Consider the following 43,309-nt stretch of genomic DNA (forward strand, 5'->3'; position numbering starts at 1 on the left):
AGCGCTACATCGACACCGGCAGCATGAAGGCCTGAGGCCACACCTGTAGTGGCGCGCCCAGCGCGGCCCGGGGGGGTTCCGCGGCAAACCGCCCCCCCCCCCCCCCCCCCCCCCCCAACCCGGGTGCGGGGCTCGCAGTGCCGAGATTGGCGGGGCACTGCAGAAACAAACGCGCACAAAAAAGGCGGGAATCCCCGCCTTTTTTGTGTCTGGCGAAAACGCCGGTTTACTCAGCGCCCACCGCGCTGCCCTTCAGCGGCTCGGTACCCAGCGGCGAACTGGGATCCACCACCGTCACCGTTTCCACCGAACCATCCGGCCAGACGATCTGGAAGCTGCTGCCCGGCTGCAAGGTGTTGAACGGCATGCCACTCTGCGCGCGGTACACCGCTGCCGCCTGGGTGGCGCCGGCACGGCGCAGGTCTTCGTCGGATTTGACGGTGGTCAGCTTGATCTTGGACAGCGCCCGGTAGCGGTCTTCATAGGTATCGATCAGCACCACGCCGACCGCGCCCGCCGAATAGGCCACAAACAACACGACCCAGACCCAGAACTTTGCCCCATGCAGGAAGCGTTTGTAATTCATCGCACACCTCGGCGCGCATCGCGCAAGCTGTTGACCATCTCGTTCATTTTTTCCATACCCTGGCGCGGTACCGCTGCGTCGTAAACGAAAGACTGAAAATCCTGTTGGGGATCGCGCGAGCAGATCCCGCCATTGGCGCAATACGCCACCATCAATGCACTGCCAGGTCCGCATGCCAGGCCCAGCTGACACGCTGCAACCTGCCAGGCCAATTGGCTGAACTGGCTGCCGGCAACCATGCCCCGGTACGCGTCGTCACCGGCCGCAGCAGTACCCATCGCGCCCGAGATCGCCAGGAAGGCTTCCGGGTCCTGCGAGGACTGCACACGCTCCACCAGCCCGCGGCGGTATTCGGGCGTGTCACTCAGGGGTTCACCCATCGACAGCAGCGCTGCTTCGGCCGCCAGGTTGCCCCCCTTGGCCGATACCATGCGCTGCTGCAGCAGGCGCGTGCGGCCGAGTCCATCGGCGGCGGTGAAGCCTGCACAGCCCTGGCGCACCTTGCCGCGTGCGGTCAGCATCGCCGAGATCACGTCCAGGTCCATACGCTGCAATGCGGCGCTGTCCAGCGCGTAGCCAGATGGGTCCATCGCAAACACGCCGCAATAGTCGTAGATGCGACTGGCCATCCAACCGGCCTCGGCATTGCCCGCGTTGGCAGCTGCCTGCAGCTGGTGAGCGTAGGCGAACAGGTCACTGCCGTTCTCGAAGGCCGCGCGCAGGTCCAGCGGCAAACCTGCCGCAACCGCAGTGGATTGCTCCGGAACCACCGCGACGGCGGCAGCCAGCAGTGGCGCAGCCAACTCAGCTGGGCCGGCATTGCTTGCCGCAGCCACCTCCACTGTATCGCCATGCAGCAGATTGCCGCTGCGAACGCCCAGCGCCGCCATCAGCACTGCCGCAGGCAGCACCAACAGATACCAGGGTTTTCTGGCCAGCAGGGAGAGCATGGGAAGGCGTCAGCCGCTTACACGGTTATAGGTCGGGGATTCTATCAATACCCACGACCGGGCCGGCTGAACCGGCCAGCTGAACGCGCAATTGCTGCCCGCCTCGTCTAGGATGCGTGCCCTGTCCCGCCGTTGCCGTACGCCGCCATGCCCTTCCTTGAATTGACCCTGCGCTGCACCGAAGCCACCCAGCCCCGTTACGAGAACGCCCTCGACGACGTCGGCGCACTGGCGGTGACCATGCTCGACGCCGACGCTGACACCAGCAACGAGCGCGCGATCCTCGAGCCGGGCGTGGGCGAGACCCCGCTATGGAACGAGCTCACGCTGAGCGCGCTGTTCCCCGCCGATACCAATGCGCTGGCCCTGCTGGCTGCGCTGGAGTCCTTCGACCCGGGCCTGGAATGGAGCAACGCCAGCTTCCGCGCCGTGCAGGACGAAGACTGGGAACGCGCCTGGCTGGACCAGTTCCAGCCAATGCAGTTCGGCCAGCGCACCTGGATCGTCCCGTGGAACCATGAGCTGCCGGAAGCCGCGCAGGCCGCCGACGCTGCCATCGTGCGCCTGGACCCGGGCCTGGCCTTCGGCTCCGGCACCCACCCGACCACCGCGTTGTGCCTGCGCTGGCTGGACCAGCTCTCTGCCGAGGGCAAGCTGGCCGGCAACACCGTGCTCGATTTCGGCTGCGGCTCCGGCATCCTCGCCCTGGCTGCGCTGAAGCTGGGCGCCGCGGCGGCCGTGGGCGTGGACAACGACCCGCAGGCGCTGATCGCCACCCACGACAACGGTGAGCGCAACGGCGTGCATATCGCCGCCTACCTGCCGGAAGACGAGCCAGTTGCCACCTACCCGGTGGTGGTCGCCAACATCCTGGCCTCGGCGCTGGACGCCCTGGCCGAACTGCTGGCTGCGCGCGTCGCCGCAGGCGGGCAGATTGCCCTGTCCGGCATCCTGCACGGCCAGGAAGACGAGCTGCTGGAACGCTACGCCACCTGGTTCGACCAGCTTGAAGCCACCCAGGATGGCGACTGGATGCGCATCACCGGCGTGCGCCGTGCTTGAATGGGGCCAGTGCCTCAGCCAGCCCAGCCATGACTGACGAAACCGCGCCGACCCAGCCGTCCCTGGCCACCTTCCTGCAAGGTCCGGCCAAGCCGAGTACGCCCAAGCCAGGCACGCCGGAAAGCGCGCCTGCTGCGTCGACGAGCGATGACACACAGGCGACGCTTGCGCTTGATCTGCCTTTGCCGACGGATCGAGCCGAACTGGTGCAGGCTGACGTCGAGCAGACGGAAGTCACACCGGCCGAAGTCGAGCCTGTCGAGCTGGAGCGTGCTGATGTTGAAACAGCTGTAGCTGAGCGCGTGGTAGCCGAGCACGCTGAACTACCGCAGCCGGAAGCGGCGCAACCCGAGCTGGTCCTGCCGCAAACTGCCGTCATCAGTGGCAACACCGGCATCGAGGACACGGAGCCGGCAGAAGACAGCGCATCACCGGCAGTCATCGCGCCCAGCTTCGCGCGCGCGAACCGCGCGCATGCGGCAGCGCCGGCCGACACGCCACGCTGGCAGTGGGGGCTGGTGCTGGCACTGGCCGTGCTGCTTGGCCTGCAGATCATCCTGGCCGACCGCGCCAAGTTGGCCGCCGATGCCGGCACCCGGCCGCTGGTCAGCGGCCTGTGCAGCGTGCTGCGCTGCTCGTTGCCGCCGTGGCACGAACCCAGCGCCTACAGCATGCTCAGCCGCGACATCCGTCCGGTACCCGGGCAGGCCGGCGCGCTGCAGGTACAGACCAGCTTCCGCAACGATGCGCGCTGGGCGCAGGCTTGGCCAGCGCTGCGCCTGTCGCTGTCCGATGCCGATGGCCGGGTGATCGGCCGCCGTACCCTGCAGCCGGCCGAATACCTCGGCGCTGGCGCCGATCCGTTGGCACGACTGGAGCCCGGGCAGAGCGCGCAGGTGTCATTCCGGCTGCGCGAACCGGCCGCCGCCACGGTCGCCTTCAGCTTCGAATTTCAGTAACCGCCTGACGATGGCGTGGCAGGCCGACGGCCCACGCGCTAGACTCCCATCCCCATGCCGGGCCAACGCGCCCGACTTTGCTGAACCCGGGAACTCTCCTTGAACGCTGCCCCCACCCGTCCTGACACCAGTCGTGGCGCTCCCAAGCCGCCGCTTCGCGAACACGTTGCCCAGTCCGTGCGGCGCTACCTGCGCGATCTGGACGGCTGTGACGCCGACGACGTGTACGAGATCGTGCTGCGCGAGATGGAAATCCCGTTGTTCGTGGAAGTGCTGAACCACTGCGAAGGCAACCAGAGCCGCGCGGCGGCACTGCTGGGCATTCACCGCGCGACCCTGCGCAAGAAGCTGAAGGAATACGGGCTGGCGTAAGCCCCGGACTGCCTGTAGTGCCGAGCCATGCTCGGCAGAAGCGTTACCGGTAATCCCTGCCGTCGTGCATTGCTGGGAAAGCCCCTTGCCGAGCATGGCTCGGCACTACATGTGCATTGCTGGGAAAGCCCCTTGCCGAGCATGGCTCGGCACTACACCCTGCTTCTGTGTGACCGCGCGGCTACAATATGGGCCCGCTTCCGCTTCCCCCTGCCTCCCCATGTCTTCTGATCTGCTGCCCGTACGCCGGGCTCTGCTGTCCGTTTCCGACAAGACCGGCCTGATCGATCTGGCCCGTGCCCTGGCTGCCCGCAACGTCGAGCTGCTGTCCACCGGCGGCACCGCCAAGGCGATCCGCGAGGCCGGCCTGCCGGTCAAGGACGTGTCCGATGTCACCGGCTTCCCGGAGATGATGGACGGCCGGGTCAAGACCCTGCATCCGATGGTGCACGGCGGCCTGCTCGGCCGCGCCGGCACCGATGACGCGGTGATGGCAGAACACGGCATCGCCGCGATCGATCTGCTGGTACTGAACCTGTACCCATTCGAATCAGTCACTGCCAAGGCCGACTGCACGCTCGCCGACGCGGTTGAGAACATCGACATCGGCGGCCCGGCAATGCTGCGCAGCGCGGCCAAGAACTTCGCCCGCGTCGCGGTGGCGACCAGCCCGGACCAGTACGACGCGCTGTTGGCCGAACTGGCCAGCAACGACGGCAAGCTGTCCGCCGCCAAGCGCTTCGAACTGTCGGTGTCCGCGTTCAATCGCGTTGCCCAGTACGACGCGGCGATCAGCAACTACCTGTCGGCAGTGACCGACACCAGCGCTGCGGTGCCGGTGCGTAACGAATACCCGGCGCAGATGAACTCCTCTTTCATCAAGGTCATGGACCTGCGCTACGGCGAGAACCCGCACCAGAGCGGCGTGTTCTACCGCGACCTGTATCCGGTGCCGGGCACGCTGGCTACCTTCGTGCAGCTGCAGGGCAAGGAACTGAGCTACAACAACCTGGCCGACGCCGATGCCGCATGGGAATGCGTGCGTCAGTTCGATGTGCCGGCCTGTGTCATCGTCAAGCACGCCAATCCGTGTGGCGTGGCCGTGGCTGCCGATGTCGGCGCCGCCTACGAGATGGCCTACAACACCGACCCGACCAGCGCCTTCGGCGGCATCCTCGCCTTCAACCGCACGCTGGACGCGGCCACCGCCAAGGCCATCCTCGACCGCCAGTTCGTCGAAGTGCTGATCGCACCGGACTACGAACCGGCCGCGCTGGACTACGCCACCAAGAAGGCCAATGTGCGCGTGCTGCGCATCCCGGCTGGTGATGCACGCAACAACTACGACACCAAGCGCATCGGTTCGGGCCTGCTGATCCAGAGCGCCGACAACCGCGGCATGAGCGTCGACGAGCTGAAGACCGTCACCCAGCGCGCGCCGACTGCGGCTGAAACGCGTGATTTGTTGTTCGCATGGCGCGTGGCCAAGTACGTCAAGTCCAACGCGATTGTCTACGCCAAGGACGAGCGCACGATTGGTGTGGGCGCCGGCCAGATGAGCCGCGTCTACTCTGCACGCATCGCCGGTATCAAGGCCGCCGATGCTGGCCTGGTGGTGCCGGGTTCGGTGATGGCATCGGATGCGTTCTTCCCGTTCCGTGATGGCCTGGACGCGGCTGCCGAAGCCGGCATCACCGCGGTGATCCAGCCGGGCGGTTCGATGCGTGACAACGAAGTGATCGCCGCCGCCGACGAACATGGCATCGCCATGGTGTTCACCGGCGTGCGTCACTTCCGTCACTGATTCCGTTACCGAGAGCTGGCACATGGCGACCAGGGTTTTCCCGCGTTTGATTTCCCTGCTCGCCGTCGCCCTGCTGGCTTCGTGCCAGCAGGGCACGCCCGCACAGGGCGATGCTCCAGCAGCAAAGCCGAAACTCAGCTACGAGGCCGGGGTGTTGGCCGTACTGCAGGAACGCTATGGCAGCACCGTGCAGTTGCAGGGGCAATGGACGCAGCAACTGAGTGATGCCGATCTGGGTCAGGCGCGTCCGGTGCATCGCGATATCTGCGCCGACCAGAGCATCAAGTTGCAGAACGGCAACTACCGCATGCTGGCAATCTGCACCAGCTATGACGACGCCAGCCCGATCGAACTGGGCAGCACCGATTTCATCGTCCTGCATCGCGCAGCCGATGACGGCGTCAGCGTCGCCGCCGAATTGCTTGGCCAGGGCAGCGGCACCGGTGGCAAGCCTGGCAAGGTGACCACGTTGCAGATCGGCGCCAACGCCTGGGGCTTCCAGGTCGACGACGAACTGGTGGTGGTCGGCGCAGCAATGCGCAACCGCGCCTGGTACGTGTTCGACGGCAACGAGAAACTGTCCAGCGCAGGCTGGCTGCGCAGCCACCTGGATGATCGCAATGCCATTGACTGCAATGCCTCCGGCAACTGCTCGCACGGCCGCCTGGACCTGAATTTCGACGCAGCTCCTGACAACAGCCAGCCGCAGCTGGCCTATTGGCCGCTGCGCGTGCAGGAGAAAGGCCGGGGCTGTGCCGGCGCGGTGAACAAGCACCATGACATCGCCTATGACAGCGCCCAATCGCGCTATCTGATTCCTCCCACCATGCAGCTTGAGGCTTGCAACTGATGCGCAGCGCCCTTCTCGTCGTCACCGCCGGCCTTTGCCTCGCGCTGCTTGCCGGCTGCGGCAACAGCTCGCTCAACGATGCACAGCGCACTGCGCTTGCCACGCTCGGCAAGCAACTGCCCACGCAATACCGCGATGGCTTGATCATCGACTCGGCGCATCGCCATGCCGATGACATCGTCTTCATGGTGCGCTCTCCCGATGCCAGCGTCGCCATGGCCAAGGCCAAGCCCGAACTGTTCGAGGCACTGCGCCGTGATGAGGCCGAAGCCATCGTCCAGCTGTGCGCGGAACCGGCGATGAAGCCGGTCTATGCCGCTGGTGGCGGTGCGCGTCGACGTTTTGTGGATGCCAATGGCGCGGTCTTCTTCGAAGTCACGCTGAAAGCCTCCGACTGCACTCCCCATTGATGCCCCACAGGAACTGACCCCATGAAAATCCTCGTCATCGGCTCCGGCGGCCGCGAACACGCACTTGCCTGGAAGCTGGCGCAATCGCCGCGCGTAAGCGAAGTGATCGTCGCCCCCGGCAATGCTGGCAGCGCCACCGAAGGCAAGTGTCGCAATGTCGCGATCAAGGTCACCGACATCGATGGCCTGCTGAAGCTGGCACAGGACGAGGCCGTGGGCCTGACCGTGGTCGGCCCGGAAGTGCCGCTGGTGCTGGGCGTGGTCGATCGCTTCCGTGAAGCAGGCCTGCGCATCTTCGGGCCGACCGCCGCTGCCGCGCAGCTGGAAGGCAGCAAGGCCTTTGCCAAGGATTTCCTCGCACGTCACGGCATTCCCACCGCGTACTACGCCGTGCATACCGAAGTGGATGCGGCGCTGGCTTACCTGCACGAGAAAGGCGCCCCCATCGTGATCAAGGCCGACGGCCTGGCCGCCGGCAAGGGCGTGATCGTGGCGATGACCATGGAAGAAGCCGAAGCGGCCGTGCACGACATGCTCAGCGGCAATGCATTCGGCGACGCCGGCGCGCGCGTGGTTATCGAGGAATTCCTCGAAGGCGAGGAAGCAAGCTTCATCTCGATGGTCGATGGCCGCATCGCGTTGCCGATGGCCACCAGCCAGGACCACAAGCGTGTTGGCGACGGCGATACCGGCCCGAACACCGGCGGCATGGGCGCCTACTCACCGGCACCGGTAGTGACCCCGGACGTGCATGCACGGGTGATGCGCGAGGTGGTGGAACCGACCGTGGCCGGCATGATTGCCGACGGCGTGCCGTTCACTGGTTTCCTGTACGCCGGTCTGATGATTGATGGCGCCGGCGCGCCGAAGGTGATCGAGTTCAACGTGCGCTTCGGCGACCCGGAAACCCAGCCGGTGATGCTGCGCCTGCAGTCGGATCTGGTCGATCTGGTTGAAGCCGCCATTGATGGCGCATTGGCGGGGGTGGAAGCGCAGTGGGACCCGCGACCGTCGCTCGGTGTTGTGCTGGCGGCCAAGCCCTATCCGGAAAATCCGATCACCGGCGATGTGATCAGTGGCTTGGGTGATGTGCCGGCCAGCGCCAAGGTATTCCATGCAGGTACCGCATTGGACGCCGACGGCAATGTGGTCAGCGCCGGCGGCCGTGTGTTGTGTGTTGCAGCGCTGGGGGACAGCGTTGGCGATGCGCAGAAGCACGCCTACGCGGGTGTGGCCAAGATCCACTGGGCCAACGAGTTCCACCGCAACGATATCGGCTGGCGCGCGATCGCGCGCGAGCAGCAGTAAGCGGAACACAAACGGTGGGGCCGAGCCATGCTCGGCAAGGGGCTCTACCGGCAATGCCGCAGAAGCTACCCCTCCCCAACCCTCCCCTGCACTGCGTGCAAGGGAGGGAGCACAAACGGTAGTGCCGAGCCATGCTCGGCAGGGGCCTTATCGGGAAAGCTTCAGCCGAGCATGGCTCGGCTCTACATTTGACGCAGAGCTCGGCTCTACCGATGCACGCTGCCGATGCTCGCCGCCGGGTAACGCAGCCCCGCCGCCACATCCACCGGGAACACCGCGTCAATCCGCGCCAGGTCCTCGGCACTCAAAACCACATCCAGCGCACCCAGGTTCTCCTCCAGATACGGCAGACGCTTGGTGCCCGGAATCGGCACCAGGTCATCGCCCTGCGCCAACACCCAGGCCAAGGCCAATTGCCCCGGGCTCACGCCCTTGTCGGCGGCAATCGCATTGACCTGTTCCACCAGCGCCAGATTGCGGGCGAAATTCTCGCCCTGGAAACGCGGCGAGTTGCGTCGGTAATCACCGTCCTCGAAATCCGCCGGGCTGCGGATCGCGCCAGTCAGGAAGCCGCGACCCAATGGCGAGTACGGCACGAAGCCAATGCCAAGCTCACGCACCGTGGCCAGCACATCGTTCTGCTCCGGCTCGCGTGACCACAGCGAATACTCGGTCTGCAGCGCAGTGATCGGGTGCACCGCATGCGCGCGGCGGATCGTCTCCGGCGCCGCCTCGGACAGGCCCAGGTAACGCACCTTGCCCTGCTCCACCAAACGCGACATCGCACCCACGGTGTCCTCGATCGGGACCAAGGGATCAACGCGGTGCTGGTAGTACAGATCAATATGATCCACACCCAAACGCTGCAGGCTGGCCTCGCAGGCGGCCTGCACATACTCCGGGCGACCATCGACACCACGCGCCTGCGGGTCATTGGCATCCAGCCGCACACCGAACTTGGTGGCCAGGAACACCTGCGCGCGTCGATCGGCAATCGCCTTGCCGACCAGCACCTCGTTGGTATGCGGGCCGTACATGTCGGCGGTATCCAGCAAGGTCACGCCAAGCTCCAGCGCGCGGTGGATGACCGCAATCGAGGCCGCGTCATCACCACGGCCGCCATAGAACGCGCTCATGCCCATGCAGCCCAGGCCCAACGCGGAAACAACCGGGCCATTACGGCCAAGCACTCGGGTTTTCATTGGCAACTCCAGCTCGCTAAGGACGGGAGTAACTGTAGGCGCTCGCCACTATGCCGATAAAGATGGATACTCCGAACTGACCATGAAGCCAGACTTCACAGTAGAGCCCTCCCTCCTGCCCGCGCTGGCAGCCTTTGCCTGCGTGGCCCGGCACGCCAGCTTTCGCCACGCCGCGATCGAACTGGGGGTATCGCCGTCGGCGTTGTCGCAGACCATCCGCAACCTGGAGCGCCGGCTCGGCACCCGCCTGCTGCAGCGGACCACGCGCCGGGTTGGCCTCACCGAGGCCGGACAGCGCCTGCTGCAGGACACCGCACCGGCACTCGCCCGCATCGGCGAAGCCTTGCATGCGGTGGAAGCCAACCGCGACGTCGCCACCGGCCAGCTGCGCATCACCGCGCCGCGCTTTGCCATCGAATACCTGCTGCTGCCACACCTGCCCGCCTTCCATGCCGCCTACCCGCAGGTGGAAGTGGAACTGTCGATGCAGGCGGCGCTGGTCGATGTGGTCGGCGAAGGCTTCGATGCCGGCATCCGCCTGGGCGAGGCATTGGCTGACGGCATGATCGCAGTGCCGCTGGGGCCGCCGCTGCGTTGGACCGTGGTCGCTGCACCGGACTATCTGCTACGGCACGGCACGCCGCAGACGCCCGAAGCGCTGATCGGCCATGCCTGCATCCGCCACCGCAACAGCAATGGCCGGGTGATGCCCTGGGAGTTCAGCCGTGATGGCCGCGACTTCACCCTCGACGTCAGCGGGCCACTGCTGCTCAACGACAGCACCCTGGCCTTGCAGGCAGCGCGCGAAGGCCTCGGCCTGCTGCAGATCTTCGAAGCGATCGCCCGTGCCGATATCGAAGCCGGTCGCATGCATGGGCTGCTGGATGACTGGCAGCCACCCTATGCCGGCTTCCATCTTTATTACCCCTCGCGCGAGCAGTTGGCACCCAAGCTGCGCGTGTTCCTGGATTTCATGCGTGCGGCCAACGCTGCAGTTTGATTCCCGCACGCTTGCAGACGGATCGCGCTTGCCTGCATCGCGGCGGCACCGCAAGCTGACAGCCTGATCACAGCGAGTACCCGCTTCCGGCATGCGCCGCCTCGACCGCCACCTGGGCCAACTCTGGGCCCACGAAAAAGCCAGCTACGGGCTGCGCGTGTTCATCGCGCTCACCGCTGCCATTGCCTATGGCTGGTACGACGGCCACATCGAAGCGATTCCCGGCCTGTTCCTGGGCATCATCGCCAGCGCCATCGCCGAGACCGATGACAACTGGTGGGGCCGCACCAAATCGGTGTTGCTGTCGCTGCTGTGTTTCGTCGCTGCTGCGGCTGCGGTCATTGCGCTTTTCCCCTACCCGGTCCCCTTCATCAGCGCGTTGGCACTGACCGCCTTCGGCCTGACCCTGCTCGGGGCGCTGGGCGAGCGCTATGCCTCCATCGGCCAGGCCACGGTGACGCTGGCGATCTACGCGATGATCGCGATGGACCAGCACCACAACGTCAGCCAGCAACAGGCGCTACGCGAGGTGATCCCGCTGCTGGTAGGCGCCAGCTGGTATGGCCTGCTGTCGATCCTGTGGACGGCGATGTTCGCCAACCGCCCGGTGCGCGAACGCCTGGCGCGGCTGTTCTTCGAACTCGGCCAGTACCTGCAGCTCAAGGCCGACCTGTTCGAGCCGGTGCGGCAAGGTGATCTGGAAGCACGACGGCTGGCGCTTGCCGAACAGAACGTGCGCGTGGTGCAAGCGCTGAACATCGCCAAGACCGCCATCCTCAGCCGCTTCGGCCGCTCTGGCCGGCCCGGGGTGCAGTCGGGTCTGTACTTTCGCCTGTACTACATGGCGCAGGATTTCCACGAACGCGCCAGCTCCTCGCACTATCCATACGAAGCCCTGGCCGACGCCTTCTTCCACAGCGACGTGCTGTACCGCTGCCGGCGCCTGCTGTCGCTGCAGGGCAAGGCCTGCCAGACGCTGGGTGAGGCCATCCGCCTGCGCCAGTCGTTCGACTATGGCGAGCGCGCCCGCGTCGCCGGCCAGGACCTCCAATCTTCTTTGCAGTACCTGCGTGAGCAGCGCAATCCGCAGTGGACGCGCCTGCTCGGCTCGCTGCAACTCCTTGCCGCCAACCTGAGCAGCATCGAGCGGCAGCTGTCCGAGGCCGCGCTGGCCGATACGCCACTGGAAGGCATCGATACCCGCCTGCGCGATTCCTCGCCGCATACCCTGCGCGAAATGGGCACGCGTCTGCGCCAGGCGCTGACGCCCGGCTCGCTGCTGTTCCGCCATGGCGTGCGCATCGCACTGGCCTTGATCGCCGGTTACGCGCTGCTGAAGCTGGTGCACCCGGAAAACGGCTACTGGATCCTGCTGACCATCGTCTTCGTGTGCCGGCCCAACTTCGGCGCCACCCGCCTGCGGCTGGTGCAGCGCATCGCCGGCACCTTGCTGGGCCTGGGCGTGACCTGGGCACTGATGCAGTTGTTCCCCGGCACCGGCCTGCAGCTGCTGTTGGCCTTGGCCGCGGCCTTGCTGTTCTTCTTCACCCGCACCGATAGGTATCTGCTGGCGACCGCCGCGATCACGGTGATGGCCTTGCTGTGCTTCAACCTGATCGGCAACGGCTTCGTGCTGATCTGGCCGCGCTTCCTCGACACCTTGATCGGCTGCATCATCGCCGCGATCGCCTCGTTGTTGATCCTGCCCGACTGGGAAGGCCGGCGCCTGCACAAGGTGATGGCGCAGGTGATCGCCACCAGCACCGCCTATCTGGATGAAGTGCTGGGCCAGTACCGCAGCGGCATGCGCGACGACCTGCCCTACCGCATCGCCCGCCGCGACATGCACAACGCCGACGTCGCGCTGTCGGTGGCCCTGGCCAACATGCTGCGCGAGCCGGGCTACGCGCGAGGCAACCTGGATGCGGGTTTTCGTTTCCTTGGGCTGTCCAATACCCTGCTCGGCTATCTGTCGGCGCTGGGCGCACATCGCGCGCAGGCTGAGGCGGTCCATGGGGACGCACTGGTTGCTGATGGCCATCGGCAGTTGCAGCAATCCTTGGCTGCGCTGGCTGACGCCTTGAACCGGCGCCAGGCGGCCGAGCCGCAGGAAGATGAGATCGCGCTGGCTGATGCGCTGGAGCAGATGTCGGACGAGATCGATGAGAAGTCGCGACTGGTGCGTACCCAGCTGGCCTTGATGCTGCGACTGTTGCCCAAGCTGAGGGCGGCAGCGGAAGAGGCGATGTTGCCGGCCTAGCTGCTGTTGCCCCCTCCCTTGCGCGTAGCGCAGGGGAGGATTGGGGAGAGGCGCCGTTGATTTTGCCTTTTGTTTTTCCCATACGGCATAGAACCCAGCCGCTCAGATCGCAGGCAATGCGCGAACGGAACGATCACCAGCTTCGCGGCTTACGCCGCTCCTACAAGTGATTGGCTGCGGATCCAGCTGTGGATGTTGCTGTTGCTGTTGCTTGGGCTTGGGCTGTTGCTATGGCTGTGGCTGTGCCTTCTCCCGCCTGCGGGGGAAGGTGCCCGGAGGGCGGATGGGGGGACGCTTTGGCTTTGGCTTTGGCTTCAGGCCTCAACCACCAATCTACAACCCAGTGCGCAGACGATCCGTCAACGGAACGGTTGCCAGCTTCGCGGCTTGCGCCGCTCCTACAAAAGCCTGGCATGCACGCCCTTCGGCGAGGGTGACGTTATCGGCTTCGCGGCTTACGCCGCTCCCACATTCTTTGCCGCTTGCTTGCGGGCTGGCATGAAGTACACCAGCAAGCCAATCACCGCGAACACGCCGCCCAGTGCGCAAACGCCGTTCCAGCCGTGGCGCGTCCACGCCATCGTGCTCAGCACCGAGCCACTGGCACCGCCGATGAAGTAGCAGGTCATGTAAGCCGAGGTGATGCGGCTGCGGGCGCTCTCATCCAATTGGTAGATCACGCTCTGGTTGTTGATATGCACCGCCTGCACGGCGATATCCAGCAACAGCACGCCCACGATCAGCGCCGCCAGCGACACCGGCGCGAACGCCAGCAACAACCACGACAGCAACATCATCAGCAGACCACCCAGCGCCACCGCACGGCCGTAACCGCGGTCGCTGAGCTTGCCTGCGCTGCTGGCAGCCAACGCACCTGCCGCACCAATCAAACCAAACAGACCAATGGTGGCAATCGAGTAACCGTAAGCCGGGCCCGACAACAGGAAGGCCAGCGGCGTCCAGAACACGCTGAAGCCGGCAAACAGCAGGCCACCGAGCACGGAACGCTGACGCAGCAGCGGCTCATCGCGCAGCAAGGCCAGTACCGAACCGATCAGGCGCGGATAGGAGAGCGTGGCGCTGGGCTGATGCGCCGGCAGCAGGCGTGCCAGCACCACCGCAAGCACCAGCAAGGCAACGCAGGCCACCCAGTAGATCGTATGCCAGGAACCCAACCCGGCCAGCACGCCGGAGGCGGTACGCGCCAACAGGATGCCCAGCAGCAGGCCGGCCATGATGGTGCCAACCACCCGCCCGCGATGCTCCGGCTCGGCCAGGCCAGCCGCATGCGCCACGATCACCTGCGCCGCCACCGCGCTGAGACCGGATAGCGCCGTGCCCACCAGCAACTGCACGAAGTGCGTCGCGGTGGCGCTGATCGCCAGGCCCACCGCCGCCAGCACGAACAGGGCGACGATCAGGCGCCGGCGCTCCACGCGGTCACCCAGCGGCACGATCAGCAGCAGACCGGCGGCGTAGGCCAGCTGTGCCACCGTCACCACCCAACCCGCCTCGTCGGCACCAATCCCGAAGGCCTCGGCCAGGATCTGCAGCAGCGGCTGCGCGTAATAGTTGCCAGCCACGATCAGGCCAGTGGCTGCGGCCAGCAGCAGGACCTGCGGCTGGCTCAAGGGACGGTGGTGGGACGGGGATGCGGGGGTTGTCATGGGAGAGGCCACGGGGGAACAGGGGCAAGTCTGGGCCTGCCCCATCAATGACGCCAATGTATTGTTTTCATCCCATCCATCTGTTTCAGTGATGGCATGTTTACCCTGCGCCAGCTCGAATTCGCCGTCGCCGTGGCCGAGGAAGGCGGCTTCACCGCCGCGGCGGCCCGCTGCCACACCGTGCAATCGGCACTGAGCCACCAGATCGCCCGGCTCGAGGACGCCTTTGGCACCCGCCTGTTCGAACGCAGCCACCGCCGGGTACGGCCCACCGCTGCCGGCGAGGTGTTCCTGCACAACGCCCGGCTGACCCTGCAGTCGGCAGCACGCCTGCAGGAAGAGATGGCGCTGACCCTGGGCACGGTGCGCGGCCGCATCAACATCGGCCAGATCACCTCGCTCAATGTGGTCGATGTGCCGGCACTACTGGCCGCGTTCCGGGCCGCGCACCCTGCCGTCGAGGTCCACCTCAAAGCGGGCATGAGCGATGTGCTGCTGGCTGAATTGGAGCAGGGCAACCTGGACGTGGCGCTGGTCGGCGTTGGCCCGCAGATCACCCTGCCGCCGCAGCACCGCCTGTTGCACGAGGAAGGTCTGTCGCTGGTGATGCCCGTCGATCATCCACTGGCCAGCAGCAGTGCCATCCCGCTGCAGGCGCTGCAAGGCCTGCCATTGGCGGCGCTGGTACCCGGCGCCGGCGTGCGCCGGATGCTGGATGACGCCCTGCGCGAACGCGGCATCCAGGCGCAGCTGCAATACGAGGTCACCCACAGCGAGCTGCAGCAGCAGCTGGTCGCCGCTGGCCTGGCGGTCGCGGTGGTGCCGGACAGCATGGCTGCAAGGATGCAGCGCACCGTGGTGCGGCCGCTGGTCGAGCCATTCCGCTTCCGTACCTGTGCGGTGTGGCGGGCCGATCCAACCCCGGCCGCGCGCGCATTGCTGAGCCTTTTGCCCGCAGGCGACGGCTGAGAAACATCTGCACTGCAGGCCCGGCTTGACCAATCCGGCCATGCCGTTCTGCTAAGGTGCCGCGCAGCACCGAGGAGTCACGATGTCCGGCCACAACCAGTTTGCCCTGCTCAAGCAGCGCCGCTTCCTCCCGTTCTTCATCGTCCAGGCGCTGGGCGCATTCAACGACAACATCTATCGCCAGGCGATCATCGGCCTGCTGTTCTATCTCGGTGTCAGCAGCGAAGAACGCACGCTGTACACCAACCTTGCACCGGCACTGTTCATCCTGCCCTACTTCCTGTTCTCGGCACTTGCCGGGCAGATCGCCGAGAAACTCGAGAAGCAGAAACTCATCGTCATCACCACCACCATGGAAATCGTGGTGATGTCACTGGCCGCGGTCGGCTTTCTTACCCAGAACATGCCTGTGCTGCTGGTCGCGCTGTTCTGCACCGGTCTGCAATCGACCTTGTTCGGGCCGGTCAAATATTCGGTGCTGCCGTCCATCCTCAAGCCCGAGGAATTGACCGGCGGCAATGGCCTGGTGGAAATGGGCACCTCCATTTCCATCCTCACAGGCATGATTGCCGGCGGCATGATCTTCGCGCTGGCCGGTGCATACGGCCCCATCGTCGCTGCGGTCGCGATCATCGCGCTGGCGCTGATCGGCAACATAACCGCGCGCATGATTCCGCGCGTGGACGCCGGCGCACCCGAGCTGAAGATCAACTGGAACCCGATCAGCGAATCACTGGCGGTGCTGCGCCTTGCCAAGAAACAGAAGGCGGTACGCAACGCCATCCTCGGTGTGTCCTGGTTCTGGTTCTTCGGCACCGTGCTCACCTCGCAGTTGCCGACCTATGCGGTGGTGAACCTGGGCGGCGACGAGGTGCTGTACATCTTCGCGTTGGCGCTGTTCTCGCTGGGCACCGGTGTCGGCTCGCTGCTGTGCGAAAAGCTGTCCGGGCGCATCGTCGAGATCGGCCTGGTGCCGCTGGGCGCGTTCGGCATGAGCGCGTTCCTGCTGGACCTGTACTTCGCACGTACCGGCGTGGTCAGCGTCACCGGCTTGGATGTTGCCGGCTTCATCCAGCAGCCCGGCAGCTGGCGCATCATCATCGACCTGCTCGGCATCGGCTTGTTCACCGGCTTCTTTGTGGTGCCGCTGTTCGCACTGATCCAGAGCCGCACGCCGAAATCGGAGATGTCGCGCGTGTTCGCCGCGCTCAACATCCAGAACTCCGGCTTCATCGTGCTGGCCGCGGTGCTCGGCCTGATCACCCAGAGCGTGCTCAAGTGGAGCATCCCGCAGCTGTTCCTGGCCCTGGCCGTCGCAAATATCGTGGTCGCGGTCTACATCTTCAGCATCGTGCCCGAGTTCCTGATGCGCTTCCTCAGCTGGCTGATGGTGCGCACCCTGTACCGGCTGCGGGTCAAGGGCGTGGAAGCCAACGTGCCGGACGAAGGTGCCGCACTGATCGTCTGCAACCACGTCAGCTACATGGATGCGCTGATCCTGTCAGCGGTGATTCCGCGTCCGGCGCGTTTCGTCATGTACTACAAGATCTTCAACGTGCCGGTGATGCGCTGGATCTTCAAGACCGCAAAGGCCATTCCGATCGCCAGCCCCAAGGAAGATGCCGCGCTGATGCAGCGCGCCTTCGACGAGGTGGATGCGGCGCTGGCCGAGGGCGAACTGGTCTGCATCTTCCCCGAGGGGGCCTTGACCAAGGACGGCGAGATTGCCGCCTTCAAGTCCGGGGTGGAGAAGATCCTGGCCCGGCGCCCGGTGCCGGTGGTGCCGATGGCACTGAAGGGCATGTGGTCCAGCATGTGGAGCCGCCGCGATACCCGGTTGGGGCAGATGCGGGTGCCGCGCCGCTTCCGCGCGCATATCGAGGTGGTGGCCGGACCACCGGTGGATGGCGCCCACACCGATGCCGCCCAACTGGAACTTCTGGTCCGCAAGTTGCGTGGCAATGAGGCCTGAGTAGGAAAGAACCCTTTCCAGAAATAGGACAAGTGGCTAGGCTAGCCTCCTATGTGTCTGCCGGGGGACCGCAGCACAGCCAAGGAGCAAGGGGATAAATGGACAACGCCACGCCATCACTGCCAGCCGCACCGCCTGCGCCGCCAACCGCGCCGCAGCAGGTGCACCACTATTACCACCCGCAGAAATCGGGCGGGATAGCGGCGTTGCTGGAGGTGCTGCCGGGGTTTTTCCAGGTTTTCGGTATTGGTCATCTGTACGCGGGCAACGTCGCCACCGGACTGATCATCATGTTCGGTTACTGGGCGGTTGCCTTCGTCAACTTCCTGCTGTGCTTTGTCTTCATCGGTTTCATCACGTGGCCCCTATGCTGGATCGCCACAATGATCATCTCGCCGCTGACCGCGGCGAATGCCTGCAAGTCACGCTGATTTTTCAACAAGGAGTTTTACGTGAATACAAGCAGTCCCGCCGTATCCAACAACCTCGTCTGGGCAATCCTGTCCACCCTGTTCTGCTGCCTGCCGCTGGGCATCGTCTCCATCGTCCACGCTGCCAAGGTCAATGGCCTGCTGGCTGCTGGTGATATCGCAGGCGCCCGTGATGCCTCCGACAAGGCCAAGAAGTGGGCCATCTATGCGGCTGGTGCGGGCATTGTCGTCACCATCCTGTACATCGTGCTGGTCATGGTGCTCGGCGTCGGCGGCGCGATGAGCGGCGCTTCGAGCTACTGATGAATCCGACAGGCCGGCCGGATCCGGCCGGCCTGTTGCTGTCCTGACATGCAGTTCCCGCAACACCTGCTGCGTTACATACCCTTGGCCGCGATTGCCGGCATCGGCGTGGGCGCTGCAGCGGTATTGAGCCGGGTCGATCCGAATACGCCTGGCAATCCGCTGCCAACCTGCCCCTTCTATGCCCTGACCGGCCTGTGGTGCCCCGGTTGCGGCAGCACCCGTTGCCTGCACGCCCTTGTCCACCTGGACCTGCCCCAGGCCATGGCGATGAATCCCCTGTTGATCGTCTCGATCGTGCCGGTGCTGGTGATGGCACTGCATGGCGCAGGCCTATGGCCAGCACGACTGCAATGGGCGGTACGCCTGTTCGCGCGACCGATCCCGTGGCTGGTGGTGATTGTTTCCTATTGGCTGCTGCGCAACCTGCCCTGGTACCCGTTCAACCTGCTCGCGCCGGGCTGACAAGCCACCTCAGGCGCCACGCAACCACGTAGCCCGGGTAAGCGCAGCGCACCCGGGACACATAGCGGGCAACCTGAAACACCACTGGAATCCTGTTGCCCGGGCGCGCTGACGCATACCCGGACTAGAACTGCCGCCGGCTCAGCCTACCCAGCCGGCGATCACCAGCAGCGCCAGCAGCGCCATCCACAGCAGCAGCGTGCGCCAGACCAGGCTCATCGCATCGCGCAGTTCCGGGTAGCGCTCATCAACCGGCACCTGCCCCGCCAGCCGTACCTCTTCGGCCTCTTCAACCAGCTCGGCACCCACGCTGGCGCGCGCGGCCTCGGTCAGGAAGCCGAGCTGCAACGCCCAGCGATTGCCTGCGGCACGGCGCCAGGCCGAGAACACGGTATCGAAATTACCCACCAGGGCCATCGACAGTGTCATCAACTGCGCCACCGGCCACTCCAGCACCGCCAGCAGCCAATCGCTGGCCCGCCGCTCGTCGTCGGACAGCTGCGCGGCCTGCGGCCCCTGGCTGCACTGCGCCAACAGGCGGTACAGCACCACGCCAAGCGGCCCCAGCAACAGAAACCAGAACAACGGCGCAAACCAGCGCCGCAGGGCATTGAGTGCGGTCGCTTCGACCAGCCCCGGTGCGTCCTCACGCAGGCTGCCGCCGGCCGCCTGCAGCTTCGACACTGCAAGCTCGGCAGCAGCAGCGTCATCGGCATCGATCACCGCTTCGACATCACGGTCCAGATCGCGCGGACCCCAGCACAGCGCCAATACCACCACCCCGAACAACAGCGAGGGCAGGCCGAACAGACCTCCAGCCAGTGCCCATTGCAGCAAGGCCACCAACAGCACGCAGGGCACGATCGCCAGCAGCACTGCATAGCGTGCGGACGACTCACCCAGTTGCGCACGCAAGCCGCCCAGGCAGCGCCCGAACCAGCGCCAGTCGCGCACGGCAGCCATCAGCGCCGGCGCCAGATGGCCCAACACCAATGCTGCAATTACCGCTACCAAGGTTGTGAACATGCGGCTCCTCCGGCCTGCAATTGTAGGCCTTGCCGGCGCTGCCGGGCCGCACCCGCCAGCGCGCAGATCGCACTCACCGGCGCTGGCTCTGGTACCACTGTTCGATCAGCGTGCGTGCAATGGACAGCCGTTGCGGCAGCAGGATGCCCTGCCCGTCATCGTCGGTATCGCGTTGCAGGGCCGCACCGACCTCATCGACGCTGAACCAGCGCGCGTCCTCGAGCTCGCCATCCACGGTCGGCACGTCATCGTGCGCGCTGGCACGGAAACCCACCATCAAGGCGCCCGGGAACGGCCACGGCTGGGTGCCCTGATAGTGCGCCTGGATCACCCGCACCCGTGCCTCCTCGAATACCTCGCGGGCGACGGTCTGCTCGAAGGTTTCGCCGGGCTCGACGAAGCCGGCCAGCACCGAATAGCGGCGCGCGATCCAGTTGCTCTGGCGACCCAACAACAGCCGGCCATTGTTCTCGACGGCGACGATGACGGCCGGATCCACGCGCGGATAGTGCTCGGTCCGGCATTGGTCGCAATGGCCAATGAAACCAAAACGGCCAAAACGTACTGGCGAGCCGCAGACGCCACAGAAGCGGTTGCGCGAATGCCAGTACGACATGCCGCGCGCGTAACAGAACACGTCGGCCACCTCGGCCGGCCAGTTCACCGCCGCCTGTCGCAGGTCCATGCGCTGCGGTGCCTGCACGGTCAGCGTTGCCGCCTCGGCGACAAACCAGGCGCGGCCCTCGCGCAGTCCAAGGAAGATCGCCACGCCCGGGCCACCGCCCAGCTCAAGACCGTTGAACAGCGCGGGCTGCCCTTGATCATCGGCGAACGCGGTGCCATCGGCATCCAACACCAATACCTGAGCAGTCGGCCACAAGGCCGCCAGTGCATCGGCATCGCCGCGCAAGGCATCGGAACGGTCCAGCGGCGCACCAACAAAGGCGTGCCCGGCAAAACGGGATTCAGGATTCAGCATCCGCCAGAGCCTGACGACAAAGCGCCGCCATCGCAAGCGCAGCCAGCCGCAATGCGGCCGGACCTGTCTTAAACCGAGAAGCTGCTACCGCAGCCGCAGGTGGTGCGGGCGTTGGGGTTGCGGATCACGAACTGCGCGCCGGTCAGGCTTTCGCTGTAATCCACCTCGGCACCCATCAGGTACTGCAGGCTCAGCGGATCGACCAGCAGGGTGACGCCTTCGGTAACCACCGCCAGGTCGTCCTCGGCACGGTTCTCATCGAACTCGAAGCCGTACTGGAAGCCGGAACAGCCACCGCCCTGGATGTAGACACGCAGGGCGAGTGCAGCGTTGCCCTCGTCCTGGATCAGCTCACGCACCTTGGAAGCCGCCGCCGGGGTGAAATTCAGCGGACGGTCCAGGGACTGGTAATCAGGCGCCGGCTGAACGCCGGGCAGGGAAACTAAGGTGCTCATGGCGCTCAGGATGGGGGCGTGAAGCCCCTGTTTCAAGCCGCAGCGGCTTCAGCTTTCTTGGATTTCTCGTTGCCCTTGGCATCGGGCGCCGGCAACGCAGCCATCGCCGCGGTGTGCAGCAGGCGGCCATTGAGCTGGGCACCGGCGCTCATTTCGACCACGGTGTAATGCACATTGCCGGTGACTCGGGCGCTGGGACTCAGCTCGATGCGCTCGCTGGCATGCACGTCGCCTTCCATGGTGCCGCTGAGCACTACCACGGCGGCGCGCACTTCACCCTCGATGCGGCCGTGCTCGGCCAGGGTCAGCATCGCCTTGGCGCCCTCCTCGGCAATCACCTTGCCGATGATGCGGCCTTCCACGTACAGGCTGCCGCTGAATACCACGTCGCCGCGGATTTCCACCTGCGAACCGATGAGGGCGTCTACCGAAAGGTCGGCATCGTGCTTGGACTTGCTTTTGAACATGCTTATTCCCCTCTGCCGTTGCCGGCGAGTTTCCAATCGAATGTCTGGTTGGAGCCCCCCCCGGATCCGGACAGGGAGACTCGCACACGTTGCGGTGTGAAATCCCGGGGCAGCATCACGCTACCGTCCAGTTGTTGGAAATAACGGAAGGAATAATCCTGCCCCGGCGCCCCTTTGCGCTGATGTAGGTCATCCCAGCTGACGGTCGTCAGCTTTCCGTCCTTCACACCCTCGACCGAGAACCGCATCTGGCCCTGGCTGATCGCGCCGCGATTGAGGTTCTGGGTCAGCACCACACTGTAGTGCCAGGTACCGGCCGCTTCCGGGGCGAATTCGACCGAATGGGCGTTCAGGCCCTTGCGCTGACTGGTGGAACCCACCAGCCGTTCATAAAAGGCGACATCGGCGCGCAGGCCGGCAATCTCTTCATCGCGCTCGCCCAGCGAGGTCTGCACCTCGTTGTTGGCGGCGCGGCTGATCTTGTCCGAGGCCTCCAGCGTGGCCTGGCGCTGCCGCAGCTCTTCCAGCTGGCCGCGCTGCTGGCTGACCACTGCCTCGCTCTGCCGCAGCTTCTCGCGCAGGCCGCCGGCATCAGGCGAGGCGTAGCGCGAGGCCAGCCAGCCGACCAGCAGCAGTGACAGCAGCCAAACGCCTGCCAGCACGGCAATCGGCACCCAGCCTGGGCGCGTGCTGGCGCCGCCGCGCGGGGTGATCTGGAAACGTGAAGAAGGTCGGTGGGTCATGGCAGGCTCCAGTGCTCGCGGAAGGGCGACACCTGTGCTCCGTCTGAAACGACGGTCCAGTGTAAACGACAGCAATGCACACGCGCTTGCACGCTGGCAGCTGGCATTCACTGCAGGCATGCTCGATAGTTGCGATCCTGCTCACAGTACCCCGGCCGGACTCCCCCATGACCGAAGCCCATGTATTCGTCATCGGCATCTTGCTGGCCTGGTTGGCCGGCATCCGTGTCTACCTGACCGTGTTCGGCGTCGGCATGGCCGGGCTGATGGGCTGGGTGGACCTGCCACCCGCACTGCAGGCCACCGAGTCCTGGTGGGTGCTGGGCACCTCCGGCGCCCTGGCCATAGCCGAGTTCTTTGCCGACAAGATCCCGGGCGTGGATTCGATATGGGACCTGCTGCAGACCTTGGCACGGGTCCCGGCTGGCGCCTTCCTCGCCGCCGCCACGTTGTCCCCCAACGGTGAACTGAGTACTGGCGTATTGGCTGCCGGCGCTGGTATCGCGCTGACCAGCCACGGCCTGAAGGCTGGCACCCGTGCCCTGCTCAACACCTCGCCGGAACCCGCCAGCAACTGGGTTGCCTCATTTGCCGAGGACAGCGTGGTGATCGGCGCATTGGCACTGGCACTGGCGCATCCGTGGCTGGCGCTTATCTTCGTACTCAGCGCCAGCATCATCGGCGCACTTGCCGTATGGCTGGTGTGGCGCATGCTGTGGCGTGGGCTCAAACGCCTGCTCGGCACTACTGGTACCGACATCAACGCGCCAGCATCGGCAACGTCATCGCCCGGCGATCGCTCGCTGCCGCCCGCCCCCTGAACCATAATTCACCGATGGCCAGCACCGACACTCCAAACGCACCCGCCCGCCCATTACGCGCGGAAACCCCACCGGCCGATTACTGGCAGCGCTGGAGCGTGCGCAACGCGCCGCCCACCGAGGCAGTGCAGGCGCAGCTCAAGGCCGACGCCGACAGCGGCGCGACCGCCATGGCCAGTGATGTCGGCGATGACACGCCGTACCGGGTGCTGATCGTCGAGGACAACCGCTCGCAGGCCCTGTTCGCCCAGAGCGTGTTGCACGGCGCCGGCATGCAGGCCTTCGTGCAGATGGAAGTGGAAGGCGTGCAGCAGGCCATCAGCGAACACCGCCCCGACCTGATCCTGATGGACCTGCACATGCCGGGTCTCGACGGCATGCGACTGACCGCAATGATCCGCCAGCAGCCGCACCAGCAGCTGCTGCCGATCGTATTCCTGACCGGCGAAGCCGACCCGGACCGCCAGTTCGAAGTGCTCGACTGCGGCGCCGATGACGTGCTGGTCAAGCCGATCCGTCCGCGCCATCTGGTCGCCGCAGTCGCCAACCGCATCCGCCGCAATCGCATGCAGGGCTCGGGCAAGGCCGAGGCCGGCCCGCTGATGAACAACCCCGAGACCGGACTGCCGACCCGCCACAACGTGTTGCAGCAGCTGCGCACCGCCATCGTCGAGCGGCAGCCGGCTGGCCTGATGTTCATCGAGATCGCCAGCGCGCTGGGTCTGCGCGAACGCTACGGCTACGCCAGCTACGAACGCCTGATGGTGCAGGCCGGTCAACGCCTGGCCGAAAACCTGCGCCCGCACCAGCTGGCCCGCCTCAACGACAACAGCTTCCTGCTGCTGAGCCGCGGCATTGAAGAAGCCGCCGTGCCGGCCTTGGCGCAGCAGGTGCGCGATGGCCTGTCCGCGCAGCCGTTTGCACCGCGCGAAGACGAGTCGGTATTCCTGCGCTGCGTGGTGGGCTACGCCACCCTGTCGCAGGACCTCAACGATGCCGATACCGCGCTGGAGGCGGTGGAGCGCACCGCCCTGCAGGCGCGACTGAGCACCACCGGCGTCGCCGCGTATGAAAGCAACGACGTTGCCATCAACAACGAACACCTGGCCCTGCTCGATGGCCAGATCGAACTGGCTTACCAGCCCATCGTCGCCGTCGCCGGCGGCGATACCGCGCAATACCAGCTGTTGCTGCGCCTGCGCCAGAGCAATGGCGCACTGCTGTCAGCGGGCCAGGTGATTCCCGCCGCCGAAGCGGCCGGGCGCATCGCCGACCTTGACCAGCAGGTGGTCGAACACGCACTGGGGCTGCTGCACCTGTACCAGTTCGCGCAGCCGCCGATGCGTCTTTTCATCTCGCAGTCGATGCGCACGCTGTCGCGCAGCGCCTATGCGGAATGGCTGCTCAACGCACTGCGGGAGCGCGAGGTCGCAGGCAACGGCCTGGTCATCGACGTGCGCCTGTCCGATGCACTGGTGCATGCGGTCAGCCTGCAGCAGTTCTGCGCGCAGCTGATGCCGGCCGGCGTGCAGTTCTGCCTGAGCCAGTTCGAGCCCGGCGCCGAAGCCAATGCCTTGCTGACCCAGTTGCCGCTGAGCTTCGTGCGCATGGCCGCCCGCTACGCCGAAAGCCATACCAACCAGAAGCTGCGCGACGAACTGCGCGGCGCGATTGATCTTGCCCACCGCGCCAACCTGCAGATCATCGGCCAGCAGATCGAAGATCCGCAGGCTGCCGCAGCCATGTGGATGGGCGGCATCGACTTCATCCAGGGCAACGTGGTGCAGCGCGCGGGCAGCGAACTCAACTTCGACTTCCAGAACGCGGTGCTGTGAGCATGGCTGCATCGGCGGCTACGCGCGGTTGGGCGCTGCTTGCGGCAGGCTGCGCCGCAGCCAGCTGCGCAGGTGGCTTTGTACCGGCGCTACCCGCCATCGCCACCAGCGCCAGCGCTGGCGCCGCCGCGATCGCCGCGTTGCTGGCGGCAATCAGTGCCGGCCGGCAGGTGCGCCTGGCGCACGCCATGCAACTGCAGATCGAAGAAGGCGTACTGGAGAACAAGCGCCTGCTGGTTGCCGCGCAGGACCACAAGACGCTGGAACAGGCCTTGCTGCAGGCCAAGCAGGCCGCCGAGGCCGCCACCCTGGCCAAGGGCGAGTTTCTGGCCACGATGAGCCATGAGATCCGCACGCCACTCAACGGCATCCTGCCGATGCTGGAGCTGGTCGCACAGGGCCCGCTGAGCCTGGAACAACGCAACATGCTGGACACCGCGACCGACAGCTCGCGGCAGCTGTTCCGCATCGTCGACGACATCCTTGATTACTCCAAGCTGGAAGCGAACCGGCTGGAGCTGGAAATCACCACCTTCAACCTGCGCGAAACCCTGGACGGCATGATGCGGCTGATGCAGCGCGCAGCCGAGCACAAGGGCCTGCGCCTGTCCCTGCTGATCGACCCGGCCGTGCGCCTGTCGGTGCGCGGCGATCCGGTGCGGCTGCGCCAGGTGCTGGGCAACCTGCTGGTCAACGCGATCAAGTTCACCGAACGCGGTGAGATCAACATCCACGTCAAACGCCTGGGCGAAACCGCTGCACAGCACCTGCTGCGCTTCGAAGTCCGCGACACCGGCATCGGCCTGGATGCCGGCCAAGCGCAACGGCTGTTCAATGCCTTCACCCAGGCCGACGCATCCACCACCCGCCTGTATGGCGGCACCGGCCTGGGCCTGGCCATCTGCAAGCGCATCATCGACCTGATGCAGGGCAGCATCGGCGTGCAGTCCGAGCCTCTGCGTGGCTCGGTGTTCTGGTTCGAGATTCCGCTGCTGAAGGTCATTGGTGACCTGCGCCAATCCGAACATCTGCGCAACCGCCAGGTACTGCTGGTTACCCCGGAGCCACGTCTGCGCCAACGCCTGCAGCTGGTGCTGCCGAACTGGGGCTATCAGCCGGTGATCGCCAACAACCTGCAGGAAGCGCTGGAGCGCCTGCGCAAACCCAGCGTCTCCGGGGCCTTCCATGCGGTGATCGGTGACCTGGAACCGCTGCGCAACAGCGCACCGGCGCTGCAGCGCGCGCTTGACCGCATGGATGACAAGCGCCCACGCCTGCTGTGGCTGTACGGCGACGCGCCGATCGCCGACGTAGTGCGCGACGGCGCCACCCTGCTGCCACGGCAGCTACCCGACACCCAACTGCGCAATGCGCTGGCCGAGCCGGTGCAGGTAGCACCGAGCCCGGACCCGACGCTGGCGCTGTGGGGTGAGAATGCACCCGCTGCAGTGGCAACAGCCGCGCCTGCGCGCAGCACTGCACCGGCAAGTGAATTCGTCGGCGCAGCGGATACTGCCGTGGCTACCGCTGCTGTCGCTCCTGCATCAACACGCACAGCTGCCAGCCCGGCCAGCGGTGCAGAACTGGCAGGCATGCAGGTGCTGCTGGTCGAGGACAACTCGGTCAACCTGATGGTCGCGCAGAAGCTGCTCAAGATCCTGGGCTGCGACGTCGACACCGCGGTGAATGGCGCCATCGCCATCGACAAGATGCACGCCAAGCGCTACGACGCAGTGTTGATGGACTGCCAGATGCCGGTACTGGATGGCTTCGCCGCCACCGGCCGCTGGCGCGAGCACGAAGCCAGCACTGCCGCCGACACCCGACTGCCGATCATCGCCATCACCGCCAACGCCATGGCCGGCGACCGCCAGCGCTGCCTGGACAGCGGCATGGACGAATACCTGTCCAAACCCATCTCCCGCCCGCAACTCCTGACCTGCCTGCTGGCCTTCAAGCCGGCATCAGCCGCAACTACCGATCTGGTTAACAGCATGCCCACCACCGACCTCTCCGCCAATGCATTGGCTGCCGCCTCCACCGCACACACCGACGGCATCACCGCCTCGGTACTGGAGCGCAGCGTATTGGACGAACTGTTCGAGATCGCCGGTGAGGAGATCAGCGCCATCATCAGCGTGTTCCTGGAAGAAACCCCGCAGCTGGTGCGGGATCTGCAGGAAGCAGCGGTGATGCCCGATCTGCAGCGACTGGGCCAACTGGCGCATAGCCTGAAATCTTCGAGCGCCAATGTTGGCGTTCTGGCCCTGTCCGAGGCCGCGCGCCGGCTTGAGCATGGCGCGCGCAACGGCACGCTGGAGCGGCCAACGGTGATGGTGGCACTGATCGTGGCCGAGTTCGGCCGTGCGCGCGTGGCGCTGACCGACTACCTGGCCAATCAGCTCGGCCAGGCGCCGGCACCTCACTGATCCGGCAAGCGCCGGATCAGTCTTCGAGCTTGCTGAGCAGGTAGTTCGGCTCGCCGATGCGCTCGATCAGATCAAGCTGGGTCTCCAGCCAATCGATGTGCTCTTCCTCGGAATCCAGGATTTTCACGAACAGCTCGCGGCTGACGTAATCACTGATCGATTCGGCGTAGGCAACCGCGTCGCGCAGCACCGCCGCCGCTTCGCTCTCCAGCGCCAGATCGCACTTGAGGATCTCGGTGGGGTTTTCGCCGATGCGCAGCTTGCCCAGCGCCTGGAAGTTGGGCAGACCTTCAAGGAACAGGATGCGATCAGAAAGCACGTCGGCGTGCTTCATCTCGTCGATCGACTCCTTGTATTCGTGTTCGGCCAGCTCGTTCAAGCCCCAGTTCTTCAGCATCTTGGCGTGCAGGAAGTACTGGTTGATGGCGGTCAGCTCGTTGTAGAGGACCTTGTTGAGGAATTCGATGACCTTGGCGTCGCCTTTCATGGCGCTGACTCCGACTAGAGGAACGAGCGCACTTTACCGGTTGCCGGCAGACAATGAAGGAACGCGAATCGTGATCATTAGCCACCGCCGATGGCGGTGGCAGCAGGGCTGGCTCAGGCAGCCCGCAACAACGGCAGCGGCAGCTCGCGGGTAGCGCGGGCCTGCTCCAGCAGGCCGGCTGCCATGTCCAGGCAGGAACCGCAGTTGGAGCCGCAGCCGGTACGCATGGTCAGCTCGGACACCGTATCGCATCCGGCAAGCGCGGCTTCACGGATCTGGTGATCGGTAACTCCATTGCAGATGCAAACGTACACGGCTTGACGCCCCTGAACCCGGCACGTAGCGGCCGTGTCAGCATTCAATCGCAAATGCGAATGGTTGTCAATTTCGGACGTTAATCATTATTAATCTTCTTCCCGCGCCAGGTTCCCGGGCGTCGCGGACGCTTGCGCGGGCGGTCATGGCCAGCACTGCTGCCTGGCATCCACGCCTCCTGTGCGGACGCAGGCATCGCCTGCACGCCCTGGCCGGCGATACCCCGCGCCAACGGCGCCAAATGCCGCAAGGCGCGTGCGTAAACGCCGCGCTTGAAGATCACCACATGCTCCACCGGGTACCAGAAATCCACCCAGCGCCAGTGATCGAACTCCGGCGTGTCGGTCTCATCAAGACGCACATGCGCCTCGTCGCCAGTCAGCCGCAGCAGGAACCAGACCTGCTTCTGGCCAATGCAGACCTGCTTCTCGGTATGGCGGATGGCCCGCGTGGGCAGGCGGTAGCGAAGCCAACCGGGGGTCGCCCCCAGGACTTCGACGTGTTCAGGCAGCAGGCCGGTTTCTTCCTGCAGTTCGCGATACATGGCCTCGACCGGGGTTTCGTCGGTGTTCATGCCGCCTTGCGGGAACTGCCAGCCATCCCGGCGCACACGTCGTGCCCAGAACACCTGCCCGTCTTCCCGCATCAGCACGATGCCGACGTTCGGTCGATAGCCGTCCGGATCGATCACGATGCGGACTCCTAAAATTTCTACTGTCGGGGACTCTGCCATGGCTGCTGTCATGCCACAAGCAGAGAAAAACCTGTTGACAATATGGCGCAACACCACCAGAATTACCGGCTCCCAAGGCTATGTAGCTCAGCCGGTTAGAGCACAGCACTCATAATGCTGGGGTCGGTGGTTCGAGTCCACCTATAGCCACCATGGGACGCAGGTTTGACCTGCACTACAGCCCCGTCGCCAAGCGGTAAGGCATCTGACTCTGACTCAGACATTCGGAGGTTCGAATCCTTCCGGGGCTGCCAAACACAAAAGGCCTGATCGAAAGATCAGGCCTTTTTTCTATTCCACCCCGCCACAGCCAGGCCAACCAATGGGCCGGATGTGCGATAATCTTCACGCACCATAGCCCCGTCGCCAAGCGGTAAGGCATCTGACTCTGACTCAGACATTCGGAGGTTCGAATCCTTCCGGGGCTGCCATTTAAAAAAGACCAGATCGAAAGATCTGGTCTTTTTTTGTGCCTGGCATTCCAGTTTCTGGATTCCGGGCTTGGGATGAGCAGAGCAAAGACCCAAGAGCCAAAGCACCCCTCCCCAACCCTCCCCTGCGCTACGCGCAAGGGAGGGCGCAAGTGCGGCACTTCCGCGCGCCGGATGCGCATCGGGCACGGCCATCCGCCCCCTCCCTTGCGCACAGCGCAGGGGAGGGGAGGACTTTGGCTTTGGCCGCGCGCCGTCATTCCCGCGCAGGGGGGAATGACGGCATACACCTGAAGCAAATGCCAAGAACAACGAACCAAATGCCAATGCAAATGCCCAAAGGCAACAACCGGGCACCTGGCTCCAAACTCAAACCCCAAAAACGACAAAAGCCCGGCCGAAGCCGGGCTCTTGCTTTCCCAGTGGGATTCCGGAGAACCCCACCCCGAAGCGATTAACGCTTGGAGAACTGGGTGGCGCGACGTGCCTTGTGCAGGCCGACCTTCTTACGCTCGACTTCACGGGCGTCACGGGTCATGAAGCCAGCCTTGCGCAGCTCGGACTTCAGGGTTTCGTCGTATTCGACCAGCGCACGGGCGATGCCCAGACGGATCGCACCGGCCTGGCCGGTGGTGCCGCCACCAGCAGCAGTGACAAGAATGTCAAAGCTTTCGGTGTTCTGGGTCAGTTCCAGCGGCTGACGCACGATCATGCGTGCGGTCTCACGGCCAAAGAACTCGTCCAGCGGACGGCCATTGACGGTGATCTTGCCAGTGCCCTTGCGCAGGAATACGCGGGCGGTCGAGGACTTGCGGCGGCCAGTGCCGTAGTTTTGAGTGATAGCCATGATTAGATATCCAGAACCTGCGGCTGCTGTGCTGCGTGCGGATGCTCAGTGCCTGCATAGACCTTGAGCTTGCGGTACATCTGACGACCCAGCGGGCCCTTCGGCAGCATGCCCTTCACAGCGGTCTCAATGACGCGCTCCGGGTGACGCTCCAGCGCCTGCTCCAGGGTTTCGGTCTTCAGGTTACCGATGTAACCGGTGAAGCGATGGTACTTCTTGTCCTTCAGCTTCTTGCCGGTAACAGCAATCTTGTCGGCATTGATGACGACCAGGTAATCACCGGTGTCAACATGCGGGGTGTAAACCGGCTTGTGCTTGCCACGCAGGCGGCGAGCCAGCTCGGTGGAAAGACGACCCAGCGTCTTGCCGGCGGCGTCAACGAGGTACCAGTCGCGCTGGACGGTCTCGTTCTTTGCAGTGAAAGTGCTCATAAAGAACTCAGGTAGGTCGGGCTGATTGCGGCGAGATGAACCACCGGAACTTTGCCACGCGTTGTGAAGGTAAAACAGAAGAGGCGGAATTGTACTGGCCACAAGCCCCTGGCGCAAGCCAAGCCCTGAACGCCGCCCTGCCCTGGCCTTGGCAGCTTCGCAGCCAGCGGCGAGAATCGGGCATACCCCACTGCACTGCCCGCCATGATCACCGCCCGCGTACATACGCCGCTGGACCACCTGCTGACCGAAGCGCAACGCGCCCTGGATACGGTGTTCGGCAACCCGCCGGCCGCCCGCCCCAACCCGGCTGGCGACACTCCGGAGGTCGTCCTGGAGCCCGCCGAAGCCCGTCACGCGGCCGGGCTGATGCGCATCAACCACGTCGGCGAGGTCTGCGCGCAGGGCCTGTACTTCGGCCAGGCAGCGGTCGCCCGTGACCCGGCCACGCGTGCGCACCTGCTCGACGCCGCACAGGAAGAAACCGATCACCTGAGCTGGTGCGCCGACCGCCTGCGCGAGCTGGACAGCCGCCCCAGCCTGTTCAACCCGCTCTGGTACGCAGGCAGCTATACCATCGGCACCCTGGCTGGCCTGCGCGGCGACGGCTGGAACCTGGGCTTCGTGGTGGAAACCGAGCGCCAGGTGGAAGCGCATCTGGATGAGCACCTGCAGACCTTGCCACCCGCCGACCAGCGCAGCCGCGAGATCCTCAAGGTCATGAAGATCGATGAAGCCCGCCACGCCGAGCACGCCGAACATGCCGGCGCGCGCAAGCTGCCGTTCCCGATCCCGTCGGTGATGGCGCTCGCGTCCAAGGCAATGAAGGCCGTGGCCTACCGGATGTAACGCCCCACATGTAGAGCCGAGCCATGCTCGGCTGGGGCCTTACCGGTTGCGCTTCACCTGTAGTGCCGAGCCATGCTCGGCAGGGGCATTACCGGTAGAGCCCCTGCCGAGCATGGCTCGGCACCACATGACTGGTCTTCTGCATAAGGCCCCTGCCGAGCATGGCTCGGCACTACCCTGACTACCGTCAGCTGACCAGCTTCAGGCCGATCACGCCGGTCACGATCAGGCCGATGCACAGCAGACGTGGCCAGCTGGCGCTGTCGCCGAACATGATCACCCCGGCAATCGCCACGCCAACGGCGCCGATTCCGGTCCAGATCGCATAACCGGTACCGACCGGAATGGTGCGCAGCGCCTGGGTCAGCAGCCACAGGCTGATGCCGGCAAACACCACGGTGAACACACTCGGCCAGAGCCGGGTAAAGCCTTCACTGAACTTCAGGCCCAGCGCGAATCCAATCTCGAACAGGCCCGCAAGCAGCAGGTAAATCCAGGGCATCGCAATTTCCTCTACAAAAAAGACAGCGGCCCGGTGATTTCGCACCGAGCCGCCGTCGACAAACGTCTGCATTGCTGCAGGGCGGGCCGTCCCGCCTGTTTTTGCGCAGATCGGCGTGCCGACCTGCGCGGTTTTGCTTACTCGGCCAGGTTGCGGCCGTGGAACAGCTCTTCGATCTCGCGGCGCAGCAGCGCCTCGATCTTCATGCGTTCCTTGAACGACAGGTTCTTGGCCTTCTCTTCGAACAGGTACTTGTCCAAGTCAAAGTCCTGCAGGTGCATCTTGGTGTGGAAGATGTTTTCCTGATAGACATTGACGTCGAACATCTCGTAACGCGACTTGATGTTCTTGGCCAGGAAGTTCTGGATCGAATTGATCTTGTGGTCGATGTAGTGCTTCTTGCCCTTGATGTCACGGGTGAAGCCACGCACGCGGTAGTCCATGATCACGATGTCTGATTCCAGACTCTCGATCAGGTAGTTCAGCGCCTTCAACGGCGAAATCACGCCGCAGGTTGCCACGTCGATATCGGCGCGGAAGGTAGCAATACCTTCCTGCGGGTGCGTTTCCGGATAGGTGTGCACAGTGATGTGCGACTTGTCCATGTGCGCAACCACGGCATCGGAGATCAACTCCTTGCCGGCCTGCTTCTTGTCGATCACCGGTTCCTCGGAAATGAGAATTGTGACCGAGGCACCCTGAGGGTCGTAATCCTGACGCGCAATGTTCAGGATGTTCGCACCGATGATTTCAGCCACATCGGTGAGGATCTGCGTGAGTCGATCGGCGTTGTATTCCTCGTCGATGTACTCGATATAACGCTGGCGCTCCTCTTCGGTACGCGCATAGCAGACGTCATAAATGTTGAAGCTCAAGGCCTTGGTGAGGTTGTTGAATCCTTGCAACCTCAGGCGAGGCAACGGCTTGACCACGGCGGTCGATCCTGTAGATGGTGGGAAAGGCGGAAGTATGGGGCAAAGTGCCTCCCTGTGATACTTGCACCGTTATGCCCGTTTGCCCCTTATGCTCGGCGTCGTTAAGCTTACTCATTAAGCAAGTTCATCCAAACTGTGAACGCCATCATGAGCCTAGGTAACGCCAACACCGTGTCAAACGTGCGTCTTGCCTCCAGCCCGCTGGCGCTGGATATCGCTACCATCGACCGATTCCTGGCTCACAGCCACCGCCGCCGGTACCCGGCGCGGACCGATGTGTTCCGTCCTGGCGACCCTGCCGGGACCATGTATTACGTGATCAGCGGCTCAGTCAGCATCATTGCCGAGGAAGACGACGACCGGGAACTGGTGCTGGGCTACTTCGGCGCAGGCGAGTTTGTCGGCGAAATGGGCCTATTCATCGAGTCGGACAAGCGCGAAGTCATCCTGCGCACCCGTACCCCCTGCGAGCTGGCCGAGATCAGCTACGAGCGCCTGCACCAGCTGTTCCTGGGCCCACTGTCCGTGGATGCACCCAAGCTGCTGTACGCGATCGGCTCGCAGATCTCCCGGCGCCTGCTGCATACCAGCCGCAAGGCCAGCCGTCTGGCCTTCCTGGACGTGACCGACCGCATCATCCGCACCTTGCACGACCTGTCCAAGGAACCGGAATCGATGAGCCACCCGCAGGGCACCCAGCTGCGCGTTTCCCGCCAGGAGATCGCCCGACTGGTGGGTTGCTCGCGGGAAATGGCCGGCCGCGTACTGAAGAAGCTGCAGGCCGACGGCCTGCTGCATGCCCGCGGCAAGACCGTGGTGCTTTACGGGACGCGGTAGCACCCGCGCTGATACGTATTCACGTATCAACCCCATGGTTTGCGGAGCAAACCATGGGCCCCAGCTCATCAGCTCCCAATTCCCCGCGCCTGCCGGCGCGCCCCCTTTACCAAAGGGGGCTGTCTGGCTTGATTTACCTCGGGAAAGCTCCCTACCTGCGATCCGGTAGCCCGGGTAAGCGGCGCGCGCCCGGGAGTCTTTGCGCGTTGGTGGCTATGCCATCAGACGCCCGCCAATCGATGTGATATCCACCGACTTCCCGGGTGCGCCGCACCTGTTCGCGCTACGGCGTTGAAGTGTGATGTCTGTCGGCGCCGGAAATCTCATTCGCCATTGCGAATTTCCAGGCTATGTCGTGCTCGATGCCACGTCAGGGCGCCATTCCGAGCGCCGTAGTGAATGGTTACTTCGCTGACATAGCTGCGAATTAGCGACCGTTTGGCGCTGATATCGGTCAGGATTCAACCCAAACCATTACTTTCCGATGTAGCTTTCCTTGACCTGCCCTGCCCCGGCCCGCAGGCTTGGCGGATGGAATTTGGCAACGAATTTTACTGGTTCATCCTGATCGGCCTGGGCGCGCAGCTGGTGGATGGCGCGCTGGGCATGGCGTTCGGGCTGATTTCCTCCTCGGTGCTGCTGAGCATGGGGCTGCCGCCTGCGGCAGTCAGCGCCAGTATCCATACCGCCGAGGTGTTCACCACCGGTGCTTCCGGGGTCTCGCACCTGGTCGCAGGCAATGTGGACAAGCGCCTGTTCTTTCGCCTGGCCATACCCGGCGCCATTGGCGGGGCCATCGGCGCCTACGTGTTGACCCAGCTGCCGGGTGATGTCGTGCGCCCGTTCATCTACCTCTACCTGCTGGTCTTGGCGATCTTCATCCTGGCCCGCGCAGCCGGCAAGTTCATGGCCAAGCAGGAAGTGAAGCGGGTGCCGGTACTGGGCTTCTTCGCCGGCCTGCTGGACGCCACCGGCGGTGGCGGCTGGGGGCCGGTGGCTACGTCCACCCTGCTGGCCCGTGGCGGCCAGGCCCGCACCACCATCGGATCGGTCAACGCAGCCGAGTTCGTGGTCACCTTGTCGATCTCGGCAACCTTCCTGCTGTCGATGGGCCTGCAGCACCTGTCCATCGTCGCCGGCCTGCTGGTCGGCGGAATGATGGCCGCGCCGGTGGCCGCGCTGCTGGTGAAGCGGGTCAAGGAGCGCTGGGTATTGATCGCTGTCGGCGTACTGGTGCTGTCGATCAGCCTGTTCCAGATTGGAATGGCGGTGGTGAAGCTGCGCGGAGCTTGAGGCGCTTGAGGCGATATTGCTCTTGATAGCCCCTCTCCCGTTCACGGGAGAGGGGTTGGGGTGAGGGCAGCTTTTGCCTTAAAGCCTTAAAAGCTCCCCTCATCCGCCCTTCGGGCACCTTCTCCCGTAAACGGGAGAAGGGATGTCGGCTTCGGCAGGCCTTGCTGGTGCGTCAAAAGCCCCCTCATCCGCCCTTACGGGTAACTTCTGCCGCAAGCGGGAGAAGGGATGTCGGCAACGGCTGGATCGTTGCCCTCCGCTTTAAATTACCTGGGCAGCGGCTTGCCGCCGCGGCCCGGACAGCCCCAGTTGAGGATCGGGGTGCCGGCCGGCAACACCTTGCCGAAATATTCCACCCGCGAGTGCTTGGGGTTCACCACTACCGGCGCCTTGGCGGCCTTGAGCAGCGGCAGGTCGGCGGTGCTGTCGGAATAGGCGATGGCGATGTCGCCATAACCGCGCTCGCGCAGCATGCGCATCTTTTCTTCGTTGTGGCAGTGGCGGGTGGCGCCCATCGCGCCCATGCGCGGCCCCACTTCGCTGCCGATCACCGGCACGCCCTGCTCGGCCACGAAGGCGAGGATGGCGCGGGCCAGCTCCGGCGGTGCGCCGGTGGCCACGATCACCCGGTCGCCGGCACGACGGTGCGCGGCGAATACCTGCAAGGCATGCGGCAGCAGGTGCTGGCGGATTTCGTCCTCGTGCTTGAGCACGTACTGGTCGATCACCTTGTTGAACTCACGTGCCTGGTGCAGGCCGAAGGTGGCAATCCAGACATAGCCGGAAATTCCGAAGCGCCGGGTCGGCAGCATCGCCACCAACGGCCCCAGCAGCGGCGTGGCGAGAATGGCCACCAGCAGCCGCAGGGGATTGCGCTTGATCAGCCAGGCGAACAGGTGGCTGCCGGAATCGCCGTCGTACAGGGTGTGATCGAAGTCGAAGACGACCAGTTGCGCGTCATCACGCGGGTTCGGGTAGGGATCAGTCATGCCGGGAAGAATAGCTGACGCAGGCCCTCGCCTGGCTCTTCGACGCGCATGAAGGTCTCGCCAACGAGGAAGGCATTGACCCCGGCGCCGCGCATCAACGCCACATCGGCCGGGCCCATGATGCCGCTCTCGGTGACCAACAGGCGGTCGCGCGGCACTGCGTCCTTCATCGACAGCGTGTTCTCCAGCGAGACTTCGAAGGTGCGCAGGTTGCGGTTGTTGATGCCGACCAGCGGCACCGGGACCTGGATGGCGCGCTCCAGCTCGTCGATGTCGTGCACTTCGACCAGCACGTCCATGCCCAGCTGCATCGCCAGGTCGGACAGCTCGGCCAGCTGGCGGTCGTCCAGCGCCGACACGATCAGCAGGATGCAGTCGGCGCCCAGCACACGCGCCTCGACCACCTGGTACGGGTCAATGACGAAATCCTTGCGCAGCACCGGCAGCGTGCAGGCTTCGCGGGCCTGCTGCAGGTAGGCGTCCGCGCCCTGGAAGAAGTCCACGTCGGTCAGCACCGACAGGCAGCTGGCGCCGCCGAACTCATAGCTCACCGCAATGTCGGCCGGGTGGAAATCCGGGCGGATCACGCCCTTGGACGGGCTGGCCTTCTTGACCTCGGCAATCACCGCCGGGTCGCCGTTGGCGATCGCCGCGTTCAGCGCATTGGCAAAGCCGCGTACCGGCGAGGCATCGGCCAGGCGCGCCTTCAACTCGACCAGCGGCACGCGGGCGCTGCGCTCGGCTACCTCCTGCACTTTGCGGGCGAGGATGGTGTTGAGGATGTCGCTCATGGATCTGCTTCCTGGAAGACGGCGCTGCTGACGCGGTTGATTGGGGGATTATCAGGGATTGCCGGCCAATGCGCGGCTGGTGGCGACGTACTGCAGCATCCGCTCGCGGGCGCTGCCGTCGGCAATCACCGCGCGGGCGCGGGCCAGGCCGTCGGCGATGCTGTCGGCGACACCGGCCACATACAGCGCGGCACCGGCATTGAGCGCGACGATGTCGTTGGCCGGGCCCGGCTGGTTATCCAGCACCGCGCGCAGCATGGCGATGGACTCTTCCGGGTTCTCCACCTTGAGGTTGCGGCTGGCCGACATGGCGATACCGAAGTCTTCCGGATGAATCTCATACTCGCGCACCTTGCCGTCGCGCAGCTCGCCAACCAACGTGCCAGCGCCCAGCGAGATCTCGTCCATGTTGTCGCGACCCCACACCACCAGCGCACGCTCGGCGCCGAGCTCGCGCAGCACGCGCGCCTGGATGCCGACCAGATCAGGATGGAACACGCCCATCAGGATATTGGTGGCGCCAACCGGATTGGTCAGCGGGCCGAGGATGTTGAAGATGGTGCGCACACCCATTTCTCGGCGTACCGGCGCGACCACCTTCATTGCCGGGTGGTGCATGGGCGCGAACATGAAGCCGATGCCGGTCTGCTCGATGGCTTGTGCGACCTGCTCGGGCTGCAGTTCGATCACCGCGCCCAGCGCTTCCACCGCGTCGGCGCTGCCGGACTTCGACGACACGCTGCGATTGCCATGCTTTGCGACCTTGGCGCCAGCAGCAGCCACCACGAACATCGAGCAGGTGGAGATGTTGAAGGTATGCGAGCCATCGCCACCGGTGCCGACGATGTCGACCAGATGGGTCCTGTCGGCGACCTGCACCGGGCGCGCGAACTCGCGCATCACCGTGGCCGCGCCAGCAATCTCGCCGACGGTTTCCTTTTTAACGCGCAGGCCAGTGAGGATGGCCGAAGTCATGGTAGGCGAGATCTCGCCACGCATGATCTGCCGCATCAGATCGACCATCTCGTCGAAGAAGATCTCGCGGTGTTCGATGGTGCGTTGCAGGGCTTCCTGCGCGGTGATGGTCATGACAACTCCAGAATCAGGAAATAACGATGTAGTCGCTTTGGCTGTGGATGCCGGCGTGCGCGCCACGTAGCAACTGCACGTGCAGGCCACCGATCGGGCCGACCGGCAGGCAGCTGTCCACTTCCAGCAGGGCATCGCGGTGCGGCTTGATCCACTGCGCCTCGGCCTGCGCCAGCGCCTTGCGCTTGGCCTCGACCGCATCGGCAGCGACCACCAGCAGATAGCGATGCGCTTCGCCGAATTCGCCTTCGACGTAGCCGCCGAGGTTGACGAAGAACAAGGTCGGCGCGTCGGCCGCAGGCGCGTCATCGCAGATGCGCACCTGCCAGTCGTCGACGCCATCGACCGTCATCCATGAATCCAGATGCAGGCCTGCAGCCTCTCCGAACCATTGCTGGCGCAGCTGCGGGTAGGTCTGCTCGATAGTCGGGCCAACCCCGAACACCACGTCATGCACTTCGGTATTGGCGCGCGCATGGCGGCCACCGAGCATCACCACGAACAAGCGGAAATCTTCCAGGCTCACGGCGTCGGCCTCGCGGCAAGTGCCAGACGCAGGCCGAAGCCGATGAACAGCACGCCGGCCAGCTTGTCCAGCCACTGCATGCCACGCGCAGCCCACCGGCTGCTGCGCACACGATCGGCCGCCAACACGTAAGCCGCATTGATCGGCAGCGCATTGACCATGAAGATCAGGCCCAGCAGCGCGAACGCCAACGGCTTGTTCTGCACCGAGGGCGCGATGAACTGCGGCAGGAACGCCAGGAAGAACAGCACCACCTTCGGGTTCAACACATTGGTCAGGAAGCCGCCGGCGAATACCTGCCACCACGAACCGGCACTGCCGCTGCTGGCGGCGATATCGGCCTGCAAGGTCGACTCACCGATGTTGCGCAGCAGGCGCACGCCCACCCACAGCAGATAGGCCGCGCCGATCCACTTGATCACGGTGAACAGCGTTGCCGAGGTCGCCAGCAGCACGCCCAATCCCAGCGACGCCAGCAGCACATGCACCAGACAACCGGCGCTGATGCCAGCGATGGCGGCAAACCCGGCGCGACGGCCACCGCGCAGCGAGCGGCTGATGATGTACAGCACATCCGGGCCCGGCGTGAGGTTGAGCAACCAGCCGGCCAGCATGAACAGCAGCAGCTGACTGGGCTCGATCAACATGTGCGATCCAGGAAGTTCTTCATCAGCGCGTGGCCGTGCTGGGTGAGAATGGATTCGGGGTGGAACTGCACGCCCTCGACCGGGTACTCGCGGTGACGCAGGCCCATGATCTCTTCCATCGAGCCGTCCGGATTCTCGGTCCAGGCGGTGATTTCCAGCGCCGCCGGCAAGGTGTTCTTGTCCACCACCAGCGAGTGGTAGCGGGTGGCCTCGTAGCGGTCCGGCAGGCCGGCGAACACGCCCTTGCCTTCATGCCGGATCGGCGAGACCTTGCCATGCATGATGTTGCTGGCGCGGATCACGTCACCGCCATAGATCTGGCCGATGGCCTGATGGCCCAGACACACACCGAACAGCGGAATGCTCGGACCGAGCTGGCGGATCACCTCCAGCGACACACCGGCTTCGTTCGGCGTCTTCGGGCCGGGCGATACCACGATGTGCGAAGGCTTGAGCGCGGCGATCTCGGCGACGCTCATCGCGTCATTGCGCACCACCTTCACTTCGGCACCCAGCATCTGCAGGTATTGCACGAGGTTGAAGGTGAAGCTGTCGTAGTTGTCGATCATCAACAGCATGATTCAGTTTCCATCGCTAATCAGGAATATGGCGTAGACGTTTTCGGTGTAGGTGATCGGACCAGCTATCAGCTGCTCACCGGGCGATGGTGCGGCATAGCCCACATTGCGACTACCGCTAACCTGTACCCGGTCGAGCGAATCGCCCTCTCTGAGGAAAGTGTCCGCTCTGTTTGCATTCGACCAGCTGCCAGCCTGTACACCGTAGGCAAAGCTGGGGGCAACATCTGAAATCGTGTAAAGGCCGATGATCTTCGCGCCATAGGCATCGGCGAGCCCCTTGGCTGACGCGCGCGTCTGCGCAGCCGCTTCGGCCTTGAGTTCGGCACGCAGCCGCGCTTCACCCGAATACATGGGCTTTGCGGTGCTCACCTGCACTTCGCTGCTGGCATTCAACTCAGCAAGAAACGCCTGCAACTGCTCTGGCTTTTCGAAGGAACCTTCCAGATCACGACTGACGGCGGTGCCCACAAACACTTCTTCATCGTCCTTGTAACGCGTGGATGGCTCGATGCTCAGGTTGTCCATGCGCACCGTCTCGGCAATGGCGCCGTGCTTGGCGAACAAGGCCATGGTCCGCTCCGCATTGGCCTGAACCTTGCGCCGCGCGATATCGGTCTGCATATCCACCGACTCCAGCGCGATCTTCACCACGAAGCGATCCGGCATCACCTTGCGGCTGGCATCACCCTTCACCAACAGATGCGGCTGCGACGGAATGGAGTTGGCCTGCGCCCACGCCTGCGGAACAGCGGCAAACAGCAGCGATGACCACAGCAACATGTGGGGCAACTTCATGCGGCACTCCTTGTCATGGTGAGAGAAACATCTGCATTCGATGAAACCAACGTGCGAAACGCGGCTTACAAGCCCTTCGCCGCCTGCGCAACCGCACGGAACAGCGCGCGGCCCTTGTTCATGGTTTCCTGCCATTCGGCATCGGGGTCGGAGTCATAGACCACGCCGCCGCCGGCCTGCACGTACAGGTAACCGTCCTGGATCACCGCGGTGCGGATGGCGATGGCGGTATCGGCATCGCCGTTCCAGCCGATGTAGCCGACCGCGCCGGAATAGACATTGCGCTTGACCGGTTCCAGCTCGCGGATGATTTCCAGCGCGCGGATCTTCGGTGCACCGCTGACGGTGCCAGCCGGGAAGGTTGCGCGCATCACATCGCTGTAGCTCAGGCCGGCCTTCAAGGTGCCGGTGACTTCGCTGACGATATGCATGACGTGGCTGTAGCGTTCGATCACGAACTGCTCACCCACCTTGACCGTGCCCGGTTCGGCGACACGGCCGACGTCGTTGCGGCCGAGGTCGATCAGCATCACATGCTCGGCACGCTCCTTGGGATCGGCCAGCAGCTCGACTTCCAGTGCCTTGTCCAGTTCCGGCGTGGCGCCGCGCGGACGGGTGCCGGCGATGGGACGCACGGTGACGATGCCATCGCGCAGGCGCGCCAGGATCTCCGGCGAGGAGCCGACCACCTGGGTGCCGCCGACATCGATGAAATACATGTACGGCGACGGGTTCAACGCACGCAGCGCGCGGTAGACATCGATCGGCCGCGCACGGAACGGCACGCGCAGGCGCTGGCTCGGGACTACTTGGAAAATATCGCCGGCACGCACGTATTCCTGCGCCTTGCGCACCACCGCGTGGTATTCCTCGCGGGTGAACGAGGACTGGAAATCCTGCTCGTCGATGGCGTCGGACACCTGCGACTGCGGGTAACCGGCACCGCCCTGACGCAGACGGTGCGCCAGCTCATCGAGGCGACGGTTCGCGCGTGCCCAGGCCTGCGGCTGCGCCGGGTCGGCGTGCACGATCAGGTACAGGCGGCCCTTGAGGTTATCGAACACCGCCAGCTCTTCGGACAGCATCAACAGGATGTCGGGCGTACCAAGTTCATCCGGCTTTTCGCCCGCGCCCAGGTGCGGCTCGATGTACTGGATGCACTCGAAGCCGAACCAGCCGACCAGGCCGCCGGTGAAGCCCGGCAGGCCTTCGAGCTGCGGTACCGAGTACTGCTTGCGCAGTACTTCCACCTCGGCCAGCGGATCGGCTACTTCGCGGCGCTCGACCACTTCGCCCAGCTCGCTGACTTCCAACGTGTGCCCACGGAAGCTGTAGATGCGGCGCGCAGGCATGCCGATGATGGAATAACGCCCGAAGCGTTCGCCGCCTTCGACCGATTCAAACAGGTAGGTGTACGGGCCGTCGGCGAGCTTCAGGTAAACCGAAAGCGGCGTGTCCAGGTCGGACAGCACTTCGCGGACGACGGGTACGAAATTATGCGGGTGTGCGCTGTGGCCTTCAGCGGCCAGCTGCTGGAACTGCTCTTGCGTGATCAAGACGGCTTTCCTTCCGGGAATCGACGATGGCGGTACGGACGACGGCAACGGGCCACCATCGCCACCAGCGGCGAGCGGAAGAAAGGGAACGCTTGGTCGTCAAAATGGGCACCGGGCAACTTTACCGCAAGAACGGCGCCCGGTGTGCATCCGCAACATGATCAGATGCTTGCAGTGGCAACGATTCAGCCGCCCAGCAGCGGTGTTTCCGCCGGCAGGTGCATGCGTACCCGCCCGGCCACACACTGGATATGGAAGCGTCGCGCCTGCAGCGGTTCACCGTCCAGGTTCAGGGTCAGCGGCTGCTCGGACTCGATCCACAGCTCGCGCAGACGCGTCCGTTCAGCCACTTGTTCCAGCGCGGCATGCTTGCCTTCGCTGAACAAGGTGCCGAGGGTGGACATCAGCTCGCCGGACAGCTCCGGGACGATGGTCAGGTCTAACAGTCCGTCATCGAGCAGCGCCTCGGGGCACAGTTGCTGGCCGCCACCGGCCTGTCGACCATTGCCGACACCAAGTGCGATGAAGCCGCCCTGCCACTCGAATTCCTCGCCACGGATACGTGCCTGGATCGGCTCGATCCGGCCCAGCTTGCCGATGCCGGTGATGACGTAGGCCAGACCGCCGAGCATCTTCTTCAGGCCTTCGTGGGTTTCCACCGTCACTTCGGTACCAAAGCCACCGCTGGCCAGATTGGCGCACCAGTGCACCTTGCCGTCACCTTCCACACGCAGCAGATCGATGGGGCGCGCCTGCGTCTGTGCAGGCAGCTGCAATGCCTGCAACGGTTCGACCGGAATGCCGGCAGCGGTGGCGAAGTCGTTGGCGGTGCCCAATGGCAGCAAGGCCAATGCCGGCAATCGCGACGCATCCTGCCCGGTGTGCGCCAGCGCCTCGGCCACTTCGCTCAAGGTGCCGTCGCCGCCGCCAGCGATCAGCAGCTGCGCCTGCGCGGCGATGGCTTCGCGTACATAGCGTTCGGCGTCGCCTGCTTCCCAGGTCACCCGCACCTTGAGGTCCTGCCCCTGCCCGCGCAGCTGGGTCACCGCTGCACGCACGGCATCGTCGCCAGCGGACTTGCCATTGAGGATCAGGTAACAGGGGGCTTGGTGCATGCGCTTCTCCATTGAAGGCGCGCAGCCTAGCAAGTGGATTGCTGCGCCCGGGTGAATGTCACTGTGTTGTCACAGCGCATGCGGAGAATGAAAGGCCATAGCAAGGACGACGGATGGAGGCAGGATCAGCCTCCGGCATATTCCCCGGCCGCGACGGCAACGTCGCGGCTTTTTTTTTGCTTCACCTGTAGTGCCGAGCCATGCTCGGCTGGGGCATTACCGATAGAGCCTCTGC

Annotated in this window: 45 protein-coding genes and 3 tRNA genes; 23 read left to right on the forward strand and 25 right to left on the reverse strand. The window is 64.7% G+C overall.

The features are described 5' to 3' along the window. Nucleotides 1-226: 226 nt before the first annotated feature. Nucleotides 227-586, reverse strand: a complete 360-nt coding sequence (locus ACVOLV_RS11885) for a hypothetical protein (protein ID WP_303748684.1) — start codon at nucleotides 584-586, stop codon at nucleotides 227-229. Continuing rightward, entirely contained in the window at nucleotides 583-1,536 is a 954-nt protein-coding gene (locus tag ACVOLV_RS11890; protein WP_481554581.1) for a hypothetical protein, read from the reverse strand. The genes ACVOLV_RS11885 and ACVOLV_RS11890 overlap by 4 nt, the downstream gene beginning before the upstream one ends. 147 nt (nucleotides 1,537-1,683) lie before the next feature. Here ACVOLV_RS11890 and prmA point away from each other — a divergent pair, with 147 nt between their 5' ends. The 7 genes from prmA to purD all read left to right on the forward strand — a co-directional run bounded on the left by prmA (nucleotide 1,684) and on the right by purD (nucleotide 8,301). Beyond that, nucleotides 1,684-2,598, forward strand: coding sequence for a 50S ribosomal protein L11 methyltransferase (gene prmA / locus ACVOLV_RS11895; protein WP_481554582.1), 915 nt, complete (start codon nucleotides 1,684-1,686; stop codon nucleotides 2,596-2,598). Between the two features lie 29 nt (nucleotides 2,599-2,627). Next, nucleotides 2,628-3,557 carry a DUF3426 domain-containing protein gene (locus ACVOLV_RS11900; RefSeq protein WP_481554583.1) on the forward strand — a complete coding sequence of 310 codons (930 nt, stop codon included), beginning with the start codon at nucleotides 2,628-2,630 and terminating at the stop codon, nucleotides 3,555-3,557. 99 nt (nucleotides 3,558-3,656) lie between these two features. Beyond that, nucleotides 3,657-3,929, forward strand: a complete 273-nt coding sequence (gene fis, locus ACVOLV_RS11905) for a DNA-binding transcriptional regulator Fis (protein ID WP_057626401.1) — start codon at nucleotides 3,657-3,659, stop codon at nucleotides 3,927-3,929. A gap of 220 nt (nucleotides 3,930-4,149) precedes the next feature. Continuing rightward, the gene (gene purH / locus ACVOLV_RS11910; protein WP_481554584.1) at nucleotides 4,150-5,733 is read left to right on the forward strand and encodes a bifunctional phosphoribosylaminoimidazolecarboxamide formyltransferase/IMP cyclohydrolase; all 1,584 of its coding nucleotides are present in this window, start codon (nucleotides 4,150-4,152) and stop codon (nucleotides 5,731-5,733) included. A 22-nt stretch (nucleotides 5,734-5,755) separates the two neighbouring features. Continuing rightward, nucleotides 5,756-6,583 carry a hypothetical protein gene (locus ACVOLV_RS11915; RefSeq protein ID WP_481554585.1) on the forward strand — a complete coding sequence of 276 codons (828 nt, stop codon included), beginning with the start codon at nucleotides 5,756-5,758 and terminating at the stop codon, nucleotides 6,581-6,583. Then, complete coding sequence (locus ACVOLV_RS11920) at nucleotides 6,583-6,993, forward strand: hypothetical protein (RefSeq protein WP_481554586.1); 411 nt, start codon at nucleotides 6,583-6,585, stop codon at nucleotides 6,991-6,993. Before ACVOLV_RS11915 ends, ACVOLV_RS11920 begins: the two co-directional genes overlap by 1 nt. A gap of 21 nt (nucleotides 6,994-7,014) precedes the next feature. After that, the gene (gene purD / locus ACVOLV_RS11925) at nucleotides 7,015-8,301 is read left to right on the forward strand and encodes a phosphoribosylamine--glycine ligase (protein ID WP_481554587.1); all 1,287 of its coding nucleotides are present in this window, start codon (nucleotides 7,015-7,017) and stop codon (nucleotides 8,299-8,301) included. A 206-nt stretch (nucleotides 8,302-8,507) separates the two neighbouring features. On the opposite strand, the gene ACVOLV_RS11930 is transcribed toward purD, so the two are convergent. Then, nucleotides 8,508-9,503 carry an aldo/keto reductase gene (locus ACVOLV_RS11930; RefSeq protein WP_481554588.1) on the reverse strand — a complete coding sequence of 332 codons (996 nt, stop codon included), beginning with the start codon at nucleotides 9,501-9,503 and terminating at the stop codon, nucleotides 8,508-8,510. 82 nt (nucleotides 9,504-9,585) lie between these two features. On the opposite strand from ACVOLV_RS11930, the gene ACVOLV_RS11935 reads away from it, so the two are divergent. Continuing rightward, on the forward strand, nucleotides 9,586-10,503 hold the full coding sequence (locus ACVOLV_RS11935; RefSeq protein ID WP_481554589.1) for a LysR family transcriptional regulator: 918 nt from the start codon (nucleotides 9,586-9,588) through the stop codon (nucleotides 10,501-10,503). A gap of 91 nt (nucleotides 10,504-10,594) precedes the next feature. Further along, on the forward strand, nucleotides 10,595-12,763 hold the full coding sequence (yccS, locus tag ACVOLV_RS11940) for a YccS family putative transporter (protein WP_481554590.1): 2,169 nt from the start codon (nucleotides 10,595-10,597) through the stop codon (nucleotides 12,761-12,763). A 455-nt stretch (nucleotides 12,764-13,218) separates the two neighbouring features. On the opposite strand, the gene ACVOLV_RS11945 is transcribed toward yccS, so the two are convergent. After that, the gene (locus ACVOLV_RS11945) at nucleotides 13,219-14,430 is read right to left on the reverse strand and encodes an MFS transporter (protein ID WP_481554591.1); all 1,212 of its coding nucleotides are present in this window, start codon (nucleotides 14,428-14,430) and stop codon (nucleotides 13,219-13,221) included. Nucleotides 14,431-14,526: 96 nt separating this feature from the next. Between ACVOLV_RS11945 and ACVOLV_RS11950 the strand changes: the two genes are divergently transcribed. The 5 genes from ACVOLV_RS11950 to ACVOLV_RS11970 all read left to right on the forward strand — a co-directional run bounded on the left by ACVOLV_RS11950 (nucleotide 14,527) and on the right by ACVOLV_RS11970 (nucleotide 18,570). Further along, entirely contained in the window at nucleotides 14,527-15,399 is an 873-nt protein-coding gene (locus ACVOLV_RS11950; protein ID WP_481554592.1) for a LysR family transcriptional regulator, read from the forward strand. An 82-nt stretch (nucleotides 15,400-15,481) separates the two neighbouring features. Beyond that, the gene (locus ACVOLV_RS11955; protein ID WP_481554593.1) at nucleotides 15,482-17,371 is read left to right on the forward strand and encodes an MFS transporter; all 1,890 of its coding nucleotides are present in this window, start codon (nucleotides 15,482-15,484) and stop codon (nucleotides 17,369-17,371) included. A gap of 98 nt (nucleotides 17,372-17,469) precedes the next feature. Then, nucleotides 17,470-17,802 (forward strand): hypothetical protein, encoded by a 333-nt coding sequence (locus ACVOLV_RS11960; protein WP_481554594.1) that lies wholly within the window; start codon nucleotides 17,470-17,472, stop codon nucleotides 17,800-17,802. A gap of 21 nt (nucleotides 17,803-17,823) precedes the next feature. Continuing rightward, complete coding sequence (locus ACVOLV_RS11965; RefSeq protein WP_481554595.1) at nucleotides 17,824-18,105, forward strand: CD225/dispanin family protein; 282 nt, start codon at nucleotides 17,824-17,826, stop codon at nucleotides 18,103-18,105. A gap of 48 nt (nucleotides 18,106-18,153) precedes the next feature. After that, nucleotides 18,154-18,570, forward strand: coding sequence for a DUF2752 domain-containing protein (locus ACVOLV_RS11970; RefSeq protein WP_481554596.1), 417 nt, complete (start codon nucleotides 18,154-18,156; stop codon nucleotides 18,568-18,570). Between the two features lie 141 nt (nucleotides 18,571-18,711). Here ACVOLV_RS11970 and ampE read toward each other — a convergent pair whose 3' ends face one another. From ampE to ACVOLV_RS11995, 5 genes are all read right to left on the reverse strand, one after another. Further along, a complete protein-coding gene (gene ampE / locus ACVOLV_RS11975) occupies nucleotides 18,712-19,596 on the reverse strand; it encodes a regulatory signaling modulator protein AmpE (protein ID WP_481554597.1) in 885 nt (294 codons plus the stop codon). 73 nt (nucleotides 19,597-19,669) lie between these two features. Continuing rightward, the gene (gene nudC, locus ACVOLV_RS11980; protein WP_481554598.1) at nucleotides 19,670-20,575 is read right to left on the reverse strand and encodes an NAD(+) diphosphatase; all 906 of its coding nucleotides are present in this window, start codon (nucleotides 20,573-20,575) and stop codon (nucleotides 19,670-19,672) included. A 68-nt stretch (nucleotides 20,576-20,643) separates the two neighbouring features. After that, nucleotides 20,644-21,030: an iron-sulfur cluster insertion protein ErpA gene (gene erpA / locus ACVOLV_RS11985; protein ID WP_282270651.1), complete on the reverse strand. Its 387-nt coding sequence runs from the start codon at nucleotides 21,028-21,030 to the stop codon at nucleotides 20,644-20,646. A gap of 32 nt (nucleotides 21,031-21,062) precedes the next feature. Next, nucleotides 21,063-21,497 carry a bactofilin family protein gene (locus tag ACVOLV_RS11990; protein WP_481554599.1) on the reverse strand — a complete coding sequence of 145 codons (435 nt, stop codon included), beginning with the start codon at nucleotides 21,495-21,497 and terminating at the stop codon, nucleotides 21,063-21,065. 2 nt (nucleotides 21,498-21,499) lie between these two features. Beyond that, a complete protein-coding gene (locus ACVOLV_RS11995; protein ID WP_481554600.1) occupies nucleotides 21,500-22,240 on the reverse strand; it encodes a DUF6776 family protein in 741 nt (246 codons plus the stop codon). A 167-nt stretch (nucleotides 22,241-22,407) separates the two neighbouring features. Here ACVOLV_RS11995 and ACVOLV_RS12000 point away from each other — a divergent pair, with 167 nt between their 5' ends. The 3 genes from ACVOLV_RS12000 to ACVOLV_RS12010 are packed head-to-tail and all read left to right on the forward strand — an operon-like array spanning nucleotide 22,408 to nucleotide 27,325. Continuing rightward, nucleotides 22,408-23,061 (forward strand): DUF4126 domain-containing protein, encoded by a 654-nt coding sequence (locus ACVOLV_RS12000; protein WP_481554601.1) that lies wholly within the window; start codon nucleotides 22,408-22,410, stop codon nucleotides 23,059-23,061. Then, complete coding sequence (locus tag ACVOLV_RS12005; protein ID WP_481554611.1) at nucleotides 23,058-24,896, forward strand: EAL domain-containing protein; 1,839 nt, start codon at nucleotides 23,058-23,060, stop codon at nucleotides 24,894-24,896. The genes ACVOLV_RS12000 and ACVOLV_RS12005 overlap by 4 nt, the downstream gene beginning before the upstream one ends. 2 nt (nucleotides 24,897-24,898) lie before the next feature. Beyond that, entirely contained in the window at nucleotides 24,899-27,325 is a 2,427-nt protein-coding gene (locus ACVOLV_RS12010) for an ATP-binding protein (RefSeq protein WP_481554602.1), read from the forward strand. Between the two features lie 16 nt (nucleotides 27,326-27,341). Here ACVOLV_RS12010 and bfr read toward each other — a convergent pair whose 3' ends face one another. The 3 genes from bfr to ACVOLV_RS12025 all read right to left on the reverse strand — a co-directional run bounded on the left by bfr (nucleotide 27,342) and on the right by ACVOLV_RS12025 (nucleotide 28,818). Then, on the reverse strand, nucleotides 27,342-27,812 hold the full coding sequence (gene bfr, locus ACVOLV_RS12015; RefSeq protein ID WP_303748660.1) for a bacterioferritin: 471 nt from the start codon (nucleotides 27,810-27,812) through the stop codon (nucleotides 27,342-27,344). 113 nt (nucleotides 27,813-27,925) lie between these two features. Then, nucleotides 27,926-28,126 (reverse strand): (2Fe-2S)-binding protein, encoded by a 201-nt coding sequence (locus ACVOLV_RS12020; RefSeq protein ID WP_296249808.1) that lies wholly within the window; start codon nucleotides 28,124-28,126, stop codon nucleotides 27,926-27,928. An 80-nt stretch (nucleotides 28,127-28,206) separates the two neighbouring features. Continuing rightward, the gene (locus ACVOLV_RS12025) at nucleotides 28,207-28,818 is read right to left on the reverse strand and encodes an RNA pyrophosphohydrolase (protein ID WP_303748659.1); all 612 of its coding nucleotides are present in this window, start codon (nucleotides 28,816-28,818) and stop codon (nucleotides 28,207-28,209) included. Between the two features lie 118 nt (nucleotides 28,819-28,936). Between ACVOLV_RS12025 and ACVOLV_RS12030 the strand changes: the two genes are divergently transcribed. The 3 genes from ACVOLV_RS12030 (at nucleotide 28,937) to ACVOLV_RS12040 (ending at nucleotide 29,291) form a co-directional block, all read left to right on the forward strand. Further along, nucleotides 28,937-29,013, forward strand: a tRNA-Met gene (locus ACVOLV_RS12030). Nucleotides 29,014-29,039: 26 nt separating this feature from the next. Beyond that, nucleotides 29,040-29,114, forward strand: a tRNA-Gln gene (locus tag ACVOLV_RS12035). Nucleotides 29,115-29,216: 102 nt separating this feature from the next. Continuing rightward, a tRNA-Gln gene (locus tag ACVOLV_RS12040) sits at nucleotides 29,217-29,291 on the forward strand. A 454-nt stretch (nucleotides 29,292-29,745) separates the two neighbouring features. Here the strand turns inward: ACVOLV_RS12040 and rpsI are convergent. After that, a complete protein-coding gene (gene rpsI, locus ACVOLV_RS12045; protein ID WP_303748658.1) occupies nucleotides 29,746-30,138 on the reverse strand; it encodes a 30S ribosomal protein S9 in 393 nt (130 codons plus the stop codon). A 2-nt stretch (nucleotides 30,139-30,140) separates the two neighbouring features. Then, entirely contained in the window at nucleotides 30,141-30,569 is a 429-nt protein-coding gene (rplM, locus tag ACVOLV_RS12050) for a 50S ribosomal protein L13 (RefSeq protein WP_282273385.1), read from the reverse strand. A 204-nt stretch (nucleotides 30,570-30,773) separates the two neighbouring features. On the opposite strand from rplM, the gene coq7 reads away from it, so the two are divergent. Continuing rightward, nucleotides 30,774-31,418: a 2-polyprenyl-3-methyl-6-methoxy-1,4-benzoquinone monooxygenase gene (coq7, locus tag ACVOLV_RS12055; RefSeq protein WP_481554603.1), complete on the forward strand. Its 645-nt coding sequence runs from the start codon at nucleotides 30,774-30,776 to the stop codon at nucleotides 31,416-31,418. A gap of 187 nt (nucleotides 31,419-31,605) precedes the next feature. Here coq7 and ACVOLV_RS12060 read toward each other — a convergent pair whose 3' ends face one another. Both ACVOLV_RS12060 and speD read right to left on the reverse strand, forming a co-directional pair. Beyond that, a complete protein-coding gene (locus ACVOLV_RS12060) occupies nucleotides 31,606-31,920 on the reverse strand; it encodes a DMT family transporter (protein ID WP_481554604.1) in 315 nt (104 codons plus the stop codon). A gap of 137 nt (nucleotides 31,921-32,057) precedes the next feature. Beyond that, nucleotides 32,058-32,852, reverse strand: coding sequence for an adenosylmethionine decarboxylase (speD, locus tag ACVOLV_RS12065; protein WP_481514339.1), 795 nt, complete (start codon nucleotides 32,850-32,852; stop codon nucleotides 32,058-32,060). 150 nt (nucleotides 32,853-33,002) lie between these two features. Here speD and crp point away from each other — a divergent pair, with 150 nt between their 5' ends. Both crp and ACVOLV_RS12075 read left to right on the forward strand, forming a co-directional pair. Continuing rightward, nucleotides 33,003-33,692 carry a cAMP-activated global transcriptional regulator CRP gene (crp, locus tag ACVOLV_RS12070; protein WP_481554605.1) on the forward strand — a complete coding sequence of 230 codons (690 nt, stop codon included), beginning with the start codon at nucleotides 33,003-33,005 and terminating at the stop codon, nucleotides 33,690-33,692. A 531-nt stretch (nucleotides 33,693-34,223) separates the two neighbouring features. Further along, nucleotides 34,224-34,985, forward strand: a complete 762-nt coding sequence (locus ACVOLV_RS12075) for a sulfite exporter TauE/SafE family protein (RefSeq protein WP_296249797.1) — start codon at nucleotides 34,224-34,226, stop codon at nucleotides 34,983-34,985. Between the two features lie 266 nt (nucleotides 34,986-35,251). On the opposite strand, the gene ACVOLV_RS12080 is transcribed toward ACVOLV_RS12075, so the two are convergent. The 9 genes from ACVOLV_RS12080 to yegS form a co-directional block, all read right to left on the reverse strand. Beyond that, nucleotides 35,252-35,974 carry a haloacid dehalogenase-like hydrolase gene (locus ACVOLV_RS12080; protein ID WP_481554606.1) on the reverse strand — a complete coding sequence of 241 codons (723 nt, stop codon included), beginning with the start codon at nucleotides 35,972-35,974 and terminating at the stop codon, nucleotides 35,252-35,254. Beyond that, nucleotides 35,971-36,765 (reverse strand): indole-3-glycerol phosphate synthase TrpC, encoded by a 795-nt coding sequence (gene trpC / locus ACVOLV_RS12085; protein ID WP_481545636.1) that lies wholly within the window; start codon nucleotides 36,763-36,765, stop codon nucleotides 35,971-35,973. Before trpC ends, ACVOLV_RS12080 begins: the two co-directional genes overlap by 4 nt. 51 nt (nucleotides 36,766-36,816) lie before the next feature. Beyond that, nucleotides 36,817-37,854, reverse strand: a complete 1,038-nt coding sequence (gene trpD / locus ACVOLV_RS12090; protein ID WP_481554607.1) for an anthranilate phosphoribosyltransferase — start codon at nucleotides 37,852-37,854, stop codon at nucleotides 36,817-36,819. Nucleotides 37,855-37,867: 13 nt separating this feature from the next. Further along, nucleotides 37,868-38,380, reverse strand: coding sequence for a DUF1543 domain-containing protein (locus ACVOLV_RS12095; RefSeq protein WP_481545638.1), 513 nt, complete (start codon nucleotides 38,378-38,380; stop codon nucleotides 37,868-37,870). Continuing rightward, nucleotides 38,377-39,027 (reverse strand): LysE family translocator, encoded by a 651-nt coding sequence (locus ACVOLV_RS12100; protein WP_481554608.1) that lies wholly within the window; start codon nucleotides 39,025-39,027, stop codon nucleotides 38,377-38,379. The genes ACVOLV_RS12095 and ACVOLV_RS12100 overlap by 4 nt, the downstream gene beginning before the upstream one ends. Continuing rightward, nucleotides 39,021-39,605, reverse strand: a complete 585-nt coding sequence (locus ACVOLV_RS12105) for an anthranilate synthase component II (protein ID WP_293705836.1) — start codon at nucleotides 39,603-39,605, stop codon at nucleotides 39,021-39,023. The genes ACVOLV_RS12100 and ACVOLV_RS12105 overlap by 7 nt, the downstream gene beginning before the upstream one ends. 3 nt (nucleotides 39,606-39,608) lie before the next feature. Continuing rightward, nucleotides 39,609-40,403, reverse strand: a complete 795-nt coding sequence (locus ACVOLV_RS12110; RefSeq protein WP_481554609.1) for an SIMPL domain-containing protein — start codon at nucleotides 40,401-40,403, stop codon at nucleotides 39,609-39,611. Nucleotides 40,404-40,468: 65 nt separating this feature from the next. Further along, nucleotides 40,469-41,959 (reverse strand): anthranilate synthase component I, encoded by a 1,491-nt coding sequence (gene trpE, locus ACVOLV_RS12115; protein ID WP_296249784.1) that lies wholly within the window; start codon nucleotides 41,957-41,959, stop codon nucleotides 40,469-40,471. A 185-nt stretch (nucleotides 41,960-42,144) separates the two neighbouring features. Further along, entirely contained in the window at nucleotides 42,145-43,074 is a 930-nt protein-coding gene (yegS, locus tag ACVOLV_RS12120) for a lipid kinase YegS (protein ID WP_481554610.1), read from the reverse strand. Between the last annotated feature and the right edge of the window lie 235 nt (nucleotides 43,075-43,309).

It is taken from the genome of Stenotrophomonas sp. STEN023, from assembly GCF_056760135.1.

What these genes read in the sequence shown, in the direction of transcription:
- ACVOLV_RS11885 (WP_303748684.1), bottom strand. Translation starts at nt 586, where the DNA reads ATGAATTACAAACGCTTCCTGCATGGGGCAAAGTTCTGGGTCTGGGTC.
- ACVOLV_RS11890 (WP_481554581.1), bottom strand. Translation starts at nt 1,536, where the DNA reads ATGCTCTCCCTGCTGGCCAGAAAACCCTGGTATCTGTTGGTGCTGCCT.
- prmA (WP_481554582.1), top strand. Translation starts at nt 1,684, where the DNA reads ATGCCCTTCCTTGAATTGACCCTGCGCTGCACCGAAGCCACCCAGCCC.
- ACVOLV_RS11900 (WP_481554583.1), top strand. Translation starts at nt 2,628, where the DNA reads ATGACTGACGAAACCGCGCCGACCCAGCCGTCCCTGGCCACCTTCCTG.
- purH (WP_481554584.1), top strand. Translation starts at nt 4,150, where the DNA reads ATGTCTTCTGATCTGCTGCCCGTACGCCGGGCTCTGCTGTCCGTTTCC.
- ACVOLV_RS11915 (WP_481554585.1), top strand. Translation starts at nt 5,756, where the DNA reads ATGGCGACCAGGGTTTTCCCGCGTTTGATTTCCCTGCTCGCCGTCGCC.
- ACVOLV_RS11920 (WP_481554586.1), top strand. Translation starts at nt 6,583, where the DNA reads ATGCGCAGCGCCCTTCTCGTCGTCACCGCCGGCCTTTGCCTCGCGCTG.
- purD (WP_481554587.1), top strand. Translation starts at nt 7,015, where the DNA reads ATGAAAATCCTCGTCATCGGCTCCGGCGGCCGCGAACACGCACTTGCC.
- ACVOLV_RS11930 (WP_481554588.1), bottom strand. Translation starts at nt 9,503, where the DNA reads ATGAAAACCCGAGTGCTTGGCCGTAATGGCCCGGTTGTTTCCGCGTTG.
- ACVOLV_RS11935 (WP_481554589.1), top strand. Translation starts at nt 9,586, where the DNA reads ATGAAGCCAGACTTCACAGTAGAGCCCTCCCTCCTGCCCGCGCTGGCA.
- yccS (WP_481554590.1), top strand. Translation starts at nt 10,595, where the DNA reads ATGCGCCGCCTCGACCGCCACCTGGGCCAACTCTGGGCCCACGAAAAA.
- ACVOLV_RS11945 (WP_481554591.1), bottom strand. Translation starts at nt 14,430, where the DNA reads ATGACAACCCCCGCATCCCCGTCCCACCACCGTCCCTTGAGCCAGCCG.
- ACVOLV_RS11950 (WP_481554592.1), top strand. Translation starts at nt 14,527, where the DNA reads ATGTTTACCCTGCGCCAGCTCGAATTCGCCGTCGCCGTGGCCGAGGAA.
- ACVOLV_RS11955 (WP_481554593.1), top strand. Translation starts at nt 15,482, where the DNA reads ATGTCCGGCCACAACCAGTTTGCCCTGCTCAAGCAGCGCCGCTTCCTC.
- ACVOLV_RS11960 (WP_481554594.1), top strand. Translation starts at nt 17,470, where the DNA reads ATGGACAACGCCACGCCATCACTGCCAGCCGCACCGCCTGCGCCGCCA.
- ACVOLV_RS11970 (WP_481554596.1), top strand. Translation starts at nt 18,154, where the DNA reads ATGCAGTTCCCGCAACACCTGCTGCGTTACATACCCTTGGCCGCGATT.
- ampE (WP_481554597.1), bottom strand. Translation starts at nt 19,596, where the DNA reads ATGTTCACAACCTTGGTAGCGGTAATTGCAGCATTGGTGTTGGGCCAT.
- nudC (WP_481554598.1), bottom strand. Translation starts at nt 20,575, where the DNA reads ATGCTGAATCCTGAATCCCGTTTTGCCGGGCACGCCTTTGTTGGTGCG.
- erpA (WP_282270651.1), bottom strand. Translation starts at nt 21,030, where the DNA reads ATGAGCACCTTAGTTTCCCTGCCCGGCGTTCAGCCGGCGCCTGATTAC.
- ACVOLV_RS11990 (WP_481554599.1), bottom strand. Translation starts at nt 21,497, where the DNA reads ATGTTCAAAAGCAAGTCCAAGCACGATGCCGACCTTTCGGTAGACGCC.
- ACVOLV_RS11995 (WP_481554600.1), bottom strand. Translation starts at nt 22,240, where the DNA reads ATGACCCACCGACCTTCTTCACGTTTCCAGATCACCCCGCGCGGCGGC.
- ACVOLV_RS12000 (WP_481554601.1), top strand. Translation starts at nt 22,408, where the DNA reads ATGACCGAAGCCCATGTATTCGTCATCGGCATCTTGCTGGCCTGGTTG.
- ACVOLV_RS12010 (WP_481554602.1), top strand. Translation starts at nt 24,899, where the DNA reads ATGGCTGCATCGGCGGCTACGCGCGGTTGGGCGCTGCTTGCGGCAGGC.
- bfr (WP_303748660.1), bottom strand. Translation starts at nt 27,812, where the DNA reads ATGAAAGGCGACGCCAAGGTCATCGAATTCCTCAACAAGGTCCTCTAC.
- rpsI (WP_303748658.1), bottom strand. Translation starts at nt 30,138, where the DNA reads ATGGCTATCACTCAAAACTACGGCACTGGCCGCCGCAAGTCCTCGACC.
- rplM (WP_282273385.1), bottom strand. Translation starts at nt 30,569, where the DNA reads ATGAGCACTTTCACTGCAAAGAACGAGACCGTCCAGCGCGACTGGTAC.
- coq7 (WP_481554603.1), top strand. Translation starts at nt 30,774, where the DNA reads ATGATCACCGCCCGCGTACATACGCCGCTGGACCACCTGCTGACCGAA.
- ACVOLV_RS12060 (WP_481554604.1), bottom strand. Translation starts at nt 31,920, where the DNA reads ATGCCCTGGATTTACCTGCTGCTTGCGGGCCTGTTCGAGATTGGATTC.
- crp (WP_481554605.1), top strand. Translation starts at nt 33,003, where the DNA reads ATGAGCCTAGGTAACGCCAACACCGTGTCAAACGTGCGTCTTGCCTCC.
- ACVOLV_RS12075 (WP_296249797.1), top strand. Translation starts at nt 34,224, where the DNA reads ATGGAATTTGGCAACGAATTTTACTGGTTCATCCTGATCGGCCTGGGC.
- ACVOLV_RS12080 (WP_481554606.1), bottom strand. Translation starts at nt 35,974, where the DNA reads ATGACTGATCCCTACCCGAACCCGCGTGATGACGCGCAACTGGTCGTC.
- trpC (WP_481545636.1), bottom strand. Translation starts at nt 36,765, where the DNA reads ATGAGCGACATCCTCAACACCATCCTCGCCCGCAAAGTGCAGGAGGTA.
- trpD (WP_481554607.1), bottom strand. Translation starts at nt 37,854, where the DNA reads ATGACCATCACCGCGCAGGAAGCCCTGCAACGCACCATCGAACACCGC.
- ACVOLV_RS12100 (WP_481554608.1), bottom strand. Translation starts at nt 39,027, where the DNA reads ATGTTGATCGAGCCCAGTCAGCTGCTGCTGTTCATGCTGGCCGGCTGG.
- ACVOLV_RS12105 (WP_293705836.1), bottom strand. Translation starts at nt 39,605, where the DNA reads ATGCTGTTGATGATCGACAACTACGACAGCTTCACCTTCAACCTCGTG.
- ACVOLV_RS12110 (WP_481554609.1), bottom strand. Translation starts at nt 40,403, where the DNA reads ATGAAGTTGCCCCACATGTTGCTGTGGTCATCGCTGCTGTTTGCCGCT.
- yegS (WP_481554610.1), bottom strand. Translation starts at nt 43,074, where the DNA reads ATGCACCAAGCCCCCTGTTACCTGATCCTCAATGGCAAGTCCGCTGGC.